Origin of the sequence: Lactobacillus sp. M0403, from assembly GCF_016101265.1 — a bacterium.
GTDB classification, from domain to species: domain Bacteria; phylum Bacillota; class Bacilli; order Lactobacillales; family Lactobacillaceae; genus Lactobacillus; species Lactobacillus apis.
The window spans coordinates 1-57,671 of the sequence record NZ_JACFQV010000007.1 but is presented as its reverse complement, the minus strand read 5'-3'; the positions used below and the strand labels follow the sequence as shown (position 1 = coordinate 57,671).

Genomic DNA, 57,671 nt, shown 5'->3' with positions numbered 1-57,671 from the left:
AACATGATAGACCTGTTTGCGATTCTGCTCGTCTGCATGTTGATCGTTGCGAACCTTCTTTTTATGATTTTTAGGGTTAGCAGCTTCTTCAGAAGGTTGGGACATTTTACCTACATTTGATATTTCAGTATCAAGGTGGAAAATGCGGTCGCTGTTTACGTTTTGCGTTTTACCAAGCTTAGCAATTTTTTCAGTTAATTCAACCACTTGCTTTTTAAGCGCAGTTACTTCAGCTTGCAGTTCTTGACCGTCAGCTGCCTGCTTTTCTACTACTGGAGAAGTAGCGGGCGCGGCTGCAGTGGTTGGCGCTACTTCCTGATTGGTACTTTCAACCAAGAAGACCTCTAAGGGAATTTGCTGCTGATTAGTATACCGCAAATCATTTAGTGCAGTGTTGGCAGATGCAATTAAATTAAAGTAGCGTTGTTCAGGAATATCCTTAATCTGCTCAACGAAATCCTGACTTAAAAAGTTACTTTTATTTTCACCACCAGCTTTTAGCAAAATCAAAGCGTTCGTGGCCATATCAATTAACTCATCCAAAATGTTTTTCGAGCTCGCACCATTCTGCAATTCTTTCTGGGCTAAAGCAAGAGCTTGGCTTGCATCTTTATTTAAAATTGCTAATAAAATCTGTTCAATTTTTTCTTTGGCAGCAAAGCCAGTGATTTCAAGTGCCGCATCATACTCAACCGAATCATTTTCATAACTGAGCAATTGATCAAGGATACTAAGAGCATCCCTCATCCCACCGTCAGCTACTTCGGCAATTACAGCAAGTGCTTTATCATCATATTTGATATTTTCTTGATCAAGGATATACTTCATTCTCTTTTCAAGGTCAGCTTGCGAAATTCGCTTAAAGTTATAGCGCTGCGTTCGAGAAATAATTGTAGCTGGGACTTTTTGTAATTCAGTAGTCGCTAAAATAAAGACAACATGCTCAGGTGGCTCTTCCAAAGTCTTCAATAGAGCATTGAATGCCCCCATTGAAAGCATATGAACCTCATCGATAATGTAGACTTTGTATTTCCCCTGAGTCGGTGCATATTTAACCTTATCACGGATTTCACGGATTTCATCGACTCCATTATTCGAAGCCGCATCAATTTCCATGATATCAGCCATCGCACCCTTATCAGCAGCAAGACAGTTCTCGCACTCATTACATGGTTCGCCATCTTGAAGGTTAGTACAGTTGAGTGCCTTGGCAAAAATCTTGGCACACGAAGTCTTACCTGTACCGCGCGGTCCTGCAAATAAAAAAGCATGTGAAATCGTGCCGCGCTTAATCGCATTTTTCAAAGTATTCGTAATATCTTCTTGACCAATAACACTGTCAAAAGTGCGTGGTCGCCATTTGCGGTATAACGCTTGATAAGCCATTGATTTATCTTTCTCTAGTAAAAAACTCTTAACTCTTCGAAAGAGTTAAGAGTTTGTTAATGTCTAATAAAAGGCACATGCCTGAACGACCTTAGTGCTGCTACCTTCCGGTCCTGACACGCTTTGGAAGCCAAACATTGCCCAATAGATATACTAACGTACTTTGAGATTTTTTTCCACTAATTTACAGAATTTTTGCTATTTTCCATTCCCTTTTTAGCTTCTTTTTGCTTGTTTCTGATCTCCCTAAAAAAAGATTTGAGCATCTGACTTGCTTCATCTCGGTATAAGCCTCGAATTACGTTGGGATGATGATTAAACTTGCTCACTTCAAACAAGTTAACTACGCTACCAGCTGCACCTGCCTTAGGATCAAGCGCACCATAGAAGACGTTCTTTATTCTAGAATTAATGATTGCCCCTGCACACATTGGGCATGGTTCCAAAGTTATAAAAAGACTGCAATCAAGCAGACGCCAAGTTTTTAGTTTCTCACATCCCTGCCGGATTGCCATCATTTCAGCATGCTGCGTTGCATCTTGATCAAGCTCTCTACGATTATAACCTTCACCAATTACCTGTCCTTCAGGGTCAACCAAAATTGCACCAATCGGAACTTCTCCTTTTGCCTCAGCTTTTCGAGCCTGTTCAAAAGCTAATTGCATGTATTTTTTCTTTTCTTCACTTGAAAAAGACATTAGGAATTCACCACCTGTAAAACGTAGTAACCCTTATCACGAATTAGAATTGTGCAGTTGCCAAAAGTTTCTTTCAGCAGCTTACGTGCGCTCGGTTCTCCCTGCTTTTTCTGGATAACGACTAGTAAAACACCATCTTCAACTAAATGGTCCTTTGCACCAGCTAAAATACTTGAAACAACCTTTTTCCCTGCCCGAATTGGGGGATTGGTAACAATTAAACCAAATTTCCGTTCACTGGGAACTTCATCATACACATCCGATTTGTAGATATTAACATTAGTAATGCCATTTACTTCGGCATTTTGGGCTGCCAAGTTAAGACCCCGTTCATTTACATCAACTAAATCAACAGTTTGCTCAGGCCAAAACTTGGCCGCAAAGAGGCCAATCGGACCATAGCCAGCTCCAACGTCTAAGATGTTACTACTTGGAAAATCAACTTCGGCCATTTGCTTGATTAAAACGCCTGAGCCATAATCTACACGCATTTTTGAAAAAACGCCTGCATCTGTTGTAAATTTTAAATCAATTTTGTTTATCTGATAATCAATTATATGCTCATCATGTTTAGCTGTAGGGTTAGCAGCATAATACATTTGATTTTCTTGGTCACTCATTATTTACTCGTTTCTTTTTTAAACAGTTTTACTGTAAATAATTTTAACGAACCATTTCACTTTTGCAAATTAGAAAGAACAAAAAGCCCATTTCATTACTTAGCGGTATTTTTATTAGATTTCAATACCTAAAAAAGGCTTAGTTATACTAACAATCTGCAAATGTGACCTAAATAGTACTATATCTCACCGTTTGATTTTTTCGAAAAAATAGTATCCATTGGAACTAAAATAATTTGATTCTTTTTAGTGAAATATTGTCCGTACGCAGCATAACCTGCCTGACCATCTGCATATCCTTTTTGTCCATCCATAGTTAATGTACACCACTGATGCTTATATTTGTTTTTATTAACATGTTTAGCTTTAAAGCCCATTTTAGTTAAAACCATTTTCATTGCATCAGCGGTTCCAGCACATGAATATTCTTTTGCAATAAAAACACCGTAGGCCTTATTATAATACGGTCCTTGCATTGTGTAATTATCGCGATTAGCAAATAAACTAACATAATATGCAGCCATATCAACCCGGTAAAGATCAGTATCTCCAGGACGATTATCAACACATTTGACAATTAAATTAGCAACTTTCTCTGCAGCTTTAGTATGATTACCTTTTTTACTGATTGGAATTTTATGCTTTACACCATCCCGATCGTATAAATAATTGCCCTTAAGATCTATCTTGTCCGCATGAACCTCAGTAGTTGTAGACACTGAAGTTAGACAAACACATGATAATAATATGGTAAAAAATAGCACTATTTTAACTTGTTGACTTCGTATTTTCCCCACTTAAATCTCCTTTTCTTGTGGCTTGATTGACTTTGAATACGAATATAAAAAGTCATATTACATTATTGCTTAAGCAAAAAGGGATAAACTAACTTTAGTTTGTCCCTATATTGACTTATTTAATAAGTAACTCCTACAGATGAAAAAATTTGATCACTTTGTCCGATAACTGCACCCAAACCAATTGTCTTGTCTTTTGGATTTAGCAAGATATCACGGTGACCCCAGTTTGAAGCTGCATCGTTATAAATATATTCGTAGAGCATCCCTTGAGCAACCAAAGCACTTGAAGCATTCTTTGCAGGGACTAGCTCATTAGTAGAATGGTCAACACTGAAGCCCCATGGAAACATTGCGATACATTCTGCAACACTTGCACTTTTAATATTTGCATCTTTAAAGCACTTTTCAAGAATGAACTTATTGTTTGAGTCAAAGTGAGAAAAATTATTTGGCAACAGCTTTGTTCTCTCCTGAACTACTTCATCGTAGTGAGAATCCTCTGATACTGCTGAAAGGCCGCGTTTTGCCCTTTCAGCATTTAAACCATCCAAAAATGCTTTTCTAAAATCAGAAATTGAAAAATTGCTTACCGCATCATCCTCAGACTTACTTGGTGTCTTCGGTGTAGTTGGTGTTTTTGGCGTTTCTGATGTCGCATTAGTATTTGGTATAGTTGGTGTTACAGGTGTGCTTGTACTTGGGTTGGTAGTATCTTGTTGTGGTGTTGGCTTGATAATAGTTACATACTTAGCTAAAACATATTTATTGTAGCCAACCCTATAGTACTTTTTCTTATTAATCTTTACTTTACCAACTAATGCTAATTTTTCACCCTTTTTTAAGGTTGATTTTTTTATTTTGTGGCCTTTTCCATTATACAAACTTGTCTTTTTGGTAATACGGCCTATCTTTGTAGCCGGAACAGTTAGCTCAGTTCTACTAGTTACCTTTTTAGCTTCTGAGGGCTCTGCATTTAATGCTAGGCAGCTTCCCAAACTTGTAATTGCCACAAGTGCTGTTACAGCTTGGCGACATTTGCTTTTTCTCATTAGTTTTCTCCATTCTTGCTTATTTTTAATAAAAAACTCCTAGTAAATACAAATACACTAACTGCTTTGTATACTTTTACTATAAATCCAATTATATTACAAACTAATGATTATGATTAATTATTTTAAAAATTAGGCTGAGTAGATTATTCTAATTATAAAAGCTTATATTTTTACAAACAAAAAAGCGCAACCCCAAACATATTGGGATTACGCTTTTTCTATTTAGCTTGTCCAGTTGGACTGTAACTATTTCAAAGTTACTGAAGCACCAACTTCTTCAAGCTTAGCCTTGATGTCGTTAGCTTCATCTTCAGAAACGCCTTCTTTAACGTTCTTAGGAGCACCATCAACAAGGTCCTTTGAGTCCTTAAGGCCAAGTCCAGTAAGGTCACGAACAACCTTAATAACTTTAACCTTTTCTTGACCAGCTTCTGTTAATTCAACATCGTAGCTTGACTTAGCAGCAGCTTCACCACCGGCAGCACCTGCAGCAGCAACTGGTGCAGCAGCAGAAACGCCAAATTCATCTTCAATAGCCTTTACAAGGTCGTTTAATTCAAGAATTGAAGCACTCTTTAAGTCTTCAATAAACTTTTCAGTATCTAAAGCCATATTTATATATCCTCCGAAATATTTTTATTAGATATAAATTACATTATATTATTCAGCAGATTCGTCTTTTGAATCAGCAACAGCGTTAATAGCATAAGCGACGTTACGTACAGGGGCTTGTAATACAGAAACAAGCATTGATAGTAATCCTTCGCGTCCTGGAATAGCAGCAAGAGCCTTGATATCTTCCTTAGAAGTTACCTTACCTTCAAGCACACCACCCTTAATGTCAATAACATCAAAGTCATTTTCGTATTTTGAAACAATACGAGCTGGTTCAGTGATGTCATCAGCGTTATCAGTATAAACAACAGCTGTAGGTCCAACAAAAGTATCTTCAAGACCTTCAATGCCAGCCTTAGCGGCAGCACGTCTTAGGTAAGTGTTCTTAACAACCTTCATCTTAACATCGTTATCACGAAGTTCCTTACGCATGTTAGTAACTTCTTCAACAGTTAAACCAAGGTAATTAATTACCAAGATAGCTTTTGCAGCTTTAAGCTCTTCAGCAAACGCATCAACGAACTTTTCTTTTTCAGCAATAGCAGCTTTACTCAATCGAATTCACCTCCGTTAATTTTTTTGATAAATTCTATAAGGCCTTAAAAAACTCCATGCCAACAAAGACATGGAGCATTTGAAATCTTCATAATCTTCTGGCCTCGGCGGGATATTGAGGCGTTAGCCACCCGAGTCTTAGGTAGAATTCACTTTATTAACTATAGCAGGGTTACTTTTTAAATGCAAGCAATAATTTTGCTAATAAAAAGGAACTACTGTAATAGTTCCTTTTAAGCTTTATTTCTTTTTAGTTTTTTTGCTCTTCTTTGGAGCTTCTTCCTTGGTTTCCTTTTCAGAAGTTTCCTTGTCTGAATTGATTAATTCAAATAAATCACCAGAAGACTTGTAAATAACCCAGCTTGCTAAATTAACAATGTGATCACTGATTCGCTCTAACAAACGAATGATGACAAAGTAACTTGCTGAAGCAACGGCAACATTAGGGTCCTTTTTGACACCATCAATGATCATTTTTCTAGCCTTGCGGTAGTCATAGTGAACATCTGCATGGCCATCAAGCATTTCACGAGCAGTCTTCTCATCGTCTTGAACATATGCAGTCAATACTTTGATTAACATCGTACGCACTTGGTGTGTCATACGTGAAATTATTTCCTCAACATCAGGAATACGAGGATTACCCTTCACTCTAACTGTTTCAACGGCAATACTATTGGCATTTTCACCAATTCGCTCCAAGTCAGTAGTTGCTTTTAAAATACTGATTACCACACGGAAGTCAGTCGCAACTGGTTGCTGCAATGCCATCAGGTCAAGTGCCTTTTTTTCGATTGTAATCGCTTCTTTGGCAACAACCTTATCTTGTTCAATCATTTCTTGAGCCATCTTTTTATTATGGTCAACAAATGAACGAGTACCCTTGTCAATTAATTCATTGACTTGGACTCCCATTTCCATAAATTGTGTATTTAACTTTTTCAGTTCATCCAAAAATATTTCGTGCATGATCCACCTCCAAATTTAGCCAAAACGACCATTAAGATAATTACTAGTTATTTCCTTCTTAGGGGCCAAGAACATTTGCTCGGTTGACCCAGACTCAATCAATTCACCATCCATTAGAAAAGCAACCTGATTAGAAACACGACTCGCTTGTTGCAAGTTGTGCGTAACCATGATGAATGTATACTTCTTTTTTAAGCCCATCAAAGTTTCTTCAATTTCGGCACTTGAGATTGGATCAAGTGCTGAGGTCGGCTCATCGAGTAAAACTACTTCAGGTCTAACAGCTAACGCACGTGCAATACAGATTCGCTGCTGCTGTCCCCCGGAAAACTCCTGGGCATTACGCTGCAAGTTATCCTTGGTTTCATCCCAAATCGCCGCCTGCTTCAAGCTTTCTTCAACTCGTTGATCAATTAATTGTTTATCCTTAACTCCTGCAACCCTTAAACCATAGGCAACATTGTCATAGACTGGAAAGGGAAAAGGTGTAGGTTGTTGGAAAACCATTCCCACTTTTTTACGTAATGCAACTAAATCCAGTTTGGCACGATAAATGTCTTCACCTTCAAGCAAAATCTTACCTGTAATGTTGATATTATCAATGTCATCATTCATCCGGTTCAAGCATCTTAAAAAGGTTGATTTTCCGCATCCTGACGGACCAATCAAAGCAGTTAACTGCTTTTCTGGAAAGTTAAGACTGATGCCATGCAACGCCTCAAATTTGCCATAACTTAATTTGACGTTTTGGGCCTCCATAATATTTGTCATATGATCGCTCCTTTAGCCAAAACTACCTTGAATGTACTTTTCAGTAATCTCACCTTGTGGATTAGTGAAAATATTTGTAGTCGTATCATATTCAAGTGCATGTCCTAAATGAAAGAAAGCAGTGTACTCACTGATTCTGGATGCTTGCTGCATATTGTGCGTAACCATTACCATCGTGTACTTCTTACGCAATTGCTTTAAAGTATCTTCCAACTTAGCAGTTGAAACTGGATCTAGAGCACTTGCTGGCTCATCTAAGAGCAAAATTTCAGGTTTCAGTGCGATTGCTCTTGCAATACACAAACGCTGCTGCTGCCCACCAGAAAGAGCTAAGGCACTCTTATCAAGTTTATCTTTAACTTCATCCCACAATGCAGCAGCTCGCAAACTTTCCTCAACAATTTGATCAAGCTTTTGTTTGTCCTGTTGACCATTAGCCTTTAAGGCATAAGTTATATTTTCTCTAATTGACTTAGGGAACGGGTTAGGCTTTTGAAAGACCATCCCAATCGCTTTGCGCAATTCATAAACATTGATTTTCTGTTGATTTACATCAAGATCATGAAACATAATCTTGCCATCTACACGCGCTACACGATCATTCATGCGGTTCAATGACCGCAAAAAAGTTGATTTTCCTGATCCTGAAGCACCTATTAAGGCAGTAATCGTGTTTTTCTTAAATCCTAGACTTACATCAAATAATTTTTGAATTGTACCGCCATAAAAAACACTTAAGTCCTCAGTGTAAATAGCACAATCTTCATCTTTAAAAGTCTTAATGTAAGTCTTTTGAGTTTGCCAATTTTCCATAGAATTTTCCTTATTTGATTTTAGCGGCGGTCAAGCGATTGTATAACCAATTACCCAACGCACGAGCGCCAAAATTAAAGATAATGACTACAATAACCAATAAGGCAGAAGTAGCAGCTGAAACGACTGTAACATCGGGAATGATTCCTTCAGTATTAACTTTCCAGATATGGACAGCCAAAGTCTCAGCCGGACGCATCACGTTTAAAAAGCTGGTTGGACTGAACATATTCCAATTAGAATAATCAACAGTTGAACCACTTTGTCCTGCAGTATAAATTAAAGCAGCTGCCTCACCGAAAACGCGCCCAGCACTTAGGATGATACCCGTGATAATGCCTGGAAGTGCCGCAGGCAAAACGATGCCGCGGATTGTTTTCCAGTTAGATAAACCAAGTGCCCAACCGGCTTCACGCTGGGTTTGTGGCACACCTTTAATTGCTTCTTCAATGTTACTGGTCAAAATTGGCAAATTAAAAAAGGTTAGCGCTAACGCACCGGCAATAATTGAAAAGCCGAGACCAAATTGAACAACAAACAGTAAATAGCCAAAAAGCCCAACAACGATTGAAGGAAGTGAACTAAGAATTTCTATCGTAGTTCTAATTAATTGGGTTACCCAATTGTCCTTTGCATATTCAGCTAAGTAGATTGCTGCACCCAAAGCAATTGGTAGTGAGATCAATAAAGTTAAAATCAACAAATAGAGTGAATTAAACAGTTGATCTCTTATTCCACCGCCAGCTTCAAATGAAGAAGAAGCAGAGGTTAAAAAGTGCCATGATAGGTGTGGTACACCGGAAATCAAGATGTTTCCAATAATACCAACCAAAAGTAGGATTACGATGCCAACTAGCAAATAGATTACGCCAGTAGCGATACGATCATTTCTCTTTGAATTCATTTTGCTACTAACTCTTCTTTCCAATTAAGTGTACTAAGAAGTTGAACACTAACGACATTATTAATAGTAGTAATGCCAAACTCCATAATGCATTGTTAGGCAATGTGCCCATAACTGTATTACCCATTTGACTAGTTAATTGACTAGTTAAGGTTGCTGCTGGACTAACCAAGTTGTAAGGCATTAAGACTGCATTACCAATCGCCATCTGAACAGCTAAGGCTTCACCAAAGGCACGCGCCATTCCGAAAATAATCGCTGTCATAATACGTGCTCGAGCAGCTCTTAGAACGACATGGTAAATAGTTTGCCATTGCGTTGCTCCTAGCGCAGCAGAAGATTTACGTAGCTCCTTTGGAACTGCCTTAAAGGCGTCAACTGTTAAAGAAGTGATTGTTGGTAACACCATAACAAAAAGAATTAAGGTGGCCGTCAAAATACCAAAACCTGTTCCACCAAAGACAGTTCTAACAGCGGGAACAACAACAGTTAAACCCAAGAACCCATATACAACTGATGGAATACCAACAAGTAGTTCCATAACTGATTGCAGAAGGTTTGCTTTCTTGCCTGATTCGTATTCAGTCATAAAGAGTGCTACTGCGATTGCAAATGGAGTAGCAATAAGGGCTGCAAGCAACGTAACTGCAAAAGAAGTAACAATCATTGCTGCAGCACCAACGTGATTAGGACCAGCACTTGGATTCCAATCAGTTGAGAACAGAAAATGAAAGATGTTAACTTTATCAGTAAAAAAGGTTGCTAAACCATGACTACCAACAAAACCAATAATGGAGACAATCAAAATACCGATTAGTAAAATTGCTAAAGCAGTTAAACCTTTGCCCCAGCGTTCTTGTCTGGTTTCCTTAGAAGGTTTAGTTAACCGCGCAATATCAATACTATGCGGATCAATCCCCTTAATTTTGACGTGAGGAACTTTTTGTTGAGCAATTGCTTGTTCAACAACTTCCTGCAAGTCTTGTTCTTTTTTTGACATACTAATTACCTATTTTCGTAACTTTATTTTCACTATCGCGCGAAACTTTCATTTCATGAATACTTAGATAGCCAATTTTAGGTACTAAATCTCTTTGTACCTTTTTACTTAAGACATAGTTAATAAACTTAGCAGTTGCCTTGTTAGGCTTACCTTTAGTGTACATGTGTTCATATGACCAAAGTGACCACTTATTAGTTGGTATGTTCTTATTGATTGGTTGAACATGATCTATACTGATTTTCTGAATGTTCTCATCATTTGCATACGGAAATGAAATATATGAGATTGTTCCTGGTGTAGAATTAACAATCTTTTTAACCGTTCCGTTAGAATCCTGTTCCTGTGAATTGACAGCATCCTTACCATTTAAAATCAGATCTTCAAAGGTTGTTCTTGTACCACTACCACGAGAACGGTTAATCACAATGATTGGCAAGTTTTTACCACCAACTTGACGCCAATTAGTTATTTTTCCCGTAAAAATGGCAGCTAGCTGCTTCTTGGATAAGTTCTTAACACCGACACCTTTATTGGCAATTGGAACAATCCCAACAATTGCAACAGGATAGTCCTGCAGCTTTTTTTCGTCAATTCCCTTTTGGGTTTCAGCAAAAACATCGGATGTTCCTACTTGCACCGCACCTGCTTGAACCTGGCTAAGTCCTGTTCCAGAACCACCACCTTGAACAACAATATTACTATCAAGATGAGCCAAATGGTAATCATTACCAGCTTGCTCAATTAATGGCTGCAAAGCACTGGATCCAACAATCGTGATCTTTTCCTTACTTTGACTGCAACCCACTAAAAAAAGTGGCACAATCAAAAGGACTGCCAGCAATTTGCCCACATTCTCTTTACGCATTATACTTTCCTCAATTTGACAATAGGATTAAGCTTAGTTTATCAAATATCTTACAATTGATAAATATTAAAGGTTAAAAAGTCGATAAAAAAAGCAACTCGCTCATGTGGCAGAGTTGCTTCCTTATTTTCTTTGAATTAATCCAAGTTTAATGGATCAAGCTTGATCCCAGGACCAAAGGTTGCAGCAACTGCAACGCTCTTGATGTATTGGCCCTTAGCAGCTGATGGACGTGCACGTAAAATAACGTCACGAAGAGCATCAAAGTTCTCAACTAATTGTTCATCAGTAAATGATACCTTACCGATAGCAGTATGAATAGCTGCTTGACGGTCAACACGGTATTCAACTTGACCAGCCTTAACGTTCTTAACGGCTTTTTCGATATCCATTGTTACAGTACCGGTCTTAGGGTTTGGCATTAAACCTTTAGGTCCAAGTACACGACCCAAACGACCAACTTTAGCCATCATTGTTGGTGTTGCAACAACAACGTCAAAGTCTAAGTAACCGTTTTGAACTTTTTCTACTAAGTCGTCAGAACCAACTTCGTCAGCACCTGCAGCCTTAGCTTGTTCAGCTTGAGCACCTTCAGCAAAGACAATAACCTTTTGGGTCTTACCAGTACCGTTTGGCAAAACAAGTGAACCACGAATTTGTTGGTCAGCTTGTTTAGGGTCAACGCCTAAGTTGTATGAAACTTCAACTGATGCATCGAAACCAGCATATGAAGTTTCTTTAACTAACTTAATTGCTTCAGCAACTGAATATAATTTCTTTGAATCTACTTTTTTAGCAGCTTCTAAATATTTTTTACCATGCTTTGGCATGTGATTTCCTCCTTAATATGTGGTCAAACGAGCCTCAAACTCTCCCACCTAAATTGTTATAAATAACAGGATTAGTCTTCGACTTCGATACCCATGCTTCTAGCAGTACCTTCGATCATTCGCATAGCAGCTTCAACATCTGCAGCGTTAAGGTCCTTCATCTTTGTTTCAGCGATTTCCTTAACTTGATCCTTAGTTACCTTACCAACTTTCTTGGTGTTAGGTTCACCGGATGCCTTGTCGATCTTAGCAGCTTGCTTCAAAAGAACTGGAGCTGGTGGAGTCTTAGTTATGAATTCGAATGAACGGTCTTCATAAACTGTGATGACTACAGGAATAATCATGCCTTTTTGGTCAGCAGTTCTAGCATTGAAGTCCTTAGTAAAACCTACAATGTTAATTCCTGCTTGACCTAAAGCAGGACCAACTGGAGGAGCGGGTGTTGCAGCACCAGCTGGTATTTGTAATTTGACAACGTTAATAACTTTTTTTGCCACGGTCAAAACCTCCTTGATTCCGTGCGTGGTTAAAATGGAAAAGTTACCTACTTTTCCTCCCACAATAATAAAAGTACTTTAATATGGTACCATCGTTTTTTTAAATTTGCAATCTCTCGTAAAAGTTTAGCTAATTTTTTCTACTTGATCGTAGTCAAGCTCGGTTGTAGTTGCACGGCCAAACATATCAACTGAAACAAATAGCTTGTATTTATCAGGTTGAATTTCAGTAATCTTGCCTTCAACGCCATTAAATGCACCATCAATAATAGTGACAGTTTCTCCAACTTCGTAATCAACTTGAGGACGTTTTGCAGGTTCCCCTTGTTGACGTAACAGACGATTAACTTCTTCTTCAAGAAGTGGAGATGGCTTAGAACCACCACCGTGTGAACCAACAAATCCAGTTACGTTAGGTGTATTTCGAACAACGAACCAACTTTCGTCAGTCATGACCATTTCAACTAATACGTAACCAGGGAAGATTTTTTCTTCAACTTCTTTTTTCTTGTCGTTGACCTTCTCGATTTTTTCTTGTTCGGGAACCATTACCCGAAAGATATAATCTTGCATCCCCATGCTTTGTGCACGTGATAATAAGTCAGATCTAACCTTATCTTCGTATCCTGAATAAGTATGAAGCACGTACCATTGCTTCTTTGTTGTTTCAACCATTACAAATTTCTCCTTTTATTTTGGCAAACAAAAAAACCTCCACTCAGAGGTTTTTTCTTTAACTTTATTTATTATATCACGAATAGAATTTCATTTCTATTTACATGAACATTTGTGTTAAAACGCTGAACAAGTAGTCTAACACTCCTAGAAACAAGGCGAATAAAACTGAAGTAGTAATGACTGTTCCAGTATCATGACGGTTTTGTTTAGCTGTTGGCCATGTTACCAAGTGCATTTCGTGTGCTACGCTCTTAAAAAACTTAATCATTCAATTTACCTCGTTTCCTTGTGTAATGTCATTTTGCCACAATGTTTACAAAATTTATTCAATTCAAGCCGCTTCGTGCGATTCTTGCCTGCGGTGATTGAGTAGTTACGCGAGCCGCATACGCTGCAAGCTAATGATGCTTTTTTCACTGCCATAATCTCACTTCCAAACTACTGTATTTTAGCAAAAAATACAGGTATAAGCAATTCATTTAATAATTGCCCTAAAATTCAAGTCAATTTTTCTCTTTAAATAAAAAGCAGCTACTTATTAAGTAGCTGTTTTTGGTGGTCAAACAAAAGCGTAACCACCGGGCGTAGAACATTGTAATAGTCGGATTTACTTCTTAAGATTTTCATTTACGAAGGATTCGATTTTATCGTCAGAATAATCAAGGAACGGAAGCATATCTTCTTCCGTCTTCATGGTATCTCTACCATTCTTTTCCATGAAATAGTCCCAAAGAGCATCCCTAACTGGCATGTCTGAATCACTCCAGTCAAAAACCTCTTTCATGTGACGATCTAACAATGCAGTCTTGATAACATCTTCTGCCATCTTAATCTACCTCCTATAAAATAATTCTACAATTATTAATTATACGCTAAATTCTCATCATTTTCTATTAAACAGAGTCTAATAAAATTAATCGTGCTTTTTGCAACAGACGCGAGCGTGCCCTTACTAAGGTCATTGGCAAAATTTGCCAGTCGTTAATTATCTGTTCTGGTTGACAAAGTCCGAGAATAATTAATAAAGCCGTAACTTCTAAAATCGATAGCTTGTTGACTAATTCAGCTAGTTTTATGCTTAGCGGCACTTCTGGTAAAAAAGTTTCTGGCCGCCGAATAGGATTCATTCCTTTAGTAGCTGCTGCTTCAAAAGAAATTGCTTTGGCCCAAGCCTTTCTGCGGTATGCCATTTCACGTCTAAGAAGCGTATTGGCATGATTTACCAGCCGAACTTTGTAATAGCTAGCGAAATTACCCTTTTTTGGGTCAAAATCTTTCACAGCTAAATAACAAATGATCATCGCATCCTGATCCCAATCCTGATTGTCGTAAGAGCGAAGATGATATTTTTTCTTAATATTCGCAATTAGTGGACGATACAAAAAGCAAAGCTTACGTAGTGCATCAGTCTGTCCACTTTTGATTTGCATAATTAACTCTGTTTCTTCCCTTGCTACTTCTATTTTAGCCATATTGCTATTCTCCTTTAGTTGATATCTGAACTAAAGAATACTGAGAAGCAAAATTTAATTTAAACGAACCAATGTTTAAATTTTTCACTAAGAGGTAAATGTAACGGTTAATAACAGCAAAATTCACTTTAGGTTGTCAGAACAAAATTTGCCAAAAAAATGAGCGCACATTTTGCATGGGCACTCATTTAACTTTTTTATTTATGATGATTTCTAGTATCCAGCATTTGATATAGCAAAACACCAGTTGCAACACTTGCATTGAGAGATTGCACATGGCCAACCATTGGCAAAGTAATCATTTGATCCATTTGTTCTTTCAGTAAGCGAGAAATGCCTTTACCCTCATTTCCGATTACAAGAACAGTTTTACCATTACTATCCCACTGACGATAGTCTGTTCCATCCATATCTGTACCAAAAAGCCAGTAACCACGTTTTTTCAACATTTGACTAGTTTGTACAAGGTTATTAACGCGGGCAACCGGAACGTAATCAATCGCACCAGTTGAGGTTTTGGCAACAACAGACGTCAAACCCGTTGCGTGTCTTTTCGGGATAATGATTGCATCGACCCCAGTTGCATCAGCTGTTCTCAAAATCGAACCCAGATTGTGCGGATCTTCAATTGAATCAAGCATTAACAAAAATGGCTGTTTCTCCTCCTGATCAAATTGATCAAGTAAATCATCCAAATCCGCATATTCAAAACTAGCAACAGTCAGAACAAGTCCCTGATGATTGCCGCCTTGAACTAGGCGATCAAGCTTATTTTTAGGAACAGTTTGAACAACAATTCCTTTTTCCCTTGCTAAACCGAACACTTCATCTGCAAAGCTTTCCTGCACACCTTGTTGCAAAAAAACCTTATTGATTCTGCCAGCATCCTGCGTTTTTAAAAAATCAATTCCAGCATGTCTACCGAAAACAAAATCACTATCACTTGAAGTCATATTCATCAATGCCACCATTCTCCACTGTTTCAATGCACCAAGAAGTTAATTCTTGAAGCCGCTCTTTTTTACCAAGTAATTCCAAATAGCCCCAAACTGCTTCAAATCCTGTCGACAATTGGTATGTGGCTAAGCTAGTATTCTTGGCCTTGCTATAAGTTTTAGAATTACGACCACGACGAAAAGTTGCTAGTTCATCCTCACTCAATAAGCCATCTTCCTGCATCTTAGTAATCAAAGCCGCTTGAGCCTTGGCTGACACATAATGTGTTGCTCTTAGCTGCAAAGCTTGTGGCTTAACAATGCCACATTTAACTAAATGCCGCCGAATATCAACTTCATAAACAGCATCCCCTAAATAGGCTAACGTCTGTCCGTTTAATGTATCTGGATTAATTTCGTTTTCGACCAACTTTTTACTATTACTCACGAATCCACCTTGTTCCTTGCGGAGTATCTTCAATGATTACTCCCATTTCTTTTAATTGATCACGCAACTGATCACTTTTAGCCCAGTCCTTGTTCTTTCTTGCTTCATCACGCTGCTCAACCAAGGCAACAATTTTATCATCACCTTGTGTCTCAGTTTGCTTAATCAACTCGGCGGTATCAATACCAAAGATACCCAACCATTCTGTTAATAAAGCTTGTGCTTTTGTTAATGTTTCTTTATCGACACTTTCAGCCGCAATATTGGCATTTAACACTGGTAATAAATCATAAATTGCTGTTAAAGCGTTTTGAACGTTAAAGTCATCATCCATTGCAGTAACAAAATCTGCTTCCGTTTTAGCCAAAATTTCACGTAAATTAGCGTCTTCAACATTAGAAGTGTCGTCTTTTAAACGATAATTTAAGTTGATCAACGTGTTCTTAAAACGCTGCAAAATAGTCTGTGCTTGCTTAAGGTTTTCTTCTGAATAGTTAATCTGACGCCGATACTGAACACTGGCCATGAAGAAACGAAGAACCTGCGGATCAACTTCCTTCAAAATTTCATGAACCGTTACAAAATTATGTAACGACTTCGACATTTTTTCTTGATCAGCACCTACAGTAACAAAACCGTTATGCATCCAATAATGAACAAATTTTTTACCTGTAGCGGCTTCACTCTGAGCAATTTCATTTTCATGATGTGGAAATTCAAGATCTTGCCCACCACCATGAATGTCAATTGTATCGCCCAAGTATTTGGTTGACATGACGGAACATTCGATATGCCAGCCAGGCCGCCCCTTGCCCCAAGGAGACTCCCAGGCAATTTCATCAGGCTGTTTTTGCTTTTTCCAAAGGGCAAAATCAATTGGATCTTCTTTACGATTCTGTTCTTCCTCGTTAACGTGTTCCGAAGCGCCCTCTTCTAATTCAGCAATGTTCTTACTACTTAATTCACCATAGTGCGCAAATTTCTTTGCTCGATAATAAACATCACCAGCAGATTCATAAGCATAACCTTTTTTAATTAGCTTTTCAATAAAACTGATAATTGAGGCAATTTCACTAGTTGCACGGGGATTCTTAGTTGCGGGCTCGATATTTAAAGCGGCCGTATCCTCTTCATAAGCTTCAATGTAGCGATCAGCTAATTCGGGCACAGTAATGCCTTCGGCACGTGCTTCATTAATCATTTTATCGTCAACGTCAGTAAAGTTAGACACATAATTAACTTTATACCCGCGGTATTCAAAATAGCGTCTAATGGTGTCAAAAGCGATTGCACTTCGTGCATTACCGATGTGAATGTAATTGTAAACCGTTGGGCCACAAACATACATCGTAATCTGCCCAGGGTTAATTGGTTGAAATTCTTCTTTAGTTTTCGTCAGAGTATTATATATTTTCACGACGGCTAACTTGCCTTTCTAAAACTTTATCTCCATTCTAACAGAAACAATAGTAGTTTCTAGCTTTTAAAAAATAATTTATCGGAAAACGGCCAAAACAAAAGAGCGCCTATCAATCAAAAATAGGTGCTCTTTTATTGCATTAAATTATAAGCCGTTTTCGCTCATTTGTTTCAAGGTTAAGTCAAGGTGCTCATGAACTTTTTCTTTACCCAAAAGCTCCATTGCTTCGCCAATTCCAGGGCCAACCATTGATCTAGTAGTTGCGATTCTGATTGGCATGAATAGGCGTCTACCCTTAATGCCAGTTTCCTGACGAGTTGCCTGAACCGCCTTCATAATTTGTGGTGAAGTAAACCGAGGAATTAAATCAATTTGCTTCTTGAATTCTTCAATAACAGGTCTTGCTTCATCCTTGCGGATTTCGTCAATTTCTTCATCGCTCAAATCTTTTGGTGCATCAAAGAAAATCTTAGCTAAATCAACAATTTGCTTAGTATATGACATTTGCACAGAGTAAATGTTAACTAATTGACGTACCCATTCCATCTTTTCAGGGTTCGGATCTTTTTCAACTAAACCGGCTTCTTGTAAATTGTTAAGTGCTAAGTCTAGTAAAGTATCACGATCAGCCTTCTTGATGTATTGGTTGTTAATCCACTCTAACTTTCTTCTGTCAAAAGCCGCAGGTGAATTTGATAAACGAGCAGGATCAAATTGCTTAATCAATTCGCGTTGAGTAAAGATTTCGTTTTCACCAACAGGTGACCAACCAAGAAGTGTAATGAAGTTAAACATTGCATCTGGTAGGTAGCCTAAATCACGGTATTGCTCAATAAACTGCAATACTGACTTGTCTTCTTCACGCTTAGATAACTTCTTACCAGTTTCCGCATTGATAATTAAAGTCATGTGACCAAACTTAGGTGGCTCCCAGCCTAATGCCTCATAAACAGCAAGCTGTTTAGGTGTGTTAGAAACGTGGTCATCCCCACGTAAAACGTGAGTTATTTCCATTAAATGATCGTCGACAACTACTGCAAAGTTGTAAGTTGGCATGCCATCACGTTTTTGGATAACAAAATCGCCACCAATTGTGTCAGACTCAAAGCTTAAGTGACCCTTAACGATATCTTCCCAAGAATATGTTTCCATTTCAGGAATGTGAATTCGCACAACTGGCTTTAAGCCCTTTGCCTTTGCCTCTTCTTGCTTTTGCGCAATTTCATCGGCAGTCAGGCCTTCATACTCGTAAGTATAGTGTGGAGCAATTCCCATTGCCCGTTGCTCTTCACGTTGTTCTTCAAGTTCTTCTTCTGTTTTGTATGAATAGTAAGCTTTACCTTCATCTAACAGTTGTTGAATGTACTTATTATAGATATCTTTACGTTCAGATTGACGATATGGGCCAAAATCGCCGCCTTTGTCAGGACCTTCATCCCAGTCAATACCTAACCAACGTAAGTTTTCCATTTGTGATTTAGAACCACCTTCGACATTACGTTTTTGGTCAGTATCTTCAATTCTTAAAACAAAAGTACCTTTATTATGACGCGCAAACAAGTAGTTGAATAGTGCAGTTCGCGCATTACCTATATGTAAGTGCCCTGTTGGACTTGGGGCATATCTTACCCGAATTTTTTGTTTTGCCAAAATTCATGCCTCTTTCAAAAAGTAAATATAAACATTTTTAGTTTACCCGTAATAACGAAAAAGTTCAATCTTTCCTTAAGCCAAAACCAATTTTAACGCTTGGGGGATGCTTGAAACAGGAATTACTTCTATTCCCATATTTTGCAAGCTTGAGCGCATATTATGCTTAGGAATAAAAATTCGCTTAAACCCTGTTTTAGCTGCTTCTTTAATCCGCGCATCAATTTGGTTAACTCGTCTAACTTCACCAGTTAAACCAACCTCACCCACGAAGCAATCAGTTGGTAAAATTTCTTGGTTCTTATAGCTTGATGCAATCGCCATCACTACCGCCAAATCAACCGCAGGCTCATTCAAGCGAATACCACCGGTAGCAGTTAGATAAACATCTTGATTTTGTAGCATCAAGTTGCCACGCTTTTCTAAAACTGCTAACAATAATCCTGCTCGGTTGAAATCAATACCGGCAGTAGTTCTTTTGGCATAGCCAAATGCGGTCGGTGTAACTAATGCTTGGATTTCCGCTAGAATTGGCCTAGTTCCTTCAAGCGAGACGACAATCGCAGATCCCGTTGAGTTAGGTAATCGCTCATCAAGAAAAATTGCAGATGGATTGGTGACTTCCTGCAACCCTTTGTTGACCATTTCAAACATCCCGATTTCGTTAGCAGCACCAAACCGATTTTTTACGGAATGTAAAATTCGGTATGCATGGTGTTCATCACCTTCAAAATAAAGAACTGTATCCACCATGTGCTCCAAAATCTTAGGCCCAGCAATTGCACCTTCCTTGGTAACATGACCGATCACGAAAACCGTAATTGCATCCATCTTAGCAATTTTCATTAATTCGCTGGTTACTTCACGAACCTGTGATGCGGAACCCGTCATTGAATCAAGACTAGGTTCATTCATTGTTTGAATTGAGTCAATTACGACAAAATCAGGCTTAATTGTATCAATCTGCTGGCGAATGTCTTCCATGTCTGTTTCTGGATAAAGCAACATATCATTCGCAGCGAGTCCTAGACGATCTGCGCGCAACTTGATTTGATTAGCCGATTCTTCTCCCGAAACGTATAGGACTTTGAACTTTTGGGATAGCTCACTCATGATTTGTAACATTAAAGTAGACTTACCAATTCCAGGGTCTCCACCAATTAACACAAGCGAGCCAGGAACTATTCCACCACCAAGAACACGGTTAAGTTCACCCATGCTTGTCTGGATTCGTTCCTCTTTTTCAGCCTTTACGGCTTCAATTTTAACTGGTTCATTAATTCCAGTTTTTTTAATTAGTCTACTTGGACTACCTTTTGCAGAATGTGCTTGGACAGTTTCGGTTTCTTTTTCAAACTGATTCCAGGCACCGCAATTAGGACATCTTCCTAAGTAGCTAGCCGAAATATAGCCACAGGAATGACACTTATATTTCGTTTTAATTTTGGCCATTTACTCCTCCTTGTTAGTTGAGCCAAAGCCATTAGCGCGTTGACGACTGACTGGCTCATCATCATCTGTTCTCAAATAATGAATAAAAATTCCTTGAGCAATTCGCTCACCCTTTTTAATCTTTATTGGTCGAACACCATAATTAAGTACCTGAACAAAAATCTCACCCTCATTAGCATCATTATTATAGTAGTCTGCATCAATAACGCCAATGCCATTGGGTAAGCTCAAGTTTCTTTTAAAAGTATTTGACGACCGGTTAGCCAAAATTAGCACTTCATCTTCTGGCATATAGACCTTGACCCCAGTAGGAATTAAAAATGGCTTAATTATTTTATCTGCCATTTCGTAATCAGGTTCATAGAGTTGATGCCCATTTCTAATCAGGCGGAAAATACGGACAAAGTTTAACCGCCAAATGCTCGGAATCACCATGTCTTGAGCCGCTTCAATGTCATATCCTGCGCTAGCAGTTGTCTGTCGTCTCGGTAGCGTAATATCTTTATCCTGGTATTTAGATACGATTTCAAAGCCGCGTGTTCTGTTCATTTTTTCTCCTTTGGCTGGTAAAGACTTTTTGTTTCAGTTAAAGTATCATAAACATTATAACTTGTAAGTAGGAAATATTTGTAGCGCTAATTTATATTATTGGCTAAAAGAAATATGTTCCTCTAGTTTTACATTGCAAAACTAGTTCTATAATTAAATTCGTAAAAAGCAGTCCGTTTTTTTAACAGGAGAAAAAGTAATGTTTACCTTCTATGATCCACACCAATTTTTTAAAGAATACGATGATAACGAGCAATTAATCTACCACTGGTCAATGGACAAAATTGAGCGAACTGACGGAAAAGTTTGGGTAATCAACCACATGTTTATTGCTCCAAACCAAAATAAAGAAGCAGTTCTGGACAATAATATGGCCTTAGTAATGGAATTTGCCAAGAATACCAAATTACCAATTTGGCCTCTTGATCCGCTAGTAATTGACTATTTCCAGCGTCACCCTGAGTTTCATAAAATTTGGTATCATCGTCCCGCTCAAGCAAATAATTAGTATAATTGCTTCTTTTTGTTTTTCAAAATTTAACACTCAGCAGCAATTAATTAACAATTTATTCATAAAATCATTTGGCCTATAATAGACTAGTTAATCTAGATGGGATAAAATGGTAGTTATTAACTTAAGGAGGATAACATTAATGACAAAAGAAATTACAAATGATGCTATTGCCAATTATACTGATGATCTAGCAAAGCACCCTGGTATTAACATTGCTAGCCATGCTGCACAACAAAACGGCATTTTCAAGGCTAGTCAAAATTTACAATCTCAAATTGACCTTACCCCAACATTTTCAGTTGAAATTGATACTGGTAAGCCAGCTGATCAAAAGCAATCAGGTCGCTGCTGGATGTTCTCAGCATTGAACACCATGCGTCATCCATTGCAAAAGGAATACAAGGTTAAGGATTTTGAATTATCACAAAATTACACTAACTTCTGGGACAAGTTTGAAAAATCAAACTGGTTCTTCGAAAATGTAATTGCTTCAGCAGATAAGCCACTTGGTGACCGTAAGGTAAGCTTCTTATTCGCAACACCACAGCAAGATGGTGGTCAATGGGATATGCTTTGCGGCTTAATTGAAAAGTATGGTATCGTACCAAAATCTGTTTACCCAGAAACTGCTAATGCAACTAATTCAAGTGCTTTAAACGACACTTTAAACACTTTACTACGTAAGGATGGTTTGGAATTACGTGAATTAGTCAACAGTGGTAAATCAGAAGATGAAATACAACAACGTAAGAACGAATTCTTAAATGATGTTTTCCGCGTTTTGGCTGTTTCTCTTGGCGTTCCACCAAAGAAGTTTGATTTCGAATACAAAGACGATGATGGTAATTACCACCGTGATGCTGATCTTACTCCTAAGGCATTCTTTGACAAGTACGTCGGCATGAACTTAGAAGATCACGTTTCAATTATCAACTCACCTACTGATGACAAGCCTTACCACAAAGTATTTTCAGTTGAATACCTCGGTAACGTTGTTGGCGGTCGTCAAGTTCGTCACCTTAACTTAGAAATTGACGAAATGAAAGACTTAATCATTAAGCAACTTGAATCAGGAGAAGTTGTTTGGTTTGGTTCTAACGTCAGCAAAGATTCTGAAAGACAACTTGGTCTTCTTGATACCAATATTTACAAGCGCGATGAATTATTTGACGTTGATTTATCAATGTCAAAAGCTGAAAAGCTTGATTCAGGCGAAAGTATGATGGACCACGCTATGGTTATTACTGGTGTTGATCTAGTAAACGGCAAACCAACTAAGTGGAAGATCGAAAACTCATGGGGTGATAAGCCTGGCTTTAAGGGTTACTTCATTATGAGTGATGCCTGGTTTGATTCATTTGTTTACCAAGCAGTTATTAACAAGAAATTCTTGTCAGATGATGTGAAGAAAGAATTCGACGAAGGTGCTAAGGACCCAATCGAATTACTTCCATGGGATCCAATGGGAGCTCTTGCTTTTAAATAAAAACAAAAATTAAAAACGAAAAACGCTACTTTAAAAAAGTAGCGTTTTTTGTATTTTCAATTAATTTAAAGATGTGACAATTTCTTAAGCCAACCCAACTTCAGCAATAAATCTCATAAAGGCTGCTTTACCGGCAGCAGTTTGCTTAAACACTCCTGCATCTTCAAGAACGCGCTCAAAAACTAACCCTAATTCCTCTTGCAAAACCTGATTAACATTTTCAGCGGTTATGTTGTGTTTTTCTTTTATCGCAGACGCCCACTCTAAGTGGATTTTGGAAATTTGATTTGGCTGCTTAAGCAAAAACTTTTTAACTTCTGTCATTTCACCTACTAATCGTGGTGGCAGAATTGCCAAACCCATAACTTCAATCAAGCCAATATTCTCCCTTTTAATGTGCTGAACATCGGGATGAGGGTGAAAAATACCATCTGGATATTCTTCTGAAGTCTGGTTATCTCGTAAAACTAGGTCAAGTTCATATTCATTATCATGCATGCGCGCAATCGGTGTAATGGTATGATGCTGCGTATTGTTTGAAAAAGCACGAACACTTACTTGCTCATCACTATAATTTTGCCATTTAGCTAGAATTTTCCCCGCAAGCTCAACCAAATGCGTACTATTCGAACTACGTAAACGAATAACCGACATCGGCCATTTAACAATTCCTGCTTCCACATCAGGAAAACCTGCAAAGCGAAACTTATGAATCAGTGGTGCCTTCTCCATCGGAAACTGATGGCGCCCACCTTGATAATGCTCATGGGTTAAAATTGAGCCACCAACAATTGGTAAATCTGCATTACTTCCAACAAAATAGCCAGGAAATTTATCAACAATTGTCAGTAAATTAGAAAACGTCTGAACATCTATTTTCATTTTCTCATGCTTGGAAGATAAAAAAATACAATGCTCATTAAAATAAGCATAAGGTGAATATTGAAAGCCCCATTCTTCTTGACCCAAACTAAAGCGGATGATGCGATGATTGCTACGAGCAGGATAATTTAGACGTCCTTGATAGCCCTCGTTTTCCATGCATAATTGGCACTTCGGATAATCACTTGCGACTGCATCTTTAGCGGCAGCTATTTCTTTGGGGTCTTTTTCAGGTTTCGACAAATTAATCGTTATTTCTAAATCGCCATAATTACTTTTGGCAATGAAATAAATATTTTTTGCAATTGCCCTAGTTTTTATATAGTCACTGGTTTTACTCATATGATAAAAACTACTAATTGCAGCTGTTGGAGAGATTTCATAGGATTGCCAAAAGCGTTGATTAACGATACTAGGTGCCGGCAAAATTAAGCTCATAAGTTCTGCTCCAAAAATATCTTGGGCAGAATTATTCCGAGCACATTTACCATTTTGTTGAGCAAGTGCAACTAACTCATTTTTTAAATCTAATAAGTTGGTACTTTGAGATTCTGCCGTCATTGCGGCATCGCCAACCAATGCTAAGACCCGATTGTATAAATAGATACGATCAAGTTCAGTAAAATCACTTTCAGCAATTACTTGAGTAACAAACTTATCGACTAAATTGGTTTTATTCATCTCAATAATCCCGTCATTCTATAATCTTTGTACCATCAGCGGTTGCTGCCAAGTAAAATGACGGTTGATACCCAATCACTTGTTCATATGTGGCTGCGACCTTTTCTTGAAAGTCTTCTACATGCTTCTTAGCGACCAAAGCTATTGCACAACCACCAAAACCAGCGCCAGTCATCCTGGCACCTAGAACACCTGGCTGTTGCCACGCGGTATGTACTAAAGTATCAAGTTCTTTGCCAGTAACTTCATAATCATTTTCAAGCGAAACATGAGAAGCATTCATTAGATGGCCAAATTCATTCAAATCGCCTTTTCCAAGAGCTGTTTTTGCATTCAAGGTGCGTTCATTTTCCCAAACAGCGTGTCGGCAGCGCTTCAGCAATTTTTCATCAGTAAAAAGATAACTATATTCATCAAAGGTTAAACTATTTAATTCACCTAATGAGTTAATTGCAAGTTTTTCTTGTAATATTTTTAGACCCTTCTCGCACTCACTCCTACGCTCATTATATTTGGAATCAGCTAAGGTGCGTTTCTTATTTGTATTCATAATTACGATTACATTGTCTTTTAAATCAAGCGGCACATATTCATATTTTATCTCTTCCGTATCCAGTAAAATCGCATAGTTTTGCTTGCTCATTGCAACTGCAAACTGATCCATTATTCCTGAATTTACGCCAATAAAATCATTTTCCGTTTTTACGCCCATTTTTACTAATTCGAGTTGCTCTATAGTTAATTTAAATTGATCTTGCACAATCACTCCAATCAGCATTTCCAAAGCCGCCGAAGAAGATAGTCCTGCTCCATCAGGAATATTGCCATTTATATAGATATTTAAGCCATGCGTGATTTTTGCCCCACTTTTTAGTAAAAAGAGGAGCATTCCCTTAGCGTAATTTGCCCAGGAATCTTCCGCAACAAAACTAAGCTCCTTTAAATCTGCTTCAATTATGCCTTGTTTTTCAAAATTAGCCGAATAAAAACAGAATTTTTGATCCGTACGCGGACTCGCAGCACCATAGATGCCCAAAGAAATGGCACACGGAAAAACGTGACCACCATTATAATCAGTGTGCTCGCCAATTAAATTAATCCGACCAGGTGAAAAATAACATCCAGTTGGCTTCTCATGATAAACTTTTGAAAATGCTTGTTTTAATGCTTCAACTTTCATTTTTCTTCCTTTAAATAAAGCGCTATCAATAATTCTAACAAGTTAATTATACTGCTTTTAAGTTGGACGGCAATCTTTCCATCAGGGTTCTTTACTAGCAAAAAAATACGATTCTGCTATAACACAAAATCGTATATTTAATTCATTTACCAAATATGTAATAACTTATCATGACGCAATTTACTCAAATTAAATTGGTGCACATGCTCAGGTTCACTTTCAGGATATTCTTCAACAAAGTCAGCCAAGTTAACGAGGCCAGTTGAATAAGTCCAGGTTCCCTTATTCTTTTTAATCGGATCAAGCATTTCATTTCTAATGGGAACAGCAGAAATTAAAAAGTGCTTGTGATGAAATTTAAACACAAAATATGGCAAGCGGAAATCATTAATAATCTCATCTCTTGTTTTACCAATGGTAATCACATTTCGATATGTGCCATATTTCTTTGTAAATTGATCATTAAATGAAAAATAAAAATTAGAGATGTGAACATGAGGAAAATCTTCCTCAGCGACCTGATCAGGAACTGCAACCACATGAGAGAAGTGATCTAAATTACTCTCTTTTTGTGATAAGGCCTTAGGCATCTGCGTCGGACTAATAACGTGTGCCCACTCAGGGACATGTAAATTATCCTGATAGGTCAAATACATCTCTTTAACTACTTCTGGCTTAACCCAGTCATATTGCCTGCGAACCTCGTTACGATTAAGCAACCCTCGCAAGTTCTTATGATGCATTAAGTCAACGACAAACAACTCATAGCGATAGCACTCAACCCACTTTTTATAGTGCTCGATGCTTTCTTGAACAATGTGGGTACTATCGACAATTACGGTTTCGCCACGCTTCATCTTCTCTTCTACGAGGTAATCCACCATTTTTTCCGTTTGCTCATTTGCATATCGCGGAATTACTTGATGTAAGCAATCGGAATCTTCTTCATAATAGTAAGTCAAATTCGCCAATAATAGCCTTATTTGATCACGGCTAATCGCATAAGGCTGTAAGTGATGACGAGCAATAAATGAAGATTTACCGGAGCCGGGTGCGCCTCGTAATAAAAATATTTTACGCATACCAATTCTCCAAACTAAGAATGTAAAAAAATCTATTTAGTATCGTATTAGATTTTAACATATATCAAGGAGAATACTTACACTTAACTGAAAAGCGCTGAAAATTTAATGTAATATTTCTTTCTTAATGATATTTAATTGATCATCCAAAGTATAAATAATTGGCTCCGCATTGGGAACTTCAAGCTTAACAATGTCATAATCGTCAATTTCTTCAAGTTTTTTAATTAAAGCACGCAAACTTGAGCCGTGAGCTACAACCAATTGGTCCTCGCCTAGCCGCAGTCTACTCGCAATTTGATCATAATAATAAGGCATTAAACGTTTTTGAGTCTGATAAAGACTTTCAGCCCTCGGCAAGCGTTGCCGATCACACGATGCGTAACAAGCGGCAGTGACTTCACCACCTTCTGGTGGAACTGCATAAAAACCACGCCGCCATTCATTGATTTGTTCATCCCCAAAAATCTCGCGTGATTGATCCTTATTTATGCCACGCAATTTTCCGTAGTGCCGTTCGTTCAAACGCCAAGTCTTGGTAATTGGTAAGTAGAGCCAACCGCAAACTTCTGCGACAATATTAGCAGTAACAATTGCCCGCAATAAAACTGACGTATGCAAGTGGGTTGGATTAAAATTAGGAATTTGCTTAATTAACTGACCAGCATTTTCAGCCTGTTTGCGGCCTTTTTCAGTTAGTTCAACATCATTCCAACCGGTATAAACATTAGCATAGTTGGCTGTGCTTTCCCCATGCCTCAACAACACTAATTTGACCATTTTTATCCCATCCAGTGTCTAATTAGTAAATAAATTCCAAAAATAGTGAATATGATGCCCAAAACCATAAAGGGACCAAAACCACCCTTTTTCGATTTATATCTTCTGTTAAAGGCATAAGCCATGTCATATAAGCCAACAATTAAAACAATAACCGCTGTAAATAGATTAACTTCTAATGACATATTATTCAGCCCCTCTCTTGTCCTGATCTGATGCAATCATCTGATTGTTTTTACCACGTTCGCACTCAACCTGAAAATTGGTATGATTGATGCCCAACACAGCTAGTTTTTGACTTATTTCATCTGTCAATTCTTCAAACCGTCCTGCTGTTAGATCTCGATCTACGTTAACATGTGCGTCGAGCATAATGTAACGATCACTGTAACGCCAAACATGCACATGATGAATATTTTTTATTTCTGGAAATGATAAAACGATGCGATTAACTTCGTCAAGATCGATATCTGGATTAGATTCCATCAAAACGTTAGCTGCCTTTTTCGTTAAACTACATGCTTCATGAAATACAAACACGGAAACAAGAAGTGTCATCAAAGGATCAAGCCAAGTAATCTTCCAAAAGTAAATAAAAATTGCCCCAATAACGACAGCTATACTCGAAAGTGCATCACTCATCATATGGATAAAGGTTGAACGGACATTAAGGTTCTTTTCGCCATCCTCGTGCATTGCAAGCATTGAAACAATATTAGCAACTAAGCCAATGATTGAGACAATTAACATAACGCCACCGCTAATCTGCGTTGGCTGCCAGAAACGTTCAATTGCCTCTACGAATAGAACAATACTAATTAAAATTAACACCACGCCATTTGTAAAAGCCGCTAAGGTCTCAGCGCGCTCATAGCCAAAAGTCTTTTGCTTATTACTACGCCGATTACTGATTAGATGGGCGACAAAAGAAATAACTATTGCGCCAACATCGCTCAAATTATGCACAGCGTCTGAAAGCAGTGATAAAGATCCAGAAACGAATCCACCAATAAACTCCGCAACTGTAATAATTACGTTCAGTGCCGTTACGTAGGCATAGCGCTTAGTTGTTTGATCCTTCATTAATTTACCCCATTGTCTTAACTTAATAAAAAGTCCTACCTTTACAGTAGGACTCTACATATCTTCTGCATTAACATTATAATCCACAATTTCAAAGCGACCGTTATCGTGGAGTATCCCCCGTGTAACGCTACCGTTATTAGGAAAAACAATGTCATGTAAGCCATCACTCTGATTCCAGTATTTGATGGCCAGCGTTTTGATAAAATCACCATGCGAAACAATTAGCACACGTTGTTCATTTTTGGTCAATTCACCCAGAACGGATACAGCTCGCTCCATCCGCTCATCAAGTTCACGTTTATTTTCCGCCAAATGACGTGGATCAGCCTTTTTTGTTGCTTCACGGAATTCATAAATGCCAACCTGATTGATGATTTTAGTAACATCATCTTCAGGTCCAATTCCGGCTGCTTCACTGACTTGCTCCCAAGTCGTAGCGATATCATCGCCTTCAAATGAACCAAAAAAGACTTCACGAAATTCCGGAAGTTTTTTAATTTTGCCAATTTCAGAAACTTGATTGGCGTCTTTCATTAAGTGTACTGTGTCAATTGCTCTTTTTAAATCAGAAGAATACATGTTATCAAAGTGAACCTGACTAAGCGCCTGCGCGGTTGACTTAAGATCATCAATTCCCTTGATTGTCAGAGGGGAGTCACACCATCCCTGTACTTTATCCAACTGGTTAAACATTGTTTCGCCATGACGTACTAGATAAACTTCTGTTGCCATTTTGTATTCTCCCTTCATTCAAATAGTGTTGGTAAACTATAACATATATGCTTTATAAAAGAAATAGCCCGCCTGTAAAAATGCTAATACAGCAATAAAAATGCGCACATATTTAGCAGGAACAACACGCAAAATATCCATACCAAAGTAGCCACCAATAAACATGCCAATTGCAAGTGGGATTGCCTGTATCCAATAGATATGCGAAGTGAAAGCAAAAACTATTAAGGCAACTAAGTTTGCCAACCCGCAAATTACGTTTTTGATTGCATTGACTACAATGAATTTTTCATCTGTTACATAGGTTAACAAAACTATCACAATCACGCCAGCCGCAGCACCAAAATAGCCCGTATAAACACCCATAAATAAAAGAGCTGCAATAGAAAGCAGTTCTTGCCATAAAGGTCTTTTGTGTGGTTCCAAGCTATGATGCTTAGCCGATACAATTACCATGATTCCTGATCCGGCAATGAAAAACGGTACAACCTTTTCAAAAACAGCTGAGGGAAAAGCTAGTAATAGGTGGCACCCCACTAGTGACCCGATAACTGTAAAGGTGCCGTAAAAAGCAACCTGTTTCCAGTGTCCTTTTAGTTCCTTGAGTGACGAAATAGTCGATCCTATTCCAGTCCAAATCAAAGCAGCATCATTTGTCACATTAGCATATACCGGTGGAATTCCCACTGCAAGTAGTACCGGATATGACGCTAAGGATGCCATTGATGCAACTGAGGACAGTAATCCACCTGCTATTCCCCCGATTAGTAGGAAAACAAGTGTTAAAATTGATGGCATAAAACTTCACTTCCTTTTTAGCATTAATATCTATTATAATGCAGTTAAGAGTAAATTAAGAGGGTAATTTCAAGTGACTAAATATCAAACGTTAATTTTTGTTCCTGAAGGTAGTTTATTAAATGAAAAAACGGCTGAACAAGTCGCACTTAGACAAACTTTAAAAGAGCTCGGTCATGATTTTGGACCAGCTGAACGCCTAAAATATTCTAACTTACAAGGACAAGTTAAAATGATGGGGTTTAGTGAGCGCATCGCAGTAACTTTGCAAAATTTTTGTGCCGACGATTGGGCTGAGGCCGAAAAAATTTTCAAAACAAAATTAGGAAGTCAGCGACAACTAGTCAAAGATGCTATTCCATTTCTTGACCAAATAACAAACCAAGTTAAGCTAGTTCTCCTTGCCAAAGAAGAACGTGAACTAATCTCAGCTCGCCTATCTGATAGCGAACTACTTAACTATTTTTCTGCTTCCTATTTTAAAGAAGATTTTACTGATCCTTTACCAAATAAAAATGTCCTGTTTCAAATTATAAAAGAGCAAGAATTAGATCCAGATAATTGCCTAGTTATCGGCACAGATTTAGTTGAAGAAATTCAAGGAGCGGAAAACGCTGGCTTGCAATCATTATGGATTGCACCGAAAAAGGTTAAAATGCCAATTAGTCCTCGACCTACTCTGCATTTAACTAAACTCAGTGACTTGCTTTTTTATCTTGAATTAAACTAGTTTATAATAAAAGAAATAGATTGGAGGTCTTTTAAAATGTGTAAAGTTGCAGTAGTTTTTGCTGACGGTTGTGAAGAAGTTGAAGGTCTTAGCACAGTTGATGTTTTGCGCCGTTTGGGTGTTCAAACGGATATGGTTGGTCTGAACAAGAAGGATATCAATGGTGACCACCAAATCAAATTGACCTGTGACAAAGTGGTTGATGACAGTCTGCTAGATTATGACCTCGTCGCTTTTCCTGGTGGAAAAACCGGTGCGGAGAACCTTCGTGATAGTTCCAAATTGGCTGAATTAATGAATAAACGCCATAATGAAGGAAAATGGGACGCTGCAATGTGTGCTGCTCCAATCGCATTAGCGCGTTATGGCGTTTTAAATGATGCAGATTATACCTGCTATCCTGGCTTTGATGAGCAAACAAAAGCGGATGCACCTAGTGGTCATTTTAAGGAAACAATCACAGTAACCGACAATGAACACAAAATCATCACTAGTCGTGGTCCAGCCACTGCTTGGGCTTTTGCCTATGCAATTGCAGATGCTCTAGGTATTGATACTAAACCACTAAAAGAAGGTATGCTATATAACTTCTTGGCTGACAATATTAAGGACAGCTTATAAAAAACACCAAACTAAAAAAGAAACATCACTATGATGTTTCTTTTTTAGTTGCTTACATTTGCTTGTCTTATTCTAGACTCGCTTCGATAATCAACGATAAGGGTTAAACCCAACATCAGCAAGGAACTAATTACTAAGGTCAACACACCGTGCTCAAAATTAATCGAAAGATTGTTCATATAATAAGAAATTGAGCCTGTATTTATCCTTAATGAACTAAGATAAGTAGTTGGCAACCACTGCGCAATTTGATGGAAAGGTGTTAGAAACATTGTTGTCAAAACAAGAGAAGCAATAGTTGCACTTGAAACTAAAATCGTTGTTAATAACTTATGACACACTTTTGCCACCAAATTAATAAAAATTACTAATGTTAAAATGTTTAAAAGTTGAAGAGCAACTGTTGTTGGTACTAATTTAACTGCCGGAGCAGTGGTTACTGTTGCTTTATATCCCCATGTTTGGTGAACTATCAGCGGATACCTTAGGCTAGCTTGGCCAAAAAATAGAATAGAACTAGCAAAAAATGAAAAAGCAATTATCAAATACGTAGAGCAGATGACCAGCAACCCTACACCCAAGTTAGATATTATTTTTCCCATTCGACCAACTGGTAAAATCTGTGTAAGATCTTCGCCATTCTGATATGAACTGGTATAAAACTTAGCCAAAATAAAAATAATTAGTAAAAGAAAAAGTGTGAGCCAATACTTATTATTCAGAGCTAGAAATAGTTGAATGCCAGCCAGCGCATTATCCTTTCGCTTTGGGATTTTCGATTCATGTAGTGCTTTCAAAAACTTATTTGCCCGATTTAACCAACTTCTTTTTGCTGGGGTTTGATAACTAATTTCTAACTTATTGCTATGATGTTTCTTAGACTTAGGTACTTTGCTCCATTGCCTAGCACTATTTTCATTTGCGATTAAGTCTTTACGCTTGCTAAATTGCTTATCTTTATGCGGTTTCTTCTTATCAATTAGAAGCTCTCCTTCTTTGCCTTCAGGATGTTCGCTATCCAAAACGACGACACTTCTAGCAGTTACTACACTATTATTTTGATTTTCAATGAAACTACCATTTTTTAAGATATTTAAGTCCAAATCAAGAAAAATAAATAGCGCAACTAATAGGATACAAAAAATAATAGGCTTTAGATTCTGTTTAACAATTTTTTTCAATTGAAATAAAAAATAAGCATGCACGCTATCACCTCACTTATCTTTAGACCCGTTAAACTAATTTTAGGAACATAGCATTAAATTAATAAAAAAAATTTCACTAAATCATACAATATGCAGTTTTAGCAATATACCTAAATATCAATCTATTTTCTGTAACATTGTATCATTTAATTAACTAGTCAAGTTAATTTATTCAAGAAAATGAAAAACAAAAGAACTATCTTTTTAAATAGTGGAAAGATAGTCCTTTTTAACTTGGCAAGTGCTAGTCTAATTTATTAAAAGCTCTTATTCATTGCTGACAAGTCTATTAATCCAATTCTTGGCAGCTGAAACAATTTGATCAAAAGTAATGTTTTCTGCAAAAGGATGTTTTTTCTCATACCTCTGCCATAATCCTTGCATTCTTTGACTTTTTTCTATTTCACTTAAGGTAATCTCTAACGGATCGTTGTCAGGTTTAATATTACAGATTGAGGTAAATACTTTTTCTATTTCATTTTCAGTTAGATCCAAGCCTTTAATTTCACCATCAATATCTTCTGTTGAACGGTTGTTAATTCCAACTACTGCTGATAATAGTAGCCCACCTTTTAAAATAAAGTTGTTTTTATATTCTGATAAAGAGATTCTCTTTAATAAATCATCCAGCATAACTTCTTGCCATAGGCGACCAATCTCATTACCACTTATATGGTGATTTTCTGCATATTTACGTATATCTGCTTTAAATTGCTTTTCGTCTGTATAGTTTTTCACAGTAATATCTCTAGGTAATTATTTACTTTATCTATAACTTTGAATTTCTCTGCAAATTCCATTAATGCATTAATATCCTTTTTATTACTTTTAGCCCATGCCTTGTATGCGTTAGTTATTATTTCAATATCTACTGCATGACAGATGCGCAAAATTTCAGCTAAGGTTCGTTCCGGAGAATATACTCTAATAGTATTGCCATTAAAGGATTTAGTCTCCATAATCCCTAAATGTTGAAATTTTTCCACTTGATAATGTGCTTTAACATCAAAATCTAAATTGGCATGATTGTATCCTCTAGGAAAAGTCATATCTAGACTGAACGGATATTGATCACTTAAATTCCATAGATATAAAGCTGTTTCCAAGGAATAGATTCCTTGTTTGTACTTTTGTTGTAAGCTATAAAAAATATCTTCAGGAGTATCAATTTCTTGGTAAATGCCTGATCGTGTGCGCTCTAAAAGTCCTGATTTTAAAGCTTGGTTAATGCTATAACTTGAAACATTATTAGCAATCAGTTGTTTATGAGTAATAGTTCCGTGATATTTTTTAGCTATTTGTTTAATTAACACTTGCTGATTCATAAAATAACCTCTTTTTACTTATTTTACTACATTTAAGTAAAATGTATAGTAAAATAAGTAAAACAAAAAATAATTCTTTTTAAATTTACAGCAAAGCCTAACTTATATATTTGCACTTACAATAAATGAAACACCATTTTTATAATAGTCATTATAATAAGAAGTTGCTAAACCAATTCCAATAGCGCGCAGCTTGGGCTTCTTCAAATGTTCCCGGTGAGCGTAATTTGCAGATGCATCATTATATACAAATGCGTTAAATGCTTCTTGAGCCATTTGTTGTGGTGTTGCCTGATGAACAATAACTTCTAACTCTGAATAGTCTGCCCCATCGTGTTGATCTGATTTTTTATATTGGTCATAGTGCTGAGCATTATGGACCGCCCTGATTACGTCATAGTCGTAGTGCGCAGATGTATATTGAACAGTGGGATTAAGTCCTTGCTGAGCACGCCAATCGTTAACTATTTTCCAAAGCATTTCCCGGTTTCTTCAATAGTCGAACGATTCAGTGCTGTACCACTTGGAACTTTATTTGGAGAAACTTGGCCAGATGAAGTGGTGCCTGAATTTCCTTTTTCAGATGAAGAATTATTTGCTTGCGTAGTACTTTGACTAGTATCTTTTGAAGAATCACTTTCCTTTGAAGCATCATTTTTTAAATCATCATCTTCAACTGGTCTATTTGAAGTTATCTTTGGCTTGTCTGTATCGCCAGAATAAATCCAACTATTTTTGCCTACTCTATACCAAACATCACCATACCTGCCTTAGTAACACATCACTTGCAAAAGAAGACTGCTGACCTGTCTGATGGAATAATTGATTTGAATCATCAATGTGAGAGTTAAGTCCTTAAAATAAATCAGCGCTTAGCGTCAAAACATCGATTTTTCAATACTTTTCTACACTAAATATAAAAGAGCGATTACTTCATTATGACGTGAATTTGCAATTATGGCTATTAACTGTTAATTAAGGACTAATTTCCGATATTAAATCGGAGTTAGTCCTTTTATTTTGATTCTTTTCTGAATGTAATAAATAATGCAGTCTCTCATTGCGTTTTCAGTTCACAGAGATCTTTAAACTATTTCTCAAATCACTTTGACCAAATTAATTTCTCAGTCAAAAAATTGGTAAATAAAAAGATAGGACATAAAGTATCCTATCTTTTACAGCGTACTCTCTCAATACCGGTTTAAATTGCAAGGTGGAATTATACAGCGAAAAATTAAAAAAATATTTTGAGGCGAAGGAGGAGAGATTTTCCATAAATCAGCTCAAAACTAGTTCTTCATTCGAGGTAGCAATTTGAGTACATAAATTTTTGAAACATCATGATTATCATGGCGGCATTGAAAGTTATAAGAAAAATGTGTGTGTAGCAATCTACTAACAAAGCCGTTTGCGTTCAATTGCTACGTATAGTATATCAACAAAAGAAAAAGTATGCACGGATATATCTAGAAAATAATACACGTTTCATTTTCTGTCGACTTATATTAGTACGATCTTAAAATCTGTTAATTAAAAACCTATTCTCACTTTACCTATTAAGTCCCGTATTAACAGAACTAATATCTAGGATATAGTCCGATTAGCAGTGCTGGAATATCCTTGTATTCAAGTTGACCCATCCATTTTTTCAATTCTTTAACGGAGGTTTTAGCAATTGCTCGCTCTTCCGAATCTTTTACTTGGTCTGCTAGTTTAGTTGCCTTTTTGAGTTGCTTCTTAGCTGATTTCATTTGCATAATATCGCAATAATCCATCACCTTCAGCTCGGCCTTAATTAACTTTTTAAGGCTCTTTTTTTGAGCATTAACATTGTATAAGTCACTAACAATGTTAACCCAGCCTTTTGCTTGACCAGTCTGATCAACAATATGAACCTGTACGCCATTTCTCAATGAACTAACCTGATCCACCTTAAAGAGGACCTGATCATTAACCAACTTCTCCACTTCTGCTTTGGGTAGGTGCGCTGCTTGATGTGCTTTTAGGGAAATCGTCGCATCATGGTTTAATCTAAAAACATAACCTGCTTTAGCTAATCGGATTGACGCCTTTTCATCGGTCTTTGCCTCTTGCTTACTTTCCTCACTGGTCGATGCGTCAACAACTGATGTTGCGATTGTACCAGTTGCAACTGAAAACAGTGCGACGGCTGCAGAAATTGTAAGTAGCTTTACGCCCTTCTTCATTGGTTAATTATCCTCACTAGTTCTAAAAATATCATTTACTATTGTAACATTGAGAATTCTAATAATTAACCTTTTTCTGTTATGTAACAAGGAAGAAATTAGTTTCTTTTGTTAAGTGCTAGAATCAATCTACTGATTATTTAGCTCAGCCTGCTTCAATGCAACACGTTCTGAAATCTTGATAAATGGAATATAGAACAAGGTGCAGACCACTAAAATAACGATTTGAACTAGCACTACTTTCCAGTCTCCACCACTGGCCAGCAAACCACTTAAAATTGGTGGTGTAGTCCAAGGAACTAAGTATGCCAATGGTTTTACAAAACCAATTGCAGTTGCAAAGTAGCCGATTAACGAGCCAATAACAGGGCTCAAAACAAATGGAATAATCATTGGAATGTTAAAGACAATTGGGAAACCAAAGATAATTGGTTCATTGATTTCAAAAATTCCTGGGATAACTGCCAATTTAACTACATCCTTATATGGTTTATAGTGTGAAACTAGCAAAACGGCAATAATTAGGGCAATTGTTAAACCTGTTCCACCCATTTGTGAATAAACAGTTACGAAGTCTGTGTTAATAATATGTGTAGCCTGTTTGCCCGCTTGAACAGCAGCCATATTTTCATTCATATTAACCAAGTTCAACGGATCAAGTAAGGAGCCATTAATTACAGTTTGGTGAATTCCTAATGTATATAAGAAATTACCGGTTGAGTAGATTAGCAGAAAGCCTGGCAGAGACGTATTAACTGAACGCAATGGCTCTTGAATTAACCGTGAAATAAGTGTTACCAGGTCAGCATTGAAGTATGCCAATACTGCTGCAAATACACCAAATAATCCCAGCGTTAATAAGGATGGTAGTAAAACAGAAAAACTTTGACCTACGGCAGGTGGAACTTGATCCCCTAAGTTAATCTTTAAAGCTTTAACTTTTGAAAGTCTTAAGTATATTTCAGTTGCCAATAAACCGATAATAATGCCTGCAAACATCCCCGTGGTACCAACTTGAGAATATAGCACTGCTCCTGTAACTTCTACTGCCTTTTTTGCTCCATCTGGAGTCACACTAACGTGGATAGCCAACATGATAAAAACTGCGGAAAGGGCAATTGCCGCTGCTGAAATTGGACTATCGTAAGACTTATTTTTGGCCAAATAGTATGCAATCATTGGCGCAATTAGGATACTTGCAACGTTTAGCGTTCCGTTGGTTAAGGATGTTCCAAATACTTGAAACTTTGCTAACATGTCGCCCTTGAGCACCCAAGTAAATAATACGTTGTTAAAAAATACTGCTACCCCGGCCAAGATAAACATCGGCATCAGTGTGGCAAAGGCATCCCGCAAAGAACGCAAATGAACTTGATTTCCAATTTTTACAGATATGTCCGTAAACTTATCCAAAAACCGTTGCAGTTTTGGATGAGCTTGTGTATTACTAACGTCATTCATATTTAACACCTCACATGTTTAAGATAAGTCTTGTCCGTTAGACTTAATTACTTTTTGGAGCCAGTAATAGCTTTTCTTAGGTACGCGCTTCATGTCACGCAAGTCATGATTCGTTCGGTTAACATACACCACGCCATAGCGTTTCTCCATATCACCTTGCGAACTCAAAATATCAATTAGTCCCCAGCCAAGGTAGCCGATAACTTCCACTCCATCTTCTTCAATCGCTGCTTTCATAGCTTTAATATGATTGCGGTGATATTCAATTCGGTAATCATCGTTAATAGGATGTTCTCCATCCCACTTCTCACGCACACCGATCCCATTTTCAATTGGAAATACAGGTAAGTGGTAGCGTAGATAGATCTTGTTTAAAACATCACGGAAACCTAAGGGATCGATTTGCCAACCCCACTCGGTCGTTTTGAGATAAGGATTGTCCTTTTTGCCATAATCTTGGTAGAGATTTGGTGCTGTGCCAGCAGGTAGCTTACTTGCATCAATCGTACTGGAAGCATAGTAACTAAAACTCAGGAAATCACTCCTAAGGCGTGAAATTTCTGCCATTTCTTTGTCATTAACATCAAGTTCTAACTTATTCTGTTTAACAAAATTAATTACTGCATCCGAGTACTTACCGTAGCTAAACGCATCTAGTAAATCAAAGTTCAGAAATTCGTCTATTTGATGCGCCGCAAAGACATCATCAGGATTTGCAGTTGTACCATAAACTTGGTTGTAAGCTAACATCCCACCAATTTTTGCATCTGTTTGATCATGTAAATAATTAGCAACCGTCGCATGACAGTACATAACATTATGAGCAATTTGATAAATATCGGTTAAAGTCTTATCACCTTTTAAATAACCAGCAATTTGAAATACACCTGAAGTGTGATACAAATTTTGTTCATTAAAAGTAATCCAGTACTTAACTCGATCTGCAAAGTGATCGATCACGATCTTGCTATAGCGAATAAAGTCTTCACACACTTTTTTACTAATAAAACCGTTGTAATCTTGTGCTAAGTGTAAAGGCATATCAAAATGATAAAGACATATCATTGGCTCAATATTACGTGCTAGTAAACCATCTACCAGCTTGTCATAATATTTAAGTCCTTCCTCATTAACTTCACCGTCGCCATCCTTGATGACGCGTGACCAAGAAATCTGGAACCGATACATATTCATTCCAAGATTTTTCATGTAATCAAAGTCTTCATCAAAGTGATGGTAATTATCATTTGCAAAGTGCCAGTCACTAATATGCGGGCCGGACTTACGAACGTCATAAACAGATAAACTCTTACCGCCTTCGTTCCACCCGCCTTCTGTTTGCATACTTGAACTGGAATTGCCCCAGAAAAATTTTGTCATTATCATAACTTCTTTCTATTTATTAAAAGCGCTTTCAAAAATAATCATATTTCATCTTGCTTTTTAAGTAAATGATTGGCAAGCTGTAAGTAAAGTAAATAGTTTACTTACAATTGGAGGTGCATGATGATCACAAGACCTAAATACATAAAAATTGCTAACAAAATTGAAGAAGATATTCTAATGCATAAATATCAAAAAGAGCTACCTCATATCGACCAGCTAGCAACAGATTATGCAACTAGTAAAGTTACAATTGTAAAAGCCATTCGCTTTCTGAGCTATCAAAACGTTGTCAAACCGATTCGTGGCCACGGAACCCTGATTTTGACAGAAAAAGAAGTTGAAATTGCCAAAAAGGATAATGCTAATGAGCACGTCGGCTTTACCGAACGAATCAAGAACACGGCTCTATTAACCAATCACATTGTGTCATTTGACCTCCGCGAACCAACTGATAAAGAAGTTGCTCTTTTAAAAATTAGTCGCAGTGATTTAGTATATGACATTATTAGGCAACGCTTGTTAAGCGATTTTCCGGTACGTCTTGAATATACAGTGATGCCTGTAAAGGTTATTCCAGGTATTACTGAAGAAGTTCTTAGGAAGTCAGTTTATGGATATATTGAAAATACGCTTCACTTAAAAGTTGGTAAGGCCAATAGAATTCTTCGTGCTGATAAGCCTGATGCTTATGATCAGCTATATTTAAAGTGCAGCAAAACTGATCCGGTTTTTGAAGTTGAACAAGTTTGTTATTTGACTAATGGTATCCCCTTTGAGTACTCCCAAACGCGAAATCGTTATGACCACGGTGAACTAACTCTAAACCAAGTATAAAGCCTTGATCCCTTTAATTAGTGATACAAAAAAGGAGCTCAAAGGAGCTCCTTTTTACTTGGTTAAAAAAACTTTATTACTTATCAGCAGTGTAGTAAATATCTACTTGCTGGTCTTGACTATCACTTGTTACTTTTTCTGCCGGAACAAAAGCACTACTTGCAGTATAACCCTTTAGTTTTGGTACTGTTACTCTTGCCCAGTTTCCTGTACGCCAGCTGGCATATGTCTTTTGTCCCGTCGCTTTATCTTCTGTATATGAACGGCTAAGCGTTACTACCTGCTTAGTAGTTGCAATTGAACCGTCTGGTTGATGCACATTGATTGTTCTCGTTACAGTTCTACTTTCTGTTCCCTTGACAATCTCATGCTTAACGTTAATTTTAACTACTTGATTTCCTGATTTATCCACTGTAATTATGGTTGGCGGACAAACTAAGATGTATCCAGCTGGTACTTCATAGTTTGGCTTAATCTTCTCGCCAATTTCACCACTTATTTGTTGGGTACCAATTACATTGCCCTTATCGATGTACTGAATAGTAACAATTTGCTTGGCAGGGCCATAAGTAACATCAATGGTTTGATTGGTGGTTTGGTCAGTTACAACTTGAGCTGGTATCTCTTTGATATTTGCTTCATATCCTGCAAATGTTGGAATCTCACAGGCATTCCATTGTGATTTTGACCATTCACCATAATCAGTAGTGCCATCATCATATGTATTGACCGCTCTACTAATTACAGCAGTTTGTTCAACACCCTTAACTCCACCAACTGGTTGGTGAATGTTAATTAAGCGGGTTACAGTTTTACTTTCAGTAGTTGTTTTGATGATATTCTTCTCATTTGACCAGTCATAAGTAGTAACTTGGTCACGACCTGGCATTGCCATTAACTCATCTGAACTGTAACGCTTACCCTTTTGATAGCCCTCTGTAGCTTTCCACATAATCTTCTTACCATTAGCTTGATTTACAGGTAAGTCAGTATCAGCTGAGAACTTAGTATTTACCCCAAGAACTAAGTGGTCTAATTTATTATCTCTACTAAACATATACTTCATATCTGTTACATTAAAAGTATCGAAATTACCTAGATTTAAGCTAATTAAACTCCAACAGCCATTAAACATTGAATACATATCTGTTACATTTGAAGTATCGAAATTACTTACATCAATGTTCTTCAAACTATAACAGCCGTCAAACATTGCATACATATCTGTTACATTTGAAGTATCGAAATTACTTACATTAATGCTTTTTAAATTAGAACACCCCATAAACATAGAATTCATCTTTGTCACTTTAGAAGTATCAAAATTACTTACATCAATGTTCTTCAAACTATAACAGCCGTCAAACATCCAGGACATATCTGTTACATTTGAAGTATTGAAATTACTTAAATCAATATTTTCCAAGCTATGACAGCCGTAAAACATCCAGGACACATCTGTTACATTTGAAGTATCAAAATTGCTTACATCAAGTTCCTCTAATTTCTCGCAACTGAAAAACATATTCATCATGTTCGTTACATTCGAAGTATTAAAATGACTTACATCGATGCTAGTTAATTTTTCACATCCAGCAAACATTCTCATCATATCTGTGACTGCCGATGTATTAAAACTGCTTAAATCTATACTTTTTAGATTAGAGCACCCATAAAACATTGCATACATATTAGTAACTTTTGACGTATTAAATTTGCTCAAATCTAATTCAGTCAAATTAGGGCAGTCTTGAAACATCGCATACATGCTTGTTACATTAGAAGTGTTTAGATTGGCTAAACCCTCAATTGACTTCAAATTAGTTAATCCACAAAATAAACCGGCCGAATCCTGATTTGCAATTACACCAGAATCAAATTTAATCTTAGTTAATTGATTCTTAAAGTTTGCATTCAGCTGGCCTACACCTGCACTAACAAATTTATCAGAATACCATTTTGGTAATCCTAAAGTTCCTTCATGCAAATGTAAAACGTAGTCATCACCCTCACGAGTGTATTCCCACTTACTTGTACCCCATGTTCCTTGGTCAATTATTTCACTACCCTGGTCTGCCTTGGCTGATACCTGCTGCTTAGCTTCTGTTGATTGAGTGTTAATTCCATTTTTATCTACTTCAGCAGACTCGTTAGTGGAGCTATTTTCGGCGCTTCCACTATTTGAATTACTACTATTTACATCTGCATCAGTTAGTCCATTTGCATCATTAACACTTGTATCTGCTTCAGTCTTACTTCCTGGAGCCCGCACTTCTACTACTTTTTCACTGCTTGCTACTGGATCTTCTGTTGCAGCCTTCACTTGTTGTTGAGTTAAGGCAACCCCACATACTAGTCCTGCAACTGCAGACGAAATAAGTAGACTTCTGTTTCTACTGTTCATTTTTCCCTCCGTTTTAAATAACGATTATTATTTAACTATATGATTACACATTTATTTGAAGTTTTTGTGAATTTTCTGTGAACTCTGGAAATTTTTCAACAAAAAAGGTTTCTAAATTATTTAAATCTAGAAACCTCTTTATTACTTATTAGCTGTGTAATATATATCTACTACTTCATTTTTACTTGTACTTGTAACTGTCTTAGCCGCAATTACTGCACTTGTTGCAGTATAACCAGCAAATTTTGGCACTTCAAATCTATCCCATTTTGCAGTTTTCCAAGCACCATATGTCTTTTGTCCTGTTACTTTATCTTCAGTGACAAGACGAGTAATTGTAGCAATTTGGTTGTAAACTTGATCACTATTATTTGGTAAATGGAGATTTATTGTCCTTGTCAAAGTCTTTAATTCACTAGTTTGAACCAGTTGATGTTTAACATTGACTTTAACTATTTGATTTCCTGATTTATTAACTGTAATGGTGGACGGTGGGCAAACTGCTACATATCCATCTGGTACTTCATAATTCGGCTTAACCTTTTCGCCAATTTCACCACTTACCTGCTGCGTTCCAACAATTTTTCCCTTATCTAAATATTGAATAGTCACTACTTGCTTTGCAGGAGTATAGTAAATATCAACCGTTTGGTCTACAGTTGTCCCAGTTACAGCTTGGGCGGGAATTTCTTTACTACTTGGTTCATAACCTGAAAAAGCGGGCACCTCATATGCATCCCACTGAGCTGTTGTCCAGTCACCATAATCTACGGAGCCATCTTCATATGTATAAACTTTGCGACTAATAATTGCAGATTGTGGGACATTTTGAAGTCCACCATTTGGCAAATGGACGCTAATTAATCGTGTCACAGCCTTATTCTCAGTTGATTCTTTGGCTGTCTGATCAGTAGAAACCCAATCATAAATAGTAACTTGATCACGTCCTTCTAGTGATACTAACTCTTCTGAAGTATAAAGTTGTCCTTTTTGATATCCTTCTGTTGCTACCCAATATGGAGCTGCGACTTTTTTATTAGTACCTGGAATCACAGTACCAACTGGAGGAATAGGTAATTTGGTGTTAATTAAGCTTGTATAATTAGGTCCAATAATTAAATGATTAAGCTTACTGCAGTTTTTAAACATGCCTGTGGTCATTCCCGTTGGCATAATAAACTTGCTTAAATCCAAACTTGTTAGACTAGTACAATTAGCGAACATTTCAAACGCATCACCAGAAATTAAGGCACCAAGTTTCAAATCAGTTAAACTTATACAGTTATCAAACATATCTATAGTACTAGGTCCTCCAAGCTCAGGAGGAGTTGAAAAATTGCTTAAATCTATACTAACCAAATTAGTACAACCGCGGAACATTTCACTATATTCAAATACTATTGAAGTATTAAAGTGTGACAAATCTATTTTGGTTAGACTAGAACAATCTTTAAACATACTATACATACTATAAACTTTTGAAGTATCTAGATTTTCTAATCCTTCAATTGAAGTCAATTTAGTCAAACCATAAAATAAACCATTCGAACATTCATTTGCAATTACACCTGGATCGATGTTTATTTTAGTTAATTGATTCCTAAAGTTTTCATTTAATTGGAGTACACCTACACCTACACGACAATTTTCATCAGAAATATCACTAGGCGACCCTAAAGTTCCTTCATGCAAATGTAAAACGTAGTCATCACCCTCACGAGTGTATTCCCATTTACTTGTACCCCATGTTCCTTGGTCAATCACTTCACTACCCTGGCCTGCCTTGGTTGATACCTGCTGCTTAGCTTTTGTTGATTGACTATTAGTAACGTTTTTATCTACTTCAGTAGACTCGTTAGTGGAGCTATTTTCCTCGTTTCCACTGGCTGAATTACTACTATTTGCATCTGCATCAGTTAGTCCATTTGTATCATTAATACTTGTATCTGCTTCAGTCTTACTTCCTGGAGCCTGCACTTCTACTACTTTTTCACTGCTTGTTGCTGGATCTTCTGTTGCTGCTTTTACTTGTTGCTGAGTTAAGGCAACTCCACATACTAGTCCTGCAACTGCAGACGAAATAAGTAGACTTCTATTTCTACTATTCATTTTTCTCCTCCGTTTTAAATAACATATATTATTTAATTATATGATTACACTTATATTTTTTCAACAAAAAAAGGTTTCTAAATTATCCAAATCTAGAAACCTCTTTATTACTTATCAGCAGTGTAGTAAATATCTACTAGTTGATCTTGACTATCACTTGTTACTTTTTCTGCTGGAACAAAAGCACTGCTTGCAGTATAACCCTTTAGTTTTGGTACTGCTACTCTTGCCCAGTTTCCTGTACGCCAGCTGGCATATGTCTTTTGTCCGGTTGCTTTATCCTCTGTATATGAACGGCTAAGCGTTACTACCTGCTTAGTAGTTGTAACTGAACCGTCTGGTTGATGCACATTGATTGTTCTCGTTACAGTTCTACTTTCTGTTCCCTTGACAATCTCATGCTTAACGTTAATTTTAACTACTTGATTTCCTGATTTATCTACTGTAATTATGGTTGGCGGACAAACTAAGATGTATCCAGCTGGTACTTCATAGTTTGGCTTAATCTTCTCGCCAATTTCACCACTTATTTGTTGGGTACCAATTACATTGCCCTTATCGATGTACTGAATAGTAACGATTTGTTTAGCAGGGCCATAAGTAACATCAATAGTTTGATTGGTAGTTTGGTCAGTTACAACTTGAACTGGTATCTCTTTGATATTTGCTTCAAATCCTGCAAATGTTGGAATCTCACAGGCATTCCATTGTGATTTTGACCATTCGCCATAATCAGTAGTGCCATCATCATATGTATTGACCGCTCTACTAATTACAGCAGTTTGTTCAACACTCTTAACTCCACCAACTGGTTGGTGAATGTTAATTAAACGGGTTACAGTTTTACTTTCAGTGGTAGTTTTAACAATGCTCTTCTCATTTGACCAGTCGTAAGTGGTAACTTGATCACGACCTGGCATTGCCATTAACTCATCTGAACTGTAACGCTTCCCCTTTTGATAGCCCTCAGTAGCTTTCCACATAATCTTCTTACCATTAGCTTGATTTACAGGTAAGCCAGTATCAGCTGAGAACTTAGTATTTACTCCAAGAACTAAGTGGTCTAATTTATTATCGCCACCAAACATATACTTCATATCTGTTACATTAAAAGTATCGAAATTACTTAAGTTTAGACTGACTAAGTCAGAACAGCCATTAAACATTAATGTCATTCTTTTTACTTTTGACGTATCAAAGTTGCTTAAATCTAAATCAGTTAAATTCCAACATTCATCAAACATTGCATACATTTCTGTTACATTAGAGGTATTAAAATTGCTTACATCAATGTTCTTCAAACTATGACAGCCGTGAAACATCCAATACATATCTGTTACATTTGATGTATTGAAATTGCTCAAATCAATGTTCTTCAAACTACTACAACCATTAAACATAGATGCCATATCTGTCACTTTAGAAGTATCAAAATTACTTAAGTCTAGACTGACTAAATTAGAGCAACCCCTGAACATTGCATACATATCTGTTACATTTGAAGTATCGAAATTACTTACATCAATAGTCTTTAAACTATAGCATGATTCAAACATCCAGGACATATCTGTTACATTTGAAGTATCAAAATTGCTTAAATCAAGTTCTTCTAATTTCTCACATCCGTAGAAAATTTGACTCATAGTCGTTACATTTGAAGTATTAAAATGACTTACATCAATGTTAACCATTTCCTTACATCCATCAAACATTCTTCGCATATCGATGACTGCTGATGTATCAAAACTGCTTAAATCTATACTTTTTAGATTAGTGCACCCATAAAACATTGCATACATATCAGTAACTTTTGCTGTATTAAGTTTGCTCAAATCTAATTCAGTCAAATTCGAGCAGTTTTGAAACATTTGGAGCATATTCATTACATTAGAAGTGTCTAGATTGGCTAAACCTTCAATTGATTTCAAATTAGTTAAGCCATAAAATAAACCAGCCGAATTTTGGTTTGCAATTACTCCTGAATCAAATTTAATCTTGGTTAATTGATTCTTAAAATTTGCATTTAATTGTCCTACGCCTACTCCAGCATATTTTTCTATAGAATAATTAGGTGATCCTAGAATACCTTCATGCAAATGTAAAACGTAGTCGTCACCCTCACGAGTGTATTCCCATTTACTTGTCCCCCATGTTCCTTGGTCAATTAACTCATTACCTTGGCTGGTCTTAGCTGATACCTGCTGCTTAGCTTCTGTTGATTGACTATTAGTAACATTTTTATCTACTTCAGTAGACTGGTTAGTGGAGCTATTTTCCTCGCTTCCACTATTTGCATCTGGATCAGTTAGTCCATTTGTATCATTAACACTTGTATCTACTTCAGTCTTACTTCCTGGAGCCTGCACTTCTACTACTTTTTCACTGCTTGTTGCTGGATCTTCTGTTGCTGCTTTTACTTGTTGCTGAGTTAAGGCAACCCCACATACTAGTCCTGCAACTGCAGACGAAATAAGTAGACTTCTGTTTCTACTGTTCATTTTTCCCTCCGTTTTAAATAACGATTATTATTTAACTATATGATTACATATTTATTTGAACTTTTTGTGAATTTTCTGTGAACTCTGTAAATTTTTCAACAAAAAAGGTTTCTAAATTATTCAAATCTAGAAACCTCTTTATTACTTATTAGCAGTGTAGTAAATATCCACTTGTTGATCTTGACTATCACTTGTTACTTTTTCTGCCGGAACAAAGGCACTACTTGCAGTATAACCCTTTAGTTTTGGTACTGTTACTCTTGCCCAATTACCTGTACGCCAGCTGGCATATGTCTTTTGTCCCGTCGCTTTATCCTCTGTATACGAACGGCTAAGCGTTACTACCTGCTTAGTCGTTGTAACTGAACCGTCTGGTTGATGCACATTGATTGTTCTCGTTACAGTTCTACTTTCTGTTCCCTTGACCATCTCATGCTTAACGTTAATTTTAACTACTTGATTTCCTGATTTATCTACTGTAATTATGGTTGGCGGACAAACTAAGATGTATCCAGCTGGTACTTCATAGTTTGGCTTAATCTTCTCGCCAATTTCACCTCTTATTTGTTGGGTACCAATTACATTGCCCTTATCGATATACTGAATAGTAACGATTTGCTTGGCAGGGCCATAAGTAACATCAATGGTTTGATTGGTGGTTTGATCAGTTACAACTTGAGCTGGTATGTCTTTGATATTTGCTTCATAACCTGCAAATATTGGAATCTCACAGGCATTCCATTGTGATTTTGACCATTCGCCATAATCAGTAGTGCCATCATCATATGTATTGACTGATCTGCTAATTACAGCAGTTTGTTCAACACTCTTAACTCCACCAACTGGTTGGTGAATATTAATTAAGCGGGTTACAGTTTTACTTTCAGTAGTTGTTTTGATAATATTCTTTTCATTTGACCAGTCATAAGTGGTAACTTGGTTGCGACCCAATAATGCCACCAAATCATCTGAAGTATACTGTCTGCCTTTTTGATAGCCCTCGGTAGCTTTCCACATGATTTTCTTGCCTGTTTTAGGATCAATTTTTGGCAATTTAACCCCCATAAAACTCTTGCTGTTAACAAGCACTACATTTTCACCAAGAACCAAATGATTTAAGTTGTCGCAGCCACTGAACATTTCAAAAATTGAAGTAGAATCAGAGATATTAAAATTGCTTAAATCCAAGCTCCTCAAATTTTTGCATCCTAAAAACATATCAAACATGGCAGAAGCATTTACAGTATTAAAACTACTCAAATTTAAGTTACTTATGCTTTCACAATTCGAAAACATATACTGCATATACTGCACTTTTGAAGTATCAAAAGTTCTGATGTTCAAATCAATCAAATTTTTACATCCAGAAAACATATTGTACATGCTTGCTACTTTAGAAGTGTTAAAGTTACTCAAATCTAGACTAGACAAGCTTTCACATCCATTGAACATACAATTCATTCTATTTACATTTTCAGTATTAAAACTACTTAAGTTGATATCGGACAAGTTTTTGCATCCATCAAACATGCTATCCATTTGCTTAACATTAGTAGTGTTAAAGTTACCTAAGTCAAGTCCCGTTAAACTACTGCAGCCTTTAAACATATAATCCATAATAGTAACTTGAGATGTATCAAAGTTATTTAATTTTATACTAGTTAAAACATTGCAATATGAAAACATAGAAGACATATTTTCTACATTCGAAGTATTAAAATGGCTTACATCAATGTTAGTCAATTCCTTACATCCAGAAAACAAACTGTACATGTTTTTTACATTTTTAGTATTAAAATTATCTATATCTAAACTTTGTAATGAACTGCAATCAGTAAACATAGAAGACATATCGATAACTTGAGATGTATCAAAGCTTTTTAAAATTACTTCAGATAAACTTTGACACTGAGAAAACATATAAGACATATTTTCTACATTTGAAGTATTAAAGCTATCCAAATTCAATTTTGTTAGGTTAGTACAGCAGTCAAACATGGAGTTCATGTGTGTAACATTCGAAGTATTAAAGCTACCTAAATCCAATTTTGGTATACTAGTACATCTACTAAACATATAACTCATATCAGTGACGTTTGAAGTATCAATATTATTAAAATTAATATCTACCAATCCATTACAATTAGAGAACATACTATTCATTTTTATTAGTTTAGATGTATTTAGATGACTCAAATCCAATTTTTGTAGATTAGTACAACTAGAAAACATATAACTCATATCAGTGACAGCTGATGTATCAAAACTGCTTAAATCTAAGTCAGTTAGACTGGAGCAATCTTCAAACATACTCCTCATAGTAGTTACACTTGATGTATTTAAGTTAGTCATGCCCTCAATAGATGTTAGATTAGTTAAACCACGAAATAACCCTTGTGAATATTGATTAGCAATTACACCAGAATCAAATTTAATCTTAGTTAATTGGTTCTTAAAGTTTTCATTTAGCTGGCCTACACCTGCATATGCAAATTTATCAGAATACCATTTTGGTATCCCTAAAGTTCCTTCATGTAAATGTAAAACGTAGTCATTACCCTCACGAGTGTATTCCCATTTACTCGTACCCCATGTTCCTTGGTCAATTAACTCATTACCTTGACCGGTCTTAGCTGATACTTGCTGCTTAGCTTCTGTTGATTGAGTATTAGCTCCATTTTTATCTACTTCAGTAGACTCGTTAGTGGAGCTATTTTCCTCGTTTCCACTATTTGAATTACTATTAATTGCATCTACATTAGTGGCACCATTGGAATCATTAACACTTGTATCTGCTTCAGTCTTACTTCCTGAAGCCTGCACTTCTACTACTTTTTCACTGCTTGCTACTGGATCTTCTGTTGCAGCCTTCACTTGTTGTTGAGTTAAGGCAACCCCACATACTAGTCCTGCAACTGCAGACGAAATAAGTAGACTTCTGTTTCTACTGTTCATTTTTCCCTCCGTTTTAAATAACGATTATTATTTAACTATATGATTACACATTTATTTGAAGTTTTTGTGAATTTTCTGTGAACTTTCGGGATTTTTCTAACAAAAAGGTTTCTAAATTTTTTAAATCTAGAAACCCCTTTATTACTACTTATCAGCAGTGTAGTAAATATCTACTAGTTGATCTTGACTATCACTTGTTACTTTTTCTGCTGGAACAAAAGCACTGCTTGCAGTATAACCCTTTAGTTTTGGTACTGTTACTCTTGCCCAGTTTCCTGTACGCCAGCTGGCATATGTCTTTTGTCTTCTGCTAACACTGATTTTAATTACTTAATTAAAAATTACGGAAAGGTGCATCAACAGCTTATTCCTTTTTATACTAGGATTATTTAGGAAGACAAAAAGAAGCCCCTATCTAAAAAGATAGGAGCTTCTTTATTTTCAGTAATTATTCAAAGAATAATGTACTACTTTTTATTCAAAAGCTGTTTGCTTAACAAATTCATCATTTCCAATGGAGTAGTAAGCCACACCTTGGATTGCAACAACACTTCCGAATGTTTGAACATTTTCACCCTTATTGATTGTCTTGCTACCAACACGTTTACCATATTTGTTGTAAACAGCAGCACTTGAAGTCAATGTACGAGTGGTTCCAGTAACATTGTCGCTATCGAGATATTGATCTTTGCCAATTTCAACAAATTGACGACCATTAACTGTCTTAGTTTCGCCAGTAGTTACTTGAGAACCAGACTTAAGGATTACCTTGTTAACTCTTTGACCGTTACCGTTATAAATGTAAGCATCATGACCTAATGTAGCATTTGAAGTTACACCATCTGCAAGAACATTATTTGCTTCTTTAGCAGCTGAAGCAAAGTTTGCTGCTTTGACATAACGATTATTGTCAATAATGAAGTAAGACTTACCGTTAATTGAAACTGGATCACCGTAAGTAGTTACTTTAGCATTCTTCTTCAAAAGCTTAGTGCCAACACGCTTACCATTCTTGTTGTATACGAAGGCATTCTTCTTTAAAGTTCTCTTCTTACCAATAAAGTTGTTAACTGCAACGTATAAACCATCATCAGTTAAGTAGAAGTCACGATTACCAATCTTTTGGGTTCCAAAAGTAGAAATTGTCGAGCCCTTCTTAGCAACTAATAGGTTGGCACGATTGCCGTTCTTATCGTAGAAGTATGCATTGTGTGTAAGAGTCTTATCAACAGCCTTAGAAGCATCTACACCAGCAGTTTCACCTGAAGTGCCTTCACTAGTTGCTGAGCCATTCGAACCAGATGCGTTAACACCCGAGCCTGCTGAACCAGTTCCTGCATTACTGGAGTTATTTGAACCTGAATTGTTTGAACCGGATCCACTATTACCAGAGTTATTGCTTGAGCTGTTTGAGTTAGAACCATTTGATTCAGAACCGTTTGATTCTGAGCCATTTGATTCAGAACCGTTCGAGCCTGATCCATTTGATTCTGAGCCGTTTGATTCAGAACCATTTGAGCCTGAACCATTTGATTCAGAACCGTTTGAACCTGAGCCATTTGAGCCTGAGCCATTTGATTCTGAGCCGTTCGAGTCTGAACCATTTGATTCAGAACCGTTTGAACCTGAGCCATTTGAGCCTGAACCGTTTGATTCTGAGCCATTTGAACCTGAGCCATTTGATTCAGAACCATTTGATTCGGAGCCGTTCGAGCCGGAACCGTTCGAGCCGGAACCGTTTGATTCAGAACCATTTGATTCAGAACCGTTCGAGCCTGAGCCATCTGATTCTGAGCCGTTTGAGCCTGAACCATTTGATTCTGAGCCATTTGATTCAGAACCGTTTGAACCTGAGCCATTTGAGCCTGAACCATTTGATTCTGAGCCATTTGAACCTGAGCCATTTGAGCCTGAGCCGTTTGATTCAGAACCATTTGAGCCTGAACCATTTGATTCAGAACCGTTTGAACCTGAGCCATTTGAGCCTGAACCATTTGATTCGGAGCCGTTTGAGCCTGAACCATTTGATTCGGAGCCATTTGAACCTGAGCCATTTGAGCCTGAACCGTTTGATTCTGAGCCATTTGATTCAGAACCATTTGATTCGGAGCCGTTCGAGCCGGAACCGTTTGATTCTGAGCCGTTAGATCCTGAGCCATTTGATTCAGAACCGTTTGAACCTGAGCCATTTGATTCGGAGCCGTTTGAGCCTGAACCATTTGATTCTGAGCCATTTGAACCTGAACCATTTGATTCAGAACCGTTTGAGCCTGAACCATTTGATTCAGAACCGTTTGAACCTGAACCATTTGAGCCTGAGCCATTTGAGTCAGAACCGTTTGAACCTGAGCCATTTGAGTCAGAACCATTTGAGCTTGAGCCGTTCGATTCGGAGCCATTTGAGTCAGAACCGTTTGAACCTGAGCCATTTGACTCAGAACCATTTGATTCTGAGCCATTTGAGTCAGAACCATTTGATTCAGAACCGTTTGAACCTGAACCATTTGAGCCTGAGCCATTTGATTCAGAACCGTTTGAACCTGAACCATTTGAGCTTGAGCCGTTCGATTCGGAGCCATTTGATTCAGAACCGTTTGAACCTGAGCCATTTGACTCAGAACCATTTGATTCTGAGCCATTTGAGTCAGAACCGTTTGATTCTGAACCATTGGAGTCAGAACCGTTTGAACCTGAGCCATTTGAACCTGAGCCATTTGATTCAGAACTGTTTGAACCTGAGCCATTTGAGCCTGAGCCATTTGATTCTGAGCCGTTCGAGTCTGAACCATTTGATTCAGAACCGTTTGAACCTGAGCCATTTGAGTCAGAACCGTTCGAGCCTGATCCATTTGATTCTGAGCCATTTGAGTCAGAACCGTTCGAGCCTGATCCATTTGATTCTGAGCCATTTGAGTCAGAACCGTTTGAACCTGAACCATTTGATTCTGAGCCGTTTGAGCCTGAACCATTTGAACCTGAACCATTTGAGCCTGAGCCATTTGAGTCAGAACCGTTTGAACCTGAGCCATTTGAGTCAGAACCATTTGAGCTTGAGCCGTTCGATTCGGAGCCATTTGAGTCAGAACCGTTTGAACCTGAGCCATTTGACTCAGAACCATTTGATTCTGAGCCATTTGAGTCAGAACCATTTGATTCAGAACCGTTTGAACCTGAACCATTTGAGCCTGAGCCATTTGAGTCAGAACCGTTTGAACCTGAACCATTTGAGCTTGAGCCGTTCGATTCGGAGCCATTTGATTCAGAACCGTTTGAACCTGAGCCATTTGACTCAGAACCATTTGATTCTGAGCCATTTGATTCAGAACCGTTTGATTCTGAACCATTGGAGTCAGAACCGTTTGAACCTGAGCCATTTGAACCTGAGCCATTTGATTCAGAACTGTTTGAACCTGAGCCATTTGAGCCTGAGCCATTTGATTCTGAGCCGTTCGAGTCTGAACCATTTGATTCAGAACCGTTTGAACCTGAGCCATTTGAGTCAGAACCGTTCGAGCCTGAGCCATTTGATTCTGAGCCATTTGAGTCAGAACCGTTCGAGCCTGATCCATTTGATTCTGAGCCATTTGAGTCAGAACCGTTTGAACCTGAACCATTTGATTCTGAGCCGTTTGAACCTGAGCCATTTGAGTCAGAACCATTTGAGCTTGAGCCATTTGAGCCTGAACCGTTCGATTCGGAGCCATTTGAGTCAGAACCGTTCGAGCCTGAGCCATTTGAGTCTGAGCCATTTGAGTCAGAACCATTTGAGCTTGAGCCATTTGAGCCTGAACCGTTCGATTCGGAGCCATTTGATTCAGAACCGTTTGAACCTGAGCCATTTGAGTCAGAACCGTTCGAGCCGGAGCCATTTGAGTCAGAACCGTTTGAACCTGAACTATTTGAGTCAGAACCATTTGATTCTGAGCCATTTGATTCAGAACCGTTCGAGCCGGAGCCATTTGAGTCAGAACCATTTGATTCTGAACCATTTGAGTCAGAACCATTCGAGCCTGAGCCATTTGATTCAGAACCATTTGATTCTGAGCCATTTGAGCTTGAGCCATTTGAGTCAGAACCATTTGATTCTGAGCCGTTTGAACCTGAACTATTTGAGTCAGAACCATTTGATTCTGAGCCATTTGAGTCAGAACCGTTCGAGCCTGAGCCATTTGAGTCAGAACCATTTGATTCTGAACCATTTGATTCTGAACCGTTTGAACCTGAGCCATTTGATTCAGAACCATTTGATTCGGAGCCGTTCGAGCCTGAGCCATTTGAGTCAGAACCATTTGATTCGGAGCCATTTGAGTCAGAACCGTTTGAACCTGAGCCATTTGAGCCTGAGCTGTTTGATTCGGAGCCATTTGAGTCAGAACCGTTTGATTCTGAGCCATTTGAGTCAGAACCATTTGATTCTGAGCCGTTTGAGCCTGATCCATTTGATTCAGAACCGTTTGAACCTGAACTATTTGAGTCAGAACCGTTTGAACCTGAGCCATTTGAGTCAGAACCGTTTGATTCTGAGCCGTTTGAATCAGAACCGTTTGAACCTGAGCCATTTGAGTCTGAGCCGTTTGAGTCAGAACCGTTCGAGCCTGAGCTGTTTGATTCGGAGCCATTTGAGTCAGAACCGTTTGAGCCTGAGCCACTATTATCCTTAACAATGCTATCAATTGTAGCCATTGCGTCAGTAGCAGCTTGCATCATTTCTGAAATTGTCTTAGCAGCGTCTACATTTGCAGTTCCTGCTGCAACTGCCTGATCTATCTTATCCTTGATGGCTTGTTTATCAGCATCACTCAGATTTGGCAGTGCATCTACATCTTTTTTGGCTGAATCTCCATAGTCTTTGATACTGTCTTTGACTGTATTCTTGCTCTTGGTGTCATCAGTGCCAGTAATAACTTTGCCAATTTCGTTTGTAACATCAGCTACAACTTGACTAACTTGGTCAGCATTAGTTGCTTGATCCACTTTATCCTTAGCTGCTTCAGCTGCATCATCTATTGCTTTATTAGCAGCTTTTTTATCATCAGGAGTTAACTCTAAATCTTGACTAATCTTGTTCTTAGCATCATTAGCAGCCTTATCGATTGCATCCTTAGCTGCTGCCTTTTGATCATCTAAAGTAATATTTGGTTTCTTAGCGGCAGCAATTCCTGCTAAACCATCTTCTTTAGCTTTGTTCACATCTCCAGCATTTTCAGCTTTATTAATTGCGTCTTTAGCTGTTGCGGCTGCATCATCAACTGCTTGCTTTTCTTTAGCCTTTTCTGCAGCTGTCTTACCAGTATCTTTATCAATTGCATCCTTAGCATTTGCTGCAGCTGCATCAATTTCTGATGAAGCATCTGCTTTTTGTTGGTCAAGTGGTTTACCAGGAATGTATTGAGCATCAATTGCATCAATTCCTGCATTTTCCTTATCCTTGACTTCTTGAGCATCTTCAGCACGATCAATTGCATTCTTAGCCTTTTGAGCTTCCAATTGAACATTTGATGATTGTCTTGCCTTTTCAGATGGAGTTAAGTTTTGATCATTAGTAATAGCTTGGTTAATAGCTGCTGCTTCAGCATCAATTGCTTTCTTAGCATTTTCCTTAACAGCAGTTAATTCAACTGCACTACTATCCTTAACAACTGCATTAATTGCATCAATACCATCTGTTTGAGCTTTTTCAATGCCTTCACTATCAGTTGCAGCATCAACATTGTCTTTAGCTGCATTAGCTGCATCATCAACTGCTTGCTTAGCCTTTGCCTTTTCAGGATTAGTTAAGTTCTTAGCAGCGTCAATTGATGCTTTAGCTGCAGTTGCAGCTTCATCAATTGCTTTATTAGCTTCAGTCTTTTGATCGTCAAGAGTCTTACCAGGAACATATTGTGCATCAATTGCATTAATACCTGCTACTTCACGATCACTAATTTCTTGTGAATTCTTCGCACGGTCAACTGCATTTTCAGCCTTTTCAAGTTCACCTTCAACATTAGCAGTTTGTGTTGCCTTTTCATCGTCATCAAGAGCGGTGTCAGCAGCAATAATAGCTTTAATTGTATTTGCTTCTTGAACAAGAGCATCCTTAGCAGATTGCTTTTGAGTTGCCAAGTCATTACCTGACAAGTGTTGAGCATGAAGAACATTCACACCATTAGTGTATTCTTCTTGAACTTGTTGTGCGGTTGCAGCAGCTTCAATCTTGTCAATAGCCTTCTGCATTTGAGCTTCAACTGCAGAAATTTGATCTTTCTTCGTTTGATCATCAAGAACTGGATCACTGTTGATTTCTTCCTTAACAATTTCAGCTTCATCTCTGATTAATTGTTGAGCATATTTCTTTTGATCAACAAGTGACATTGGGTTAGTTAGGTACTTAGAATCAATATCAATGATACCTTTATCACGAGCAGCTTTAATGCCCTGAGCGTTTGTAGCAGCATCAATCTTATTCTTAGCAGCTGTTGCTGCTGCATCAACTGCAGCAATTTGATCAGCTTTAGCCTTACTATCTAATGAAGGATCCTTATTAATCCAACCCTTGATCTTATCAGCTTCCTCATCTATACGATCTTTAGCTGCTTGGCGTTGTTGGTCTAAAGTTGCATCACTTGGTTGGTAATCAGCATCAATAGTGTTAATGCCATCATTAGTTACACCGATTACTCCTTGAGCAGTTGTTGCCTTATCAATTGCGTCTTTAGCTGCAACTGCATCAGCATCTACCTTAGCCTTTTGGGCAGTCTTTTCAGCATCAGTTAGGGTTGGATCAGAATTAATAAGTGACTTAGTGTCCTTAGCTTCTTTGTCAATCTTGGCTTTAGCTGCTTGCTTCTGATCATCTAAGGATGTGCCTGAAACATGATCCTTATCAATAGCCTTAATACCAGCTCTTTGTGCATCTTTAACACCTTGAGCATCAGTTGCATCATCGATATTATCTTTTGCAGTTTGAGCATCAGCATCTACCTTGGCCTTTTGCTCAGCCTTTTCAGCACTAGTTAGAGTTGGATCTGCATCGATTTCACCCTTAATCTTAATTGCTTCATTGTCGATTGCATCTTTTGCATTCTGCTTTTGATCTGATAATGGGGTGTCGCTTGTTACGTGATCACCGTCAATTACTTTCTTACCTTGATCACGTTCATCAACAATACCTTGTGCGTTAGTTGCTGCATCAATATTGTCTTTAGCTGCGGCGGCATCTCTGTCAACCTTATTCTTTTGAGCAGTCTTTTCAGCATTAGTTAAAGTTGAATCTGCATCGATTTCATTCTTAATCTTAACTGACTCAGCATCGATTGCATCTTTTGCATTCTGCTTTTGCTCTTCCAGAGTAGTTGTGTTAGGTTGGTGATCTTTTCTAATTTGATCTACACCAGCATCATGAGCATCAACTACGCCTTGAGCATCGGTCGCATTATCAATTGCAGCCTTAGCTTTTTGAGCATCAGAATCCACCTTAGACTTTTGTGAAGCTTTCTCTGCATTCGTTAAAGTTGGATCGCCATCAATCTCATTCTTAACTTCTTGTGCAACCTTGTCTATATCACTCTTGGAATTGTCTTTTTGTTGCTGCAGACTCAGCTTATTTGGTACATGGGCTGCCGCAATGTTCTTTTTACCTTCATCATGTGCTGCAATTACGCCATCGGCATCTGTGGCATTGTCAATGTTGGTCTTGGCTGCTGCTAAGGCACTGTCGACATCACCCTTTTGCTTGGCTTTTTCAGCAGCTG

51 protein-coding genes, 1 other RNA gene and 1 other annotated feature (1 of these 53 running past the window's edge) are annotated in these 57,671 nt (G+C 37.5%); of the genes, 5 read left to right on the top strand and 47 right to left on the bottom strand.

From position 1 onward, the window contains the following. The 27 genes from dnaX to H3T48_RS07955 all read right to left on the bottom strand — a co-directional run. A protein-coding gene (gene dnaX / locus H3T48_RS08085; protein ID WP_198189111.1) for a DNA polymerase III subunit gamma/tau crosses the window boundary here: on the bottom strand, positions 1-1,386 show its 5' portion. It extends 438 nt beyond the left edge of the window; only the first 1,386 of its 1,824 coding nucleotides appear in the window; the start codon lies at positions 1,384-1,386; its stop codon lies off the left edge, out of view. Positions 1,387-1,440: 54 nt separating this feature from the next. Then, positions 1,441-1,540, bottom strand: an RNA gene (gene ffs / locus H3T48_RS08080) — signal recognition particle sRNA small type. A gap of 25 nt (positions 1,541-1,565) precedes the next feature. After that, positions 1,566-2,084: a tRNA adenosine(34) deaminase TadA gene (gene tadA, locus H3T48_RS08075; protein ID WP_122035674.1), complete on the bottom strand. Its 519-nt coding sequence runs from the start codon at positions 2,082-2,084 to the stop codon at positions 1,566-1,568. Continuing rightward, on the bottom strand, positions 2,084-2,704 hold the full coding sequence (locus H3T48_RS08070; protein WP_198189110.1) for a class I SAM-dependent methyltransferase: 621 nt from the start codon (positions 2,702-2,704) through the stop codon (positions 2,084-2,086). Before H3T48_RS08070 ends, tadA begins: the two co-directional genes overlap by 1 nt. Positions 2,705-2,883: 179 nt before the next feature. Continuing rightward, positions 2,884-3,501 carry a hypothetical protein gene (locus tag H3T48_RS08065; protein WP_198189109.1) on the bottom strand — a complete coding sequence of 206 codons (618 nt, stop codon included), beginning with the start codon at positions 3,499-3,501 and terminating at the stop codon, positions 2,884-2,886. A 119-nt stretch (positions 3,502-3,620) separates the two neighbouring features. Next, positions 3,621-4,553: an SLAP domain-containing protein gene (locus H3T48_RS08060; RefSeq protein ID WP_198189108.1), complete on the bottom strand. Its 933-nt coding sequence runs from the start codon at positions 4,551-4,553 to the stop codon at positions 3,621-3,623. A gap of 249 nt (positions 4,554-4,802) precedes the next feature. After that, positions 4,803-5,168, bottom strand: coding sequence for a 50S ribosomal protein L7/L12 (gene rplL, locus H3T48_RS08055; RefSeq protein WP_122035682.1), 366 nt, complete (start codon positions 5,166-5,168; stop codon positions 4,803-4,805). 48 nt (positions 5,169-5,216) lie between these two features. Continuing rightward, a complete protein-coding gene (gene rplJ, locus H3T48_RS08050) occupies positions 5,217-5,726 on the bottom strand; it encodes a 50S ribosomal protein L10 (protein ID WP_187158656.1) in 510 nt (169 codons plus the stop codon). 36 nt (positions 5,727-5,762) lie between these two features. After that, positions 5,763-5,887, bottom strand: a sequence feature (ribosomal protein L10 leader region). A 79-nt stretch (positions 5,888-5,966) separates the two neighbouring features. Continuing rightward, complete coding sequence (gene phoU / locus H3T48_RS08045; RefSeq protein ID WP_187158655.1) at positions 5,967-6,695, bottom strand: phosphate signaling complex protein PhoU; 729 nt, start codon at positions 6,693-6,695, stop codon at positions 5,967-5,969. A gap of 15 nt (positions 6,696-6,710) precedes the next feature. Next, positions 6,711-7,466 (bottom strand): phosphate ABC transporter ATP-binding protein PstB, encoded by a 756-nt coding sequence (pstB, locus tag H3T48_RS08040; protein ID WP_198189107.1) that lies wholly within the window; start codon positions 7,464-7,466, stop codon positions 6,711-6,713. A 12-nt stretch (positions 7,467-7,478) separates the two neighbouring features. Beyond that, a complete protein-coding gene (pstB, locus tag H3T48_RS08035) occupies positions 7,479-8,279 on the bottom strand; it encodes a phosphate ABC transporter ATP-binding protein PstB (RefSeq protein WP_074426291.1) in 801 nt (266 codons plus the stop codon). 10 nt (positions 8,280-8,289) lie between these two features. After that, positions 8,290-9,183, bottom strand: coding sequence for a phosphate ABC transporter permease PstA (pstA, locus tag H3T48_RS08030; protein WP_046307436.1), 894 nt, complete (start codon positions 9,181-9,183; stop codon positions 8,290-8,292). Positions 9,184-9,190: 7 nt separating this feature from the next. Further along, entirely contained in the window at positions 9,191-10,183 is a 993-nt protein-coding gene (gene pstC, locus H3T48_RS08025) for a phosphate ABC transporter permease subunit PstC (protein WP_074426292.1), read from the bottom strand. A gap of 1 nt (position 10,184) precedes the next feature. Further along, on the bottom strand, positions 10,185-11,051 hold the full coding sequence (locus H3T48_RS08020) for a phosphate ABC transporter substrate-binding protein (protein WP_122035688.1): 867 nt from the start codon (positions 11,049-11,051) through the stop codon (positions 10,185-10,187). 137 nt (positions 11,052-11,188) lie between these two features. Then, on the bottom strand, positions 11,189-11,881 hold the full coding sequence (rplA, locus tag H3T48_RS08015) for a 50S ribosomal protein L1 (protein ID WP_122035690.1): 693 nt from the start codon (positions 11,879-11,881) through the stop codon (positions 11,189-11,191). A 71-nt stretch (positions 11,882-11,952) separates the two neighbouring features. Further along, positions 11,953-12,378, bottom strand: a complete 426-nt coding sequence (gene rplK, locus H3T48_RS08010) for a 50S ribosomal protein L11 (protein WP_046307440.1) — start codon at positions 12,376-12,378, stop codon at positions 11,953-11,955. Between the two features lie 126 nt (positions 12,379-12,504). Then, on the bottom strand, positions 12,505-13,053 hold the full coding sequence (gene nusG / locus H3T48_RS08005) for a transcription termination/antitermination protein NusG (RefSeq protein WP_046307441.1): 549 nt from the start codon (positions 13,051-13,053) through the stop codon (positions 12,505-12,507). Between the two features lie 100 nt (positions 13,054-13,153). Further along, a complete protein-coding gene (secE, locus tag H3T48_RS08000; RefSeq protein ID WP_046307442.1) occupies positions 13,154-13,324 on the bottom strand; it encodes a preprotein translocase subunit SecE in 171 nt (56 codons plus the stop codon). Between the two features lie 5 nt (positions 13,325-13,329). Beyond that, complete coding sequence (gene rpmG / locus H3T48_RS07995; RefSeq protein WP_074426294.1) at positions 13,330-13,479, bottom strand: 50S ribosomal protein L33; 150 nt, start codon at positions 13,477-13,479, stop codon at positions 13,330-13,332. A 184-nt stretch (positions 13,480-13,663) separates the two neighbouring features. Beyond that, a complete protein-coding gene (locus H3T48_RS07990; RefSeq protein ID WP_046307443.1) occupies positions 13,664-13,882 on the bottom strand; it encodes a hypothetical protein in 219 nt (72 codons plus the stop codon). A 67-nt stretch (positions 13,883-13,949) separates the two neighbouring features. After that, complete coding sequence (locus H3T48_RS07985; RefSeq protein ID WP_198183983.1) at positions 13,950-14,528, bottom strand: sigma factor; 579 nt, start codon at positions 14,526-14,528, stop codon at positions 13,950-13,952. A 197-nt stretch (positions 14,529-14,725) separates the two neighbouring features. Then, a complete protein-coding gene (gene rlmB, locus H3T48_RS07980) occupies positions 14,726-15,481 on the bottom strand; it encodes a 23S rRNA (guanosine(2251)-2'-O)-methyltransferase RlmB (RefSeq protein ID WP_109716047.1) in 756 nt (251 codons plus the stop codon). Continuing rightward, a complete protein-coding gene (locus tag H3T48_RS07975) occupies positions 15,468-15,911 on the bottom strand; it encodes a Mini-ribonuclease 3 (RefSeq protein ID WP_122035694.1) in 444 nt (147 codons plus the stop codon). Before H3T48_RS07975 ends, rlmB begins: the two co-directional genes overlap by 14 nt. Beyond that, a complete protein-coding gene (gene cysS / locus H3T48_RS07970) occupies positions 15,904-17,328 on the bottom strand; it encodes a cysteine--tRNA ligase (protein WP_198189106.1) in 1,425 nt (474 codons plus the stop codon). The genes H3T48_RS07975 and cysS overlap by 8 nt, the downstream gene beginning before the upstream one ends. Before the next feature lie 147 nt (positions 17,329-17,475). Next, positions 17,476-18,981, bottom strand: a complete 1,506-nt coding sequence (gene gltX / locus H3T48_RS07965) for a glutamate--tRNA ligase (protein WP_074426298.1) — start codon at positions 18,979-18,981, stop codon at positions 17,476-17,478. Positions 18,982-19,056: 75 nt separating this feature from the next. Beyond that, the gene (gene radA, locus H3T48_RS07960; RefSeq protein ID WP_046307452.1) at positions 19,057-20,433 is read right to left on the bottom strand and encodes a DNA repair protein RadA; all 1,377 of its coding nucleotides are present in this window, start codon (positions 20,431-20,433) and stop codon (positions 19,057-19,059) included. Beyond that, positions 20,434-20,982 carry a dUTP diphosphatase gene (locus H3T48_RS07955; RefSeq protein WP_074426299.1) on the bottom strand — a complete coding sequence of 183 codons (549 nt, stop codon included), beginning with the start codon at positions 20,980-20,982 and terminating at the stop codon, positions 20,434-20,436. A 199-nt stretch (positions 20,983-21,181) separates the two neighbouring features. Between H3T48_RS07955 and H3T48_RS07950 the strand changes: the two genes are divergently transcribed. Further along, complete coding sequence (locus H3T48_RS07950; protein ID WP_198189105.1) at positions 21,182-21,490, top strand: hypothetical protein; 309 nt, start codon at positions 21,182-21,184, stop codon at positions 21,488-21,490. 145 nt (positions 21,491-21,635) lie between these two features. Next, complete coding sequence (gene pepC / locus H3T48_RS07945; protein WP_187158648.1) at positions 21,636-22,982, top strand: aminopeptidase C; 1,347 nt, start codon at positions 21,636-21,638, stop codon at positions 22,980-22,982. 84 nt (positions 22,983-23,066) lie between these two features. Here the strand turns inward: pepC and galT are convergent, their stop codons facing one another. The 8 genes from galT to H3T48_RS07905 form a co-directional block, all read right to left on the bottom strand. Beyond that, positions 23,067-24,545, bottom strand: a complete 1,479-nt coding sequence (gene galT / locus H3T48_RS07940; RefSeq protein ID WP_198189104.1) for a UDP-glucose--hexose-1-phosphate uridylyltransferase — start codon at positions 24,543-24,545, stop codon at positions 23,067-23,069. 13 nt (positions 24,546-24,558) lie between these two features. Then, positions 24,559-25,725 carry a galactokinase gene (locus tag H3T48_RS07935; protein ID WP_198189103.1) on the bottom strand — a complete coding sequence of 389 codons (1,167 nt, stop codon included), beginning with the start codon at positions 25,723-25,725 and terminating at the stop codon, positions 24,559-24,561. Between the two features lie 146 nt (positions 25,726-25,871). Further along, the gene (locus H3T48_RS07930; protein WP_074426303.1) at positions 25,872-26,807 is read right to left on the bottom strand and encodes an AAA family ATPase; all 936 of its coding nucleotides are present in this window, start codon (positions 26,805-26,807) and stop codon (positions 25,872-25,874) included. A gap of 105 nt (positions 26,808-26,912) precedes the next feature. Continuing rightward, positions 26,913-27,587: a 2,3-diphosphoglycerate-dependent phosphoglycerate mutase gene (locus tag H3T48_RS07925; protein WP_074426304.1), complete on the bottom strand. Its 675-nt coding sequence runs from the start codon at positions 27,585-27,587 to the stop codon at positions 26,913-26,915. A gap of 2 nt (positions 27,588-27,589) precedes the next feature. Further along, complete coding sequence (locus H3T48_RS07920; RefSeq protein WP_074426305.1) at positions 27,590-27,772, bottom strand: DUF308 domain-containing protein; 183 nt, start codon at positions 27,770-27,772, stop codon at positions 27,590-27,592. A gap of 1 nt (position 27,773) precedes the next feature. Next, positions 27,774-28,670, bottom strand: coding sequence for a cation diffusion facilitator family transporter (locus tag H3T48_RS07915; protein ID WP_198189102.1), 897 nt, complete (start codon positions 28,668-28,670; stop codon positions 27,774-27,776). Between the two features lie 54 nt (positions 28,671-28,724). After that, positions 28,725-29,405, bottom strand: a complete 681-nt coding sequence (locus H3T48_RS07910; protein ID WP_074426307.1) for a histidine phosphatase family protein — start codon at positions 29,403-29,405, stop codon at positions 28,725-28,727. 36 nt (positions 29,406-29,441) lie between these two features. Continuing rightward, on the bottom strand, positions 29,442-30,203 hold the full coding sequence (locus tag H3T48_RS07905; protein ID WP_046307464.1) for a sulfite exporter TauE/SafE family protein: 762 nt from the start codon (positions 30,201-30,203) through the stop codon (positions 29,442-29,444). A 73-nt stretch (positions 30,204-30,276) separates the two neighbouring features. Between H3T48_RS07905 and H3T48_RS07900 the strand changes: the two genes are divergently transcribed. Continuing rightward, a complete protein-coding gene (locus H3T48_RS07900; protein ID WP_198189101.1) occupies positions 30,277-30,933 on the top strand; it encodes an HAD hydrolase-like protein in 657 nt (218 codons plus the stop codon). Between the two features lie 36 nt (positions 30,934-30,969). Further along, the gene (locus H3T48_RS07895) at positions 30,970-31,554 is read left to right on the top strand and encodes a DJ-1 family glyoxalase III (RefSeq protein ID WP_109715731.1); all 585 of its coding nucleotides are present in this window, start codon (positions 30,970-30,972) and stop codon (positions 31,552-31,554) included. 44 nt (positions 31,555-31,598) lie between these two features. On the opposite strand, the gene H3T48_RS07890 is transcribed toward H3T48_RS07895, so the two are convergent. The 7 genes from H3T48_RS07890 to H3T48_RS07860 form a co-directional block, all read right to left on the bottom strand. Continuing rightward, on the bottom strand, positions 31,599-32,657 hold the full coding sequence (locus H3T48_RS07890) for a hypothetical protein (protein WP_198189100.1): 1,059 nt from the start codon (positions 32,655-32,657) through the stop codon (positions 31,599-31,601). A gap of 369 nt (positions 32,658-33,026) precedes the next feature. Then, positions 33,027-33,497, bottom strand: coding sequence for a nucleotidyl transferase AbiEii/AbiGii toxin family protein (locus H3T48_RS07885; protein ID WP_198189099.1), 471 nt, complete (start codon positions 33,495-33,497; stop codon positions 33,027-33,029). After that, positions 33,494-34,084, bottom strand: a complete 591-nt coding sequence (locus tag H3T48_RS07880) for a type IV toxin-antitoxin system AbiEi family antitoxin domain-containing protein (RefSeq protein ID WP_198189098.1) — start codon at positions 34,082-34,084, stop codon at positions 33,494-33,496. The genes H3T48_RS07885 and H3T48_RS07880 overlap by 4 nt, the downstream gene beginning before the upstream one ends. A 102-nt stretch (positions 34,085-34,186) precedes the next feature. Beyond that, entirely contained in the window at positions 34,187-34,564 is a 378-nt protein-coding gene (locus tag H3T48_RS07875; protein ID WP_198189097.1) for a CAP domain-containing protein, read from the bottom strand. A gap of 1,097 nt (positions 34,565-35,661) precedes the next feature. Continuing rightward, on the bottom strand, positions 35,662-36,291 hold the full coding sequence (locus H3T48_RS07870) for a hypothetical protein (RefSeq protein ID WP_198189096.1): 630 nt from the start codon (positions 36,289-36,291) through the stop codon (positions 35,662-35,664). A 129-nt stretch (positions 36,292-36,420) separates the two neighbouring features. Further along, complete coding sequence (locus H3T48_RS07865) at positions 36,421-37,752, bottom strand: PTS sugar transporter subunit IIC (RefSeq protein WP_046307477.1); 1,332 nt, start codon at positions 37,750-37,752, stop codon at positions 36,421-36,423. A gap of 18 nt (positions 37,753-37,770) precedes the next feature. Further along, positions 37,771-39,132 (bottom strand): glycoside hydrolase family 1 protein, encoded by a 1,362-nt coding sequence (locus H3T48_RS07860; protein ID WP_198189095.1) that lies wholly within the window; start codon positions 39,130-39,132, stop codon positions 37,771-37,773. A gap of 123 nt (positions 39,133-39,255) precedes the next feature. On the opposite strand from H3T48_RS07860, the gene H3T48_RS07855 reads away from it, so the two are divergent. Further along, positions 39,256-39,972: a GntR family transcriptional regulator gene (locus H3T48_RS07855; protein WP_228150051.1), complete on the top strand. Its 717-nt coding sequence runs from the start codon at positions 39,256-39,258 to the stop codon at positions 39,970-39,972. A gap of 76 nt (positions 39,973-40,048) precedes the next feature. Here the strand turns inward: H3T48_RS07855 and H3T48_RS07850 are convergent, their stop codons facing one another. The 5 genes from H3T48_RS07850 to H3T48_RS07830 all read right to left on the bottom strand — a co-directional run. Further along, positions 40,049-42,376 (bottom strand): BspA family leucine-rich repeat surface protein, encoded by a 2,328-nt coding sequence (locus tag H3T48_RS07850; protein WP_198189094.1) that lies wholly within the window; start codon positions 42,374-42,376, stop codon positions 40,049-40,051. Positions 42,377-42,517: 141 nt separating this feature from the next. Further along, positions 42,518-44,485 (bottom strand): BspA family leucine-rich repeat surface protein, encoded by a 1,968-nt coding sequence (locus tag H3T48_RS07845; RefSeq protein ID WP_198189093.1) that lies wholly within the window; start codon positions 44,483-44,485, stop codon positions 42,518-42,520. A 107-nt stretch (positions 44,486-44,592) separates the two neighbouring features. After that, a complete protein-coding gene (locus H3T48_RS07840; RefSeq protein ID WP_198189092.1) occupies positions 44,593-46,983 on the bottom strand; it encodes a BspA family leucine-rich repeat surface protein in 2,391 nt (796 codons plus the stop codon). A 141-nt stretch (positions 46,984-47,124) separates the two neighbouring features. After that, positions 47,125-49,938: a BspA family leucine-rich repeat surface protein gene (locus H3T48_RS07835; RefSeq protein WP_198189091.1), complete on the bottom strand. Its 2,814-nt coding sequence runs from the start codon at positions 49,936-49,938 to the stop codon at positions 47,125-47,127. 474 nt (positions 49,939-50,412) lie between these two features. Further along, the coding region (locus H3T48_RS07830) for a DUF1542 domain-containing protein (RefSeq protein WP_198189090.1) at positions 50,413-57,671 on the bottom strand (7,259 nt) is incomplete at its 5' end.

Coding starts and splice junctions, on each gene's coding strand:
- tadA (WP_122035674.1), bottom strand. CDS start 2,084: ATGTCTTTTTCAAGTGAAGAAAAGAAAAAATACATGCAATTAGCTTTT.
- H3T48_RS08070 (WP_198189110.1), bottom strand. CDS start 2,704: ATGAGTGACCAAGAAAATCAAATGTATTATGCTGCTAACCCTACAGCT.
- H3T48_RS08060 (WP_198189108.1), bottom strand. CDS start 4,553: ATGAGAAAAAGCAAATGTCGCCAAGCTGTAACAGCACTTGTGGCAATT.
- rplL (WP_122035682.1), bottom strand. CDS start 5,168: ATGGCTTTAGATACTGAAAAGTTTATTGAAGACTTAAAGAGTGCTTCA.
- phoU (WP_187158655.1), bottom strand. CDS start 6,695: ATGCACGAAATATTTTTGGATGAACTGAAAAAGTTAAATACACAATTT.
- pstB (WP_198189107.1), bottom strand. CDS start 7,466: ATGACAAATATTATGGAGGCCCAAAACGTCAAATTAAGTTATGGCAAA.
- pstB (WP_074426291.1), bottom strand. CDS start 8,279: ATGGAAAATTGGCAAACTCAAAAGACTTACATTAAGACTTTTAAAGAT.
- pstA (WP_046307436.1), bottom strand. CDS start 9,183: ATGAATTCAAAGAGAAATGATCGTATCGCTACTGGCGTAATCTATTTG.
- pstC (WP_074426292.1), bottom strand. CDS start 10,183: ATGTCAAAAAAAGAACAAGACTTGCAGGAAGTTGTTGAACAAGCAATT.
- H3T48_RS08020 (WP_122035688.1), bottom strand. CDS start 11,051: ATGCGTAAAGAGAATGTGGGCAAATTGCTGGCAGTCCTTTTGATTGTG.
- rplA (WP_122035690.1), bottom strand. CDS start 11,881: ATGCCAAAGCATGGTAAAAAATATTTAGAAGCTGCTAAAAAAGTAGAT.
- nusG (WP_046307441.1), bottom strand. CDS start 13,053: ATGGTTGAAACAACAAAGAAGCAATGGTACGTGCTTCATACTTATTCA.
- secE (WP_046307442.1), bottom strand. CDS start 13,324: ATGATTAAGTTTTTTAAGAGCGTAGCACACGAAATGCACTTGGTAACA.
- rpmG (WP_074426294.1), bottom strand. CDS start 13,479: ATGGCAGTGAAAAAAGCATCATTAGCTTGCAGCGTATGCGGCTCGCGT.
- H3T48_RS07990 (WP_046307443.1), bottom strand. CDS start 13,882: ATGGCAGAAGATGTTATCAAGACTGCATTGTTAGATCGTCACATGAAA.
- H3T48_RS07985 (WP_198183983.1), bottom strand. CDS start 14,528: ATGGCTAAAATAGAAGTAGCAAGGGAAGAAACAGAGTTAATTATGCAA.
- rlmB (WP_109716047.1), bottom strand. CDS start 15,481: ATGACTTCAAGTGATAGTGATTTTGTTTTCGGTAGACATGCTGGAATT.
- radA (WP_046307452.1), bottom strand. CDS start 20,433: ATGGCCAAAATTAAAACGAAATATAAGTGTCATTCCTGTGGCTATATT.
- H3T48_RS07955 (WP_074426299.1), bottom strand. CDS start 20,982: ATGAACAGAACACGCGGCTTTGAAATCGTATCTAAATACCAGGATAAA.
- H3T48_RS07950 (WP_198189105.1), top strand. CDS start 21,182: ATGTTTACCTTCTATGATCCACACCAATTTTTTAAAGAATACGATGAT.
- pepC (WP_187158648.1), top strand. CDS start 21,636: ATGACAAAAGAAATTACAAATGATGCTATTGCCAATTATACTGATGAT.
- galT (WP_198189104.1), bottom strand. CDS start 24,545: ATGAATAAAACCAATTTAGTCGATAAGTTTGTTACTCAAGTAATTGCT.
- H3T48_RS07935 (WP_198189103.1), bottom strand. CDS start 25,725: ATGAAAGTTGAAGCATTAAAACAAGCATTTTCAAAAGTTTATCATGAG.
- H3T48_RS07930 (WP_074426303.1), bottom strand. CDS start 26,807: ATGCGTAAAATATTTTTATTACGAGGCGCACCCGGCTCCGGTAAATCT.
- H3T48_RS07925 (WP_074426304.1), bottom strand. CDS start 27,587: ATGGTCAAATTAGTGTTGTTGAGGCATGGGGAAAGCACAGCCAACTAT.
- H3T48_RS07920 (WP_074426305.1), bottom strand. CDS start 27,772: ATGTCATTAGAAGTTAATCTATTTACAGCGGTTATTGTTTTAATTGTT.
- H3T48_RS07915 (WP_198189102.1), bottom strand. CDS start 28,670: ATGAAGGATCAAACAACTAAGCGCTATGCCTACGTAACGGCACTGAAC.
- H3T48_RS07910 (WP_074426307.1), bottom strand. CDS start 29,405: ATGGCAACAGAAGTTTATCTAGTACGTCATGGCGAAACAATGTTTAAC.
- H3T48_RS07905 (WP_046307464.1), bottom strand. CDS start 30,203: ATGCCATCAATTTTAACACTTGTTTTCCTACTAATCGGGGGAATAGCA.
- H3T48_RS07895 (WP_109715731.1), top strand. CDS start 30,970: ATGTGTAAAGTTGCAGTAGTTTTTGCTGACGGTTGTGAAGAAGTTGAA.
- H3T48_RS07880 (WP_198189098.1), bottom strand. CDS start 34,084: ATGAATCAGCAAGTGTTAATTAAACAAATAGCTAAAAAATATCACGGA.
- H3T48_RS07875 (WP_198189097.1), bottom strand. CDS start 34,564: ATGCTTTGGAAAATAGTTAACGATTGGCGTGCTCAGCAAGGACTTAAT.
- H3T48_RS07870 (WP_198189096.1), bottom strand. CDS start 36,291: ATGAAGAAGGGCGTAAAGCTACTTACAATTTCTGCAGCCGTCGCACTG.
- H3T48_RS07865 (WP_046307477.1), bottom strand. CDS start 37,752: ATGAATGACGTTAGTAATACACAAGCTCATCCAAAACTGCAACGGTTT.
- H3T48_RS07860 (WP_198189095.1), bottom strand. CDS start 39,132: ATGACAAAATTTTTCTGGGGCAATTCCAGTTCAAGTATGCAAACAGAA.
- H3T48_RS07855 (WP_228150051.1), top strand. CDS start 39,256: ATGATGATCACAAGACCTAAATACATAAAAATTGCTAACAAAATTGAA.
- H3T48_RS07850 (WP_198189094.1), bottom strand. CDS start 42,376: ATGAACAGTAGAAACAGAAGTCTACTTATTTCGTCTGCAGTTGCAGGA.
- H3T48_RS07845 (WP_198189093.1), bottom strand. CDS start 44,485: ATGAATAGTAGAAATAGAAGTCTACTTATTTCGTCTGCAGTTGCAGGA.
- H3T48_RS07840 (WP_198189092.1), bottom strand. CDS start 46,983: ATGAACAGTAGAAACAGAAGTCTACTTATTTCGTCTGCAGTTGCAGGA.
- H3T48_RS07835 (WP_198189091.1), bottom strand. CDS start 49,938: ATGAACAGTAGAAACAGAAGTCTACTTATTTCGTCTGCAGTTGCAGGA.